The sequence below is a fragment of the Halobacillus litoralis genome, from assembly GCF_020171725.1.
GTDB classification, from domain to species: domain Bacteria; phylum Bacillota; class Bacilli; order Bacillales; family Halobacillaceae; genus Halobacillus; species Halobacillus litoralis_F.
The window spans coordinates 227,625-284,014 of the sequence record NZ_JAIVAJ010000007.1 but is presented as its reverse complement, the minus strand read 5'-3'; the positions used below and the strand labels follow the sequence as shown (position 1 = coordinate 284,014).

The 56,390-nt window shown below is 48.7% G+C and carries 60 protein-coding genes and 1 riboswitch (2 of these 61 cut by a window edge); of the genes, 32 read left to right on the top strand and 28 right to left on the bottom strand.

Annotated features, from left to right (window positions below):
• From LCM20_RS15925 to LCM20_RS15915, 3 genes are all read left to right on the top strand, one after another.
• A protein-coding gene (locus LCM20_RS15925; protein WP_225196475.1) for a GNAT family N-acetyltransferase crosses the window boundary here: on the top strand, positions 1–812 show its 3' portion. The gene continues 16 nt to the left of window position 1, outside the view; the window shows 812 of its 828 coding nt (coding positions 17–828); the start codon falls outside the window, past its left edge; it ends in the stop codon at positions 810–812.
• Positions 805–1,266, top strand: coding sequence for an NUDIX hydrolase (locus LCM20_RS15920; protein WP_225196474.1), 462 nt, complete (start codon positions 805–807; stop codon positions 1,264–1,266). The genes LCM20_RS15925 and LCM20_RS15920 overlap by 8 nt, the downstream gene beginning before the upstream one ends.
• A gap of 194 nt (positions 1,267–1,460) precedes the next feature.
• Entirely contained in the window at positions 1,461–2,714 is a 1,254-nt protein-coding gene (locus tag LCM20_RS15915) for a DNA cytosine methyltransferase (protein ID WP_225196473.1), read from the top strand.
• Between the two features lie 45 nt (positions 2,715–2,759).
• Here LCM20_RS15915 and LCM20_RS15910 read toward each other — a convergent pair whose 3' ends face one another.
• Positions 2,760–4,502 carry a hypothetical protein gene (locus LCM20_RS15910; protein ID WP_225196472.1) on the bottom strand — a complete coding sequence of 581 codons (1,743 nt, stop codon included), beginning with the start codon at positions 4,500–4,502 and terminating at the stop codon, positions 2,760–2,762.
• 345 nt (positions 4,503–4,847) lie between these two features.
• Between LCM20_RS15910 and LCM20_RS15905 the strand changes: the two genes are divergently transcribed.
• The 4 genes from LCM20_RS15905 to LCM20_RS15890 all read left to right on the top strand — a co-directional run bounded on the left by LCM20_RS15905 (position 4,848) and on the right by LCM20_RS15890 (position 6,089).
• Complete coding sequence (locus tag LCM20_RS15905) at positions 4,848–5,234, top strand: hypothetical protein (RefSeq protein ID WP_225196471.1); 387 nt, start codon at positions 4,848–4,850, stop codon at positions 5,232–5,234.
• 2 nt (positions 5,235–5,236) lie between these two features.
• Complete coding sequence (locus LCM20_RS15900) at positions 5,237–5,689, top strand: flavodoxin (protein WP_225196470.1); 453 nt, start codon at positions 5,237–5,239, stop codon at positions 5,687–5,689.
• A 63-nt stretch (positions 5,690–5,752) separates the two neighbouring features.
• Positions 5,753–5,929 carry a hypothetical protein gene (locus LCM20_RS15895; RefSeq protein WP_225196469.1) on the top strand — a complete coding sequence of 59 codons (177 nt, stop codon included), beginning with the start codon at positions 5,753–5,755 and terminating at the stop codon, positions 5,927–5,929.
• A gap of 1 nt (position 5,930) precedes the next feature.
• Complete coding sequence (locus LCM20_RS15890; RefSeq protein WP_225196468.1) at positions 5,931–6,089, top strand: hypothetical protein; 159 nt, start codon at positions 5,931–5,933, stop codon at positions 6,087–6,089.
• Between the two features lie 86 nt (positions 6,090–6,175).
• Here the strand turns inward: LCM20_RS15890 and LCM20_RS15885 are convergent, their stop codons facing one another.
• From LCM20_RS15885 to LCM20_RS15870, 4 genes are all read right to left on the bottom strand, one after another.
• Complete coding sequence (locus LCM20_RS15885) at positions 6,176–7,123, bottom strand: M23 family metallopeptidase (RefSeq protein ID WP_225196467.1); 948 nt, start codon at positions 7,121–7,123, stop codon at positions 6,176–6,178.
• Positions 7,120–7,437: a hypothetical protein gene (locus tag LCM20_RS15880; protein WP_225196466.1), complete on the bottom strand. Its 318-nt coding sequence runs from the start codon at positions 7,435–7,437 to the stop codon at positions 7,120–7,122. The genes LCM20_RS15885 and LCM20_RS15880 overlap by 4 nt, the downstream gene beginning before the upstream one ends.
• 95 nt (positions 7,438–7,532) lie before the next feature.
• Positions 7,533–8,525 carry an LLM class flavin-dependent oxidoreductase gene (locus LCM20_RS15875; RefSeq protein WP_225196465.1) on the bottom strand — a complete coding sequence of 331 codons (993 nt, stop codon included), beginning with the start codon at positions 8,523–8,525 and terminating at the stop codon, positions 7,533–7,535.
• A 628-nt stretch (positions 8,526–9,153) separates the two neighbouring features.
• The gene (locus tag LCM20_RS15870) at positions 9,154–10,350 is read right to left on the bottom strand and encodes a NupC/NupG family nucleoside CNT transporter (protein WP_225196464.1); all 1,197 of its coding nucleotides are present in this window, start codon (positions 10,348–10,350) and stop codon (positions 9,154–9,156) included.
• Between the two features lie 115 nt (positions 10,351–10,465).
• A riboswitch (purine riboswitch) is annotated at positions 10,466–10,567 on the bottom strand.
• A gap of 490 nt (positions 10,568–11,057) precedes the next feature.
• Here LCM20_RS15870 and LCM20_RS15865 point away from each other — a divergent pair.
• Both LCM20_RS15865 and LCM20_RS15860 read left to right on the top strand, forming a co-directional pair.
• A complete protein-coding gene (locus LCM20_RS15865; RefSeq protein WP_225196463.1) occupies positions 11,058–13,928 on the top strand; it encodes a glycoside hydrolase family 68 protein in 2,871 nt (956 codons plus the stop codon).
• Between the two features lie 243 nt (positions 13,929–14,171).
• Entirely contained in the window at positions 14,172–15,752 is a 1,581-nt protein-coding gene (locus tag LCM20_RS15860) for a glycoside hydrolase family 32 protein (protein ID WP_225196462.1), read from the top strand.
• A gap of 531 nt (positions 15,753–16,283) precedes the next feature.
• Here the strand turns inward: LCM20_RS15860 and LCM20_RS15855 are convergent.
• Entirely contained in the window at positions 16,284–17,288 is a 1,005-nt protein-coding gene (locus LCM20_RS15855; protein ID WP_225196461.1) for a FecCD family ABC transporter permease, read from the bottom strand.
• Entirely contained in the window at positions 17,285–18,304 is a 1,020-nt protein-coding gene (locus tag LCM20_RS15850) for a FecCD family ABC transporter permease (protein ID WP_225196460.1), read from the bottom strand. The genes LCM20_RS15855 and LCM20_RS15850 overlap by 4 nt, the downstream gene beginning before the upstream one ends.
• A gap of 192 nt (positions 18,305–18,496) precedes the next feature.
• Between LCM20_RS15850 and LCM20_RS15845 the strand changes: the two genes are divergently transcribed.
• The 5 genes from LCM20_RS15845 (at position 18,497) to LCM20_RS15825 (ending at position 23,086) form a co-directional block, all read left to right on the top strand.
• Positions 18,497–19,495, top strand: a complete 999-nt coding sequence (locus LCM20_RS15845; RefSeq protein WP_225196459.1) for an ABC transporter substrate-binding protein — start codon at positions 18,497–18,499, stop codon at positions 19,493–19,495.
• A 497-nt stretch (positions 19,496–19,992) separates the two neighbouring features.
• Positions 19,993–21,459, top strand: a complete 1,467-nt coding sequence (locus LCM20_RS15840) for a protein adenylyltransferase SelO (RefSeq protein WP_225196458.1) — start codon at positions 19,993–19,995, stop codon at positions 21,457–21,459.
• A gap of 120 nt (positions 21,460–21,579) precedes the next feature.
• Entirely contained in the window at positions 21,580–22,029 is a 450-nt protein-coding gene (locus LCM20_RS15835) for a hypothetical protein (RefSeq protein ID WP_225196457.1), read from the top strand.
• A gap of 18 nt (positions 22,030–22,047) precedes the next feature.
• Positions 22,048–22,797, top strand: a complete 750-nt coding sequence (locus tag LCM20_RS15830) for an alpha/beta hydrolase (RefSeq protein ID WP_225196456.1) — start codon at positions 22,048–22,050, stop codon at positions 22,795–22,797.
• A 13-nt stretch (positions 22,798–22,810) separates the two neighbouring features.
• The gene (locus tag LCM20_RS15825) at positions 22,811–23,086 is read left to right on the top strand and encodes a hypothetical protein (RefSeq protein ID WP_225196455.1); all 276 of its coding nucleotides are present in this window, start codon (positions 22,811–22,813) and stop codon (positions 23,084–23,086) included.
• A gap of 133 nt (positions 23,087–23,219) precedes the next feature.
• On the opposite strand, the gene LCM20_RS15820 is transcribed toward LCM20_RS15825, so the two are convergent.
• A complete protein-coding gene (locus LCM20_RS15820; RefSeq protein WP_225196454.1) occupies positions 23,220–23,510 on the bottom strand; it encodes a hypothetical protein in 291 nt (96 codons plus the stop codon).
• Positions 23,511–23,920: 410 nt separating this feature from the next.
• On the opposite strand from LCM20_RS15820, the gene LCM20_RS15815 reads away from it, so the two are divergent.
• Complete coding sequence (locus tag LCM20_RS15815) at positions 23,921–24,358, top strand: cell wall hydrolase (protein ID WP_225196453.1); 438 nt, start codon at positions 23,921–23,923, stop codon at positions 24,356–24,358.
• A 308-nt stretch (positions 24,359–24,666) separates the two neighbouring features.
• Positions 24,667–25,083, top strand: coding sequence for a cytidine deaminase (locus tag LCM20_RS15810; protein ID WP_225196452.1), 417 nt, complete (start codon positions 24,667–24,669; stop codon positions 25,081–25,083).
• Positions 25,084–25,135: 52 nt separating this feature from the next.
• Here LCM20_RS15810 and LCM20_RS15805 read toward each other — a convergent pair whose 3' ends face one another.
• From LCM20_RS15805 to LCM20_RS15790, 4 genes are all read right to left on the bottom strand, one after another.
• Complete coding sequence (locus LCM20_RS15805) at positions 25,136–25,582, bottom strand: YndM family protein (protein ID WP_225196451.1); 447 nt, start codon at positions 25,580–25,582, stop codon at positions 25,136–25,138.
• A 144-nt stretch (positions 25,583–25,726) separates the two neighbouring features.
• On the bottom strand, positions 25,727–26,140 hold the full coding sequence (locus tag LCM20_RS15800) for a DUF3021 domain-containing protein (RefSeq protein WP_225196450.1): 414 nt from the start codon (positions 26,138–26,140) through the stop codon (positions 25,727–25,729).
• Complete coding sequence (locus tag LCM20_RS15795) at positions 26,141–26,596, bottom strand: LytTR family DNA-binding domain-containing protein (protein ID WP_225196449.1); 456 nt, start codon at positions 26,594–26,596, stop codon at positions 26,141–26,143.
• A 177-nt stretch (positions 26,597–26,773) separates the two neighbouring features.
• The gene (locus tag LCM20_RS15790) at positions 26,774–27,232 is read right to left on the bottom strand and encodes a GNAT family N-acetyltransferase (RefSeq protein WP_225196448.1); all 459 of its coding nucleotides are present in this window, start codon (positions 27,230–27,232) and stop codon (positions 26,774–26,776) included.
• 94 nt (positions 27,233–27,326) lie between these two features.
• Here LCM20_RS15790 and LCM20_RS15785 point away from each other — a divergent pair, with 94 nt between their 5' ends.
• A complete protein-coding gene (locus LCM20_RS15785; RefSeq protein WP_225196447.1) occupies positions 27,327–28,535 on the top strand; it encodes a serpin family protein in 1,209 nt (402 codons plus the stop codon).
• Between the two features lie 194 nt (positions 28,536–28,729).
• Here LCM20_RS15785 and LCM20_RS15780 read toward each other — a convergent pair whose 3' ends face one another.
• Entirely contained in the window at positions 28,730–28,984 is a 255-nt protein-coding gene (locus tag LCM20_RS15780; RefSeq protein ID WP_225196446.1) for a hypothetical protein, read from the bottom strand.
• Positions 28,985–29,142: 158 nt separating this feature from the next.
• Here LCM20_RS15780 and LCM20_RS15775 point away from each other — a divergent pair, with 158 nt between their 5' ends.
• Complete coding sequence (locus LCM20_RS15775) at positions 29,143–29,376, top strand: hypothetical protein (protein ID WP_225196445.1); 234 nt, start codon at positions 29,143–29,145, stop codon at positions 29,374–29,376.
• Positions 29,377–29,540: 164 nt separating this feature from the next.
• Here the strand turns inward: LCM20_RS15775 and LCM20_RS15770 are convergent, their stop codons facing one another.
• Positions 29,541–29,933 carry a thiol-disulfide oxidoreductase DCC family protein gene (locus LCM20_RS15770; protein ID WP_225196444.1) on the bottom strand — a complete coding sequence of 131 codons (393 nt, stop codon included), beginning with the start codon at positions 29,931–29,933 and terminating at the stop codon, positions 29,541–29,543.
• Between the two features lie 109 nt (positions 29,934–30,042).
• On the opposite strand from LCM20_RS15770, the gene LCM20_RS15765 reads away from it, so the two are divergent.
• Entirely contained in the window at positions 30,043–30,510 is a 468-nt protein-coding gene (locus LCM20_RS15765) for a divergent PAP2 family protein (protein WP_225196443.1), read from the top strand.
• An 89-nt stretch (positions 30,511–30,599) separates the two neighbouring features.
• Here LCM20_RS15765 and LCM20_RS15760 read toward each other — a convergent pair whose 3' ends face one another.
• The 4 genes from LCM20_RS15760 to LCM20_RS15745 form a co-directional block, all read right to left on the bottom strand.
• Positions 30,600–31,634, bottom strand: a complete 1,035-nt coding sequence (locus LCM20_RS15760; protein ID WP_225196442.1) for a TolB family protein — start codon at positions 31,632–31,634, stop codon at positions 30,600–30,602.
• A 15-nt stretch (positions 31,635–31,649) separates the two neighbouring features.
• Positions 31,650–32,513 carry a permease prefix domain 1-containing protein gene (locus LCM20_RS15755; RefSeq protein WP_225196441.1) on the bottom strand — a complete coding sequence of 288 codons (864 nt, stop codon included), beginning with the start codon at positions 32,511–32,513 and terminating at the stop codon, positions 31,650–31,652.
• Positions 32,510–32,833, bottom strand: a complete 324-nt coding sequence (locus LCM20_RS15750; protein WP_225196440.1) for a PadR family transcriptional regulator — start codon at positions 32,831–32,833, stop codon at positions 32,510–32,512. The genes LCM20_RS15755 and LCM20_RS15750 overlap by 4 nt, the downstream gene beginning before the upstream one ends.
• A 558-nt stretch (positions 32,834–33,391) precedes the next feature.
• Positions 33,392–34,183 carry a CAP domain-containing protein gene (locus tag LCM20_RS15745; protein WP_225196439.1) on the bottom strand — a complete coding sequence of 264 codons (792 nt, stop codon included), beginning with the start codon at positions 34,181–34,183 and terminating at the stop codon, positions 33,392–33,394.
• A gap of 300 nt (positions 34,184–34,483) precedes the next feature.
• Here LCM20_RS15745 and LCM20_RS15740 point away from each other — a divergent pair, with 300 nt between their 5' ends.
• A complete protein-coding gene (locus tag LCM20_RS15740) occupies positions 34,484–34,636 on the top strand; it encodes a hypothetical protein (protein WP_225196438.1) in 153 nt (50 codons plus the stop codon).
• Between the two features lie 44 nt (positions 34,637–34,680).
• Here LCM20_RS15740 and LCM20_RS15735 read toward each other — a convergent pair whose 3' ends face one another.
• Positions 34,681–35,466: an alpha/beta hydrolase family protein gene (locus LCM20_RS15735; RefSeq protein ID WP_225196437.1), complete on the bottom strand. Its 786-nt coding sequence runs from the start codon at positions 35,464–35,466 to the stop codon at positions 34,681–34,683.
• Positions 35,467–35,572: 106 nt separating this feature from the next.
• Here LCM20_RS15735 and LCM20_RS15730 point away from each other — a divergent pair, with 106 nt between their 5' ends.
• Complete coding sequence (locus tag LCM20_RS15730; protein WP_225196436.1) at positions 35,573–36,337, top strand: DUF4397 domain-containing protein; 765 nt, start codon at positions 35,573–35,575, stop codon at positions 36,335–36,337.
• Positions 36,338–36,887: 550 nt separating this feature from the next.
• Entirely contained in the window at positions 36,888–37,313 is a 426-nt protein-coding gene (locus LCM20_RS15725) for a YkvA family protein (protein WP_225196435.1), read from the top strand.
• A 101-nt stretch (positions 37,314–37,414) separates the two neighbouring features.
• Here LCM20_RS15725 and LCM20_RS15720 read toward each other — a convergent pair whose 3' ends face one another.
• Positions 37,415–38,260, bottom strand: coding sequence for a putative glycoside hydrolase (locus LCM20_RS15720; RefSeq protein ID WP_225196434.1), 846 nt, complete (start codon positions 38,258–38,260; stop codon positions 37,415–37,417).
• Between the two features lie 83 nt (positions 38,261–38,343).
• On the opposite strand from LCM20_RS15720, the gene LCM20_RS15715 reads away from it, so the two are divergent.
• The 5 genes from LCM20_RS15715 to pelG are packed head-to-tail and all read left to right on the top strand — an operon-like array spanning position 38,344 to position 45,198.
• Positions 38,344–39,579, top strand: coding sequence for a hypothetical protein (locus LCM20_RS15715; protein ID WP_225196433.1), 1,236 nt, complete (start codon positions 38,344–38,346; stop codon positions 39,577–39,579).
• On the top strand, positions 39,572–40,498 hold the full coding sequence (locus tag LCM20_RS15710; protein ID WP_225196432.1) for a tetratricopeptide repeat protein: 927 nt from the start codon (positions 39,572–39,574) through the stop codon (positions 40,496–40,498). The genes LCM20_RS15715 and LCM20_RS15710 overlap by 8 nt, the downstream gene beginning before the upstream one ends.
• The gene (locus LCM20_RS15705; RefSeq protein WP_225196431.1) at positions 40,495–42,327 is read left to right on the top strand and encodes a DUF2194 domain-containing protein; all 1,833 of its coding nucleotides are present in this window, start codon (positions 40,495–40,497) and stop codon (positions 42,325–42,327) included. The genes LCM20_RS15710 and LCM20_RS15705 overlap by 4 nt, the downstream gene beginning before the upstream one ends.
• Positions 42,324–43,745 (top strand): GT4 family glycosyltransferase PelF, encoded by a 1,422-nt coding sequence (gene pelF, locus LCM20_RS15700; protein WP_225196430.1) that lies wholly within the window; start codon positions 42,324–42,326, stop codon positions 43,743–43,745. The genes LCM20_RS15705 and pelF overlap by 4 nt, the downstream gene beginning before the upstream one ends.
• The gene (gene pelG / locus LCM20_RS15695) at positions 43,726–45,198 is read left to right on the top strand and encodes an exopolysaccharide Pel transporter PelG (RefSeq protein WP_225196429.1); all 1,473 of its coding nucleotides are present in this window, start codon (positions 43,726–43,728) and stop codon (positions 45,196–45,198) included. Before pelF ends, pelG begins: the two co-directional genes overlap by 20 nt.
• Positions 45,199–45,263: 65 nt before the next feature.
• Here the strand turns inward: pelG and LCM20_RS15690 are convergent, their stop codons facing one another.
• The 5 genes from LCM20_RS15690 to LCM20_RS15670 form a co-directional block, all read right to left on the bottom strand.
• Positions 45,264–45,659, bottom strand: a complete 396-nt coding sequence (locus tag LCM20_RS15690) for a bactofilin family protein (protein ID WP_225196428.1) — start codon at positions 45,657–45,659, stop codon at positions 45,264–45,266.
• A 21-nt stretch (positions 45,660–45,680) separates the two neighbouring features.
• Complete coding sequence (locus tag LCM20_RS15685; RefSeq protein WP_225196427.1) at positions 45,681–46,604, bottom strand: M23 family metallopeptidase; 924 nt, start codon at positions 46,602–46,604, stop codon at positions 45,681–45,683.
• A gap of 178 nt (positions 46,605–46,782) precedes the next feature.
• Complete coding sequence (locus LCM20_RS15680) at positions 46,783–47,097, bottom strand: VOC family protein (protein ID WP_225196426.1); 315 nt, start codon at positions 47,095–47,097, stop codon at positions 46,783–46,785.
• Entirely contained in the window at positions 47,094–48,101 is a 1,008-nt protein-coding gene (locus LCM20_RS15675; protein ID WP_225196425.1) for an S-adenosylmethionine:tRNA ribosyltransferase-isomerase, read from the bottom strand. Before LCM20_RS15675 ends, LCM20_RS15680 begins: the two co-directional genes overlap by 4 nt.
• Position 48,102: 1 nt before the next feature.
• Positions 48,103–48,819, bottom strand: coding sequence for an SDR family NAD(P)-dependent oxidoreductase (locus LCM20_RS15670; RefSeq protein WP_225196424.1), 717 nt, complete (start codon positions 48,817–48,819; stop codon positions 48,103–48,105).
• A 194-nt stretch (positions 48,820–49,013) separates the two neighbouring features.
• Here LCM20_RS15670 and LCM20_RS15665 point away from each other — a divergent pair, with 194 nt between their 5' ends.
• A complete protein-coding gene (locus LCM20_RS15665) occupies positions 49,014–51,194 on the top strand; it encodes a Z1 domain-containing protein (protein WP_225196423.1) in 2,181 nt (726 codons plus the stop codon).
• Positions 51,195–51,569: 375 nt separating this feature from the next.
• Here the strand turns inward: LCM20_RS15665 and LCM20_RS15660 are convergent, their stop codons facing one another.
• Genes LCM20_RS15660 through LCM20_RS15650 form a run of 3 tightly spaced genes read right to left on the bottom strand, consistent with a single transcriptional unit; the run spans position 51,570 to position 53,841 of the window.
• Positions 51,570–52,307, bottom strand: a complete 738-nt coding sequence (locus LCM20_RS15660; protein WP_225196422.1) for an amino acid ABC transporter ATP-binding protein — start codon at positions 52,305–52,307, stop codon at positions 51,570–51,572.
• 18 nt (positions 52,308–52,325) lie between these two features.
• Positions 52,326–53,024, bottom strand: a complete 699-nt coding sequence (locus LCM20_RS15655; protein WP_225196500.1) for an amino acid ABC transporter permease — start codon at positions 53,022–53,024, stop codon at positions 52,326–52,328.
• Positions 53,008–53,841: an amino acid ABC transporter substrate-binding protein gene (locus LCM20_RS15650; protein WP_225196421.1), complete on the bottom strand. Its 834-nt coding sequence runs from the start codon at positions 53,839–53,841 to the stop codon at positions 53,008–53,010. The genes LCM20_RS15655 and LCM20_RS15650 overlap by 17 nt, the downstream gene beginning before the upstream one ends.
• A 183-nt stretch (positions 53,842–54,024) precedes the next feature.
• Here LCM20_RS15650 and LCM20_RS15645 point away from each other — a divergent pair, with 183 nt between their 5' ends.
• The 4 genes in view from LCM20_RS15645 to LCM20_RS15630 are tightly spaced (each overlapping or abutting the next) and all read left to right on the top strand, a layout consistent with a single transcriptional unit that may run on beyond the window.
• Positions 54,025–54,411, top strand: coding sequence for a GntR family transcriptional regulator (locus LCM20_RS15645; protein ID WP_225196420.1), 387 nt, complete (start codon positions 54,025–54,027; stop codon positions 54,409–54,411).
• Positions 54,398–55,303 (top strand): ATP-binding cassette domain-containing protein, encoded by a 906-nt coding sequence (locus LCM20_RS15640; protein WP_225196419.1) that lies wholly within the window; start codon positions 54,398–54,400, stop codon positions 55,301–55,303. The genes LCM20_RS15645 and LCM20_RS15640 overlap by 14 nt, the downstream gene beginning before the upstream one ends.
• Complete coding sequence (locus LCM20_RS15635; protein WP_225196418.1) at positions 55,275–56,021, top strand: hypothetical protein; 747 nt, start codon at positions 55,275–55,277, stop codon at positions 56,019–56,021. Before LCM20_RS15640 ends, LCM20_RS15635 begins: the two co-directional genes overlap by 29 nt.
• Positions 56,018–56,390: the 5' portion of a hypothetical protein gene (locus LCM20_RS15630; RefSeq protein WP_225196417.1), read on the top strand. It continues 329 nt past the right edge of the window; only the first 373 of its 702 coding nucleotides appear in the window; it begins with the start codon at positions 56,018–56,020; the stop codon falls past the right edge of the window. The genes LCM20_RS15635 and LCM20_RS15630 overlap by 4 nt, the downstream gene beginning before the upstream one ends.

The following is a 56,390-nucleotide window of genomic DNA, read 5'->3' as shown; positions in this document are numbered from 1 at the left end:
TGCAGAACGTCCCGCTACAAGAAGCGTTAACGGCCATGAACGAAGGATTCCAAGATTACGCGGTGAATATTCAGATGGACATGGAGGCCTTTATCCAGACTTTAGCCTCTAAGAAGCTGTCGCCCGAATATTCCTTCGTGGCATACGATGACGATCGCCCGGTCGGCATCATTTTAAACAGCATTCAACAAATCGACGGGAAAAAGACCTCGTACAACGGAGGGACGGCCGTTCATCCCGATTACCGAAGCAAAGGTGTAGGAAGGGAGCTGATCCAGAAATCGGTGGACCTTTTCAATGAGAAGGGAGTAGAGGTCTCGACGCTTGAAGCGATCTCGGACAATGACGGGGCAATCCGTTTGTACGAAAGGTTCGGGTACAAAGTGTGCGATCGGCTGTCGACGCTCAGGATGAAATTCGAATCAACGGAATCCTCCTGTACCGTTCACCACGTGTCCATCATCGAGTGGAAGGCGCTCGGAGTAGAAGAGGAGCCGGTCCCATGGCAGAATAAAGTGCCGTTTGTGGATGGAAGAGAGATCTACGTCATCAAAGAAGGGGAAGAGGCTGTTGGATACGCCGTGCTTTCCAAGCAGCCCAATAAAATCATGACCCTGTTCCAGCTGCAGGCCTTGGACGGATTCGGCCACTATGACGCCCTTCTTTCAGCACTGGAAACCCATTTTGCAGGCTGGCGCGTGGCGGCCTTCAACGTGCCCCATCAACATCCAATCTATGAAAGGTATCAATCCAGAGAAAACGAACCCGTCATAGAGCAGGTCTGGATGAAGAAGGAGTTTAATCATGGTTGATTACATAAAATGGATTCGCAGCAAAGTCGGACACGACCCGATCATTCTAAACTTCGCCGGAGGCTGCGTGGTGAATGACCAAGGTGAAATTTTACTACAGAAGCGCGCGGATAAAGGAGTCTGGGGGTTCCCGGGAGGAGCACTCGAATTAGGAGAGTCTGTCGAGGAAGCCGTCAAACGTGAAGTACAGGAAGAAACAGGTCTCAAAGTAGAGTTGACCAAGCTGATCGGGATCTATTCAAAGTATTTTGATGAGTACCCGAACGGAGACCAGGCACAGACCATTGCTTACTTCTTTGAGCTTAAAGTATTAGGAGGAGAGTTATCAGCTCATGACAAAGAGACAATTGAGCTGCAATTCTTTCGTCCAGATGACATGCCAGAACTAGTTAATCAGCAGCACAGGGATGCTCTATTGGATTACATAGAGGGAAAACGAGGAGTCGTTCGTTGATTGTAAAATATGGCATGATTTGAATGGATTTTATTATAGACAAAATGAATGATATAATAGAAAATTGTTTGTAAAGTGAAATGAATATTTGTAAGTTACGAAACAAAGTACGTGCTTTGTGAAATAAAACTATGATATTATAAATGAGAACAAACGTTCGTGTAGTCTTTTATGACTTAGAAAGGGGCTTACTGATGGTTAAAGTGAACCAAAGAGGGCGTGGAAAATACAAGCCTGCTTCAAACTATGATGCCAATGAAGTCCAGCGAGTATTAATGAACAAGATCGAAGAGGCCAAAAAGAAGGCAGTCGAAACAGAAAGTGACTTTGATATTGAAGATATCCAATTGAGTAAAGAAAAATATAACATTACCAGCCTGTTTTGTGGGGCAGGTGGACTTGACTTAGGCTTTGAATTAGCTGGTTTAGAAGCTGTTCATGGAAAAGAAAGTGCACGAAAGGCTTTTGAAGACCGTAAAACATTTTCAGAGCTTGGAATGAGAAACATCTTTCATACAGCCTATGCTAATGATTTCTTTAAAGAGGCTCTGGAGACTTATGGACTGAATATGTCTCCACACACGTTCCTGCACAATAAAGACGTTTGTAAGGTCAATCAATTCCCGGCAAGTAACATTGTACTTGGTGGTTTCCCGTGTCCAGGTTTCAGTGGTGCTGGTCCTCGCTTAGTGGATGATGACCGGAACTTCTTATACATCCAATTCATACGTTCACTTATCCAGACCCAGCCGGAGTTCTTTGTAGCTGAAAATGTAAAAGGGATGCTGACGCTTGCAAATGGTCAGGTGTTCGAGCAAATTGTCCAAGATTTTGAAGCAGCAGGATATAGAGTCTATTCAAAGCTTGTCAATGCTAGGGATTATGGAGTCCCCCAATTAAGAGAGAGAGTTTTCCTAGTAGGGGTAAGGAAAGACTTGGATTTTGTATATGAATTTCCTGAACCCACTCATGGAGACGCACCTGAATTGTTAGATTACGTCACGCTGAAGGATGCAATCGGAGACTTGGAGAATGATCCTGGTCCGTATTACACTGGTGGGTATTCTACGATGTATATGAGCCGAAACCGGAAAAAGACTTGGGATGAACAGAGCTTTACGATTCAGGCGAGTGGAAGGCAAGCACCCTTGCATCCTGGTGGGAACCCGATGGAGAAAATCGACAAGGACGAATGGATTTTCCCTGATGGGGAAGAGAACCATCGTCGGCTTTCTGTAAAGGAAGCAGCACGGATTCAAACATTCCCGGATTGGTACTCTTTCAGTACTGGTCAAAATAATTCGATTAGCTTAAATAGTCAAATAAACAAAGCTTACAAACAAATTGGAAATGCGGTTCCTGTGAAATTGGCGAAGGAGATCGCGAAGCCTATTGCAGAGTATGCTGTCAGCCACTCCAAACAACCGTTCCAATTCTCTTTATTGTAATAAAAATCACCTGAGTCAAAGAGTGACCAGGTGATTTTTTAGTTTCTACAAGTGTTCCTTTATTTTATAGTCACAGGCAAGTTTCATAGATGACCATCCATGTTGCCCGCCTGAACCAAATTTGATTCGTAGATCAAGCTCTTCTTTAGCATTATTCCAGGTTAAACGATTTTGAATAGAAGTGGGAGTATCTCTTAAAACGGTTATTTTGCCATTGACTTTTCCGTGTTCCACGACATGTGCTTTCTGTTCCAAATAGAAGCTGATAATAAGTGGTCTTGTCCCCAGTAGTGCTTGGACGCCTTTAATTAGTTTCTCATTTGCCGCCTCGGACAAGGCTTCACCAATGCGTTCAGAGACTGTCTCCAGAGACTGTTGTCTATTTGCTGGTTCGTAATTCTCTTTAAGATTTTTAAGTAAAGGTTTCAACGTTCCTACATCAAAGTACTTTTCTCCAAGGATTTGGCCAGCACCGGGATTTTTAGATGTAATCTTCGCCAAGGTTCTTTGATACGCTTTCAGTGAAAAGCTTTCTTCATAATAGCGATTCTGACTCCGGATCAGAATCTTGATATCCCCAGTTTCATTCGTATCTTCTATATATGAATCACCTGTCAGCTGAACGCTTTCCAACTTGTAATCAGAATACAGTTTTGTTAGAAAATGATTAAGCTCATCCATAGCAATCTGCGCGGTCTTCATGATATTGAATAATTCTTTTTGAGCTACTCTTGGGGCATAAGTTCTCAACACACCTATACATTCATCCTCAGTAACTTGTATGACGCTTGGATAGTTTTTAATGATAGCGTATTGTACAGCAGCTTCGTTGCACTTCCCAATTGCATTACTCTTGTTTTCCTTTTCGGTTTCGTTGTGATTACTTACAAAATTTTCAAACTCTTGAACCGTTTTTAAGTTGGTGACTTGGCTTTCATCAGGACTCGGTAACTCCTCGTAGCTTGTAGCGAGTTTAATAGAGGACAACGGTGAGCTCTCGAATTTAAAACGCAGATTAAGGGCGATACTATGGTAGCCGAGTGACAAAGAGTATCCGCCTCTTTTATGAATTGAAACATCATGAGACTGATATTCCCCAGGTTCAAATGTTTCAATACGAAGAGTTTCGCCATCTTTCTTATATCTGGAAATCACATTTAATGCATTTGGCATCAATAGGGCGTTAAAAGCCGTCTTGAAACCCTCCGACCCTTCGTTATATTCTTCTATGAAGATTGAAAAACAGTAGTCCCTAATACCCGATAAGAACTTCTCACGATAGGGCTCAAGCTCATCGGTGAAAGACTGGTAATGCTTCTTAACGTGCTGTTTCAGTTGCCTGATACTAAGAGTATTTAATTGAGCACTCTTGTATCCTTGTAATTCAATGAGGATTTCAATGAAGAACTTACGATGGCTTTCTTCAAAGAAGCGATTGAATTTCTTTTGCAGAGTTTCAGATTTGAAATATTGCTTTAAAAAGCTTTTTGCTCCCAAATTTTTTGGTTGAACAATCCCATTGCCTTTTACCTTAAACAAGTTAACCTCAGTTTCATCTTGGTTCTCACGAATCATTAGATCTGGAAAATGATCAGGGGCACCGTCTTTTTCAAATTTGGTATAAATCGATGTCGCAGCAGGAAATCGTTTATAAATGTATTGAGCAGTCTCGTAGGCAAGCTTGTCCTCTGTAATAATTGAATGAGGGTTCTCATCTTTAACCAGCTTTTTTATGTACGATGCCACTTGCTTAACGTGCTGATCACCACTTTTTTTATGTTCACTCATCGAACTCCCCCTAGTACCAGTATTATAGGTTCTTTTCTCTATATACAATACTCAATTCATAGCTACAAAGCATTCTTGCTACTTTTTGAGTGGTTTAAAGTTAATTATTTCAAAAACTTGTTCGAAAGACAAATTCAGTTAAGGTCTCTTTGAAAAAGATGCGTCAACTTATTATTTTAAACATGTCATCTAACATGTTCGCATTCAGAAGAGTAATGATAATTCCTGATTAAATAGATTTATTAAAGCAGGTCCTTTTGGGGGCCTGTTTTTTTATGAGTTTTGTTGACATTGATAATCATTATCAATTATAGTGTTACTAACACAAAGAGAGGAGCCATCCCCATGCCAAACTGTCTGTACGTACTCAAACCCTTCCGTTACGAGAAAGGAAACAAAGGGTGTTCCTGCCATGAAATCGTCCGGTTCCAAAAAGGCGATCACCTTCATATCATCGGCGAACCCTTTTTCGTCGATCACATCGGATGGTACGCCTGTGTCCAGCAGAACGAGGAGGACCCGTATCCGATGTCGGCAGAATTTATCGATGAACTGTATCATAAAGGAGCGCTTCGCACGTCGATGGATCTCGACCTGTCAATCAACTATCATCAGCACAAGATTGATGAAGCCCTTGCCAATCGAGAGGAAGCCGTTTTCCTTTCCCATACACAGCAATTGAACACGATACAAACCATCATCTCCGGGATGACAATGGTGAAGGAGGGGTAACGGTGGCAAGCATCCTGATTTGTTTTGCCAGTATGTCCGGCAACACCGAAGACATCGCCGACCTTCTCGAATCGCACTTGTCAGCGGAACACGAGGTGACGCTTGAAGAAATCGATGACGTGGAGCCGTCTGACCTGACCGATTACGATGCCGTTCTGATTGGATCGTACACCTGGAACGACGGCGACCTGCCGTATGAAGTGGAAGACTTTTATGACGACTTAGAAGAGGAAGATCTGAGCGGGCTTCCGGTTGCCGTATTCGGTTCCGGCGACAGCATCTATCCGATGTACTGCGAAGCCGTCCACACGTTGGAAAAAAGGGTGAAAGAGTGCGGGGCGGAGTTGGTGTGTGAAGGGCTCAAAATCGAAATGAACCCGGATACCGAGGAGGACCTTGCATCCTGCCGAGCCTTTGCTGCAGCTGTTTCAGACCATTTGAAAGTTTCCATTTAATTGAAACGAATCGCCGTTTCATTCGTATAGATAAGTAACAACGAATCAAAGGAGCGATTTTTCATGTTTGGATGGATTGTACTTGGTGTCCTCGCTGCCCTGATTACGACCGGATTATTGATAGACCGCAACCGCCGTGTGAAGAAAATTGAGGAGCAAGTCGAGTATAATGACAACCGTTCGAATGCAATCGGTGAAGCTTCAAGGTACAACGACATGAACAATCATGGAGGTTTTTAACATGGTTATTTGGATCGTTCTTGGCTTCACCAGCGTAGTTATTGCATTGGCCATATGGCTTGATCGAAATCCCGATAAAAATAAATTGGCTGAGAAGATTGAACACAATGATAGAAGAACACAAGCTTTTGAAGAGGTGTCCCGCTATCATGATATGTAAGGTTGAGCTTCCGATATAGGGGGCTCATTTATTTATGTACGACGTTTATAGACATAGAAAAAGAGCGGAAGTATCCGCTCCAATGATCAATTCGAAACCATCTGCCCCTGCGTGTACGTCTGATCCCCGTCCCATTTCACACGAATCGAACGACCGTCCATTAACTCCGGCGTGTCCGAAACATGGAAGTGGATATGAGGTTCACTCGAGTTTCCGGAATTCCCGGCCGAGCCAAGAAGATCGCCTTTTTCAACCTCCATGCCTTCCTCCACTTGAATTGTCCCTTCTTGGAAATGGGCGAGGAAACCATACTCCTCGTTCCCATGATCGATGACCACATAGTTGCCCGCTGGTTCGTCAGCATTCATCGCACCGACCGGCGTATTGTCCTGGATGCCGTCCACCACCTTCACGACGGTACCACCAGCAGGCGCGATCACCTCTTTGCCGAACGCACTGAAGCTTTCATTTTTCGTGGCGTCTCCTGAGAAGGATTGGCCATTCTCAGATACAAGGAAGTCATAGGCGTAGCGCTGCGATTCATGTTCATAATGATAGTTCAACAACACATTCGTTCCTCCCCAATAGACCAGCCATTCTCCGTTAAAAGGAAGCTGAAAACTCGTATCCGTATAGGATTCGTCTGTCTCGGGGTGACTTTCGAGTGGGAGGAGCTGCAGTCCAACAATCGTTTCAGTCTCGTCAAAAACAGCGAGCACACCTTTGTCACCACTTCCACTGATCCACGTATCTCTGTCCTGTCCGTTTAATGAAAAACTGGACTGCCGCGTCAAGTTGGTATCACTCGGCAGAAATTCCTTTCCAAGCTTCTCAAAGTCCTTGAAGGGGACTTGATTCTGAAATTCCCCGCTCGTTTCATCATAGACCGTTTGGTAGTGTCCATCCTCTAAATGATTCCCAAGCTCCGCGCGTTCAAATGATGGGTTTTCTTCTGTCATCGTTTCCTCCTCGCTGCATCCTACAAGCGCAATCAACAGCATGCCCGCAGCCGCCATCGCTTTTTTTACCGTCATCCATTTTCCTCCTCCATACGTTCATCCGGTTCCAAAATCGTACGCTGGACCGGAACACCGCCGACCGTCTCGATGATCGGATTCAACTTATATCGCTTTCCCTCCACAACAAACCGGAACTTTCCCATGTAATAGGCTTCTTTCCCTTGCTCCCTCAGTTCCTTCTCGATCGCCTTCACATACTTCCCGTGATCCTTATACCACTCATCCAAATGAAGCACAATATTGCCTTTCCGATATCCTGAATACTTAAAGGCAAAGTAAAACAAGAGGGCGAAGGGAAGCAGTGGCACAATATAGAGTAACATCTGCAATCAAAGCGCCTCCTTTTCTTTCCATACGAACGAGAGGGTGAGAGGGTTCCATATAATAGAAAAATCCCGGCACCAAATGGCACCGGGACTCTCACTTATTTACCGTTCATAATGTCAGACACAAGCTGGTACGAGTGAAGACGCGCTTCCTGATCGTAAATCTGAGAAACGATCATCAGCTCATCCGCATCTGTTTCAGCCTGGAACGCCTCCAGCTTACGACGAACCGTTTCCTTACTTCCGACAATCGAAGCACCGAGCTGCTGCTGAAGCGCCGCTTTTTCACCAGGCGTCCACACTTCATCCATATCATCGACAGGCGGCTGAAGAAGATTCTTCGTGTTGCGCACAAGATTCAAGAACGCTTGCTGCTGAGACGTGGCCAGCTTCTCCGCCTCTTCGTCCGTATCCGCCGCGACCACATTGACCCCGAGCATCGCATGCGGAGCCTCCAGCACGTCAGACGGCGTGAAGCTGCTTCGATACAAGTTCAACGCCCCGTGCGTATTGTTCGGAGAGAAATGACTCGCAAACGAGAACGGAAGCCCCAGCCGCCCCGCCAGCTGAGCACTGAAACCACTCGAACCAAGTAGCCAGATCGGAACATCAAGCCCCTCACCCGGCACAGCATGAATGATATTTTTCCCCTCGAAATAATTACGAAGCTCCTCCAACTGATTCGGGAACTCCTCCGCACGACTATTCAAATCACGACGCAGCGCCTGCGCTGTCATCTGATCCGTACCCGGCGCACGACCAAGACCCAAATCAATTCGATTCGGGAAAAGGGTGGCAAGCGTCCCGAACTGCTCTGCAATCACAAGCGGGGCATGGTTCGGCAGCATGACGCCCCCGGAGCCTACACGAATGGTAGACGTATGATGCGCAACGTGACTGATCGCAACGGCTGTCGCCGAACTAGCAATCGCCGGCATATTGTGGTGCTCCGCCATCCAGTAGCGCGTATATCCCAAGCGTTCCGCATGCTGGGCAAGCTCGACCGTCCGCTCGAATGAATCAGCGGGCGTCTTGCCCTCAAGCACAGGGACAAGGTCCAGAACAGAGTATTTTGTATCTTTTAGAGACATGATGATGAACTCCTTTTTTTCAATGATTAACTTGTCTCATCTTACCAAAATTGTTTCGGGGCTCAAAATAGTTTGTTTATCAAAAAAAGCACGCTCTTCTATATAGAAGAAACGTGCTTCCAAATTGTCAGAGAAAGTCCTATCGGTTCTTTAAAAGTTTGAGAAGCGGTGTTAGCGAAACAACTCGCTTTCCATGGGCGTCCGCTGAGTCTCCTCGCTTCCTTCGGTCGCTGTGGGGCCTCATCTGTACTCTGCTCCCATAGGAGTCTCGCAGTTTCGCCAACACCTTTATTGAAGTGGGGGTGGAACCTCTGATGCTATCATTTTTAAAAGGCGATGTTTGCACAGAATAACGTTCGGCTTCTATATCTCTGATCGATTCTGTTCCCACTACTTTCGTACAGCGGGGTGGAAAATGGGGAGACTCCTACGGGATTTACGGACCACGGCGAGATCCACTCAGGCATAGCCTGAGTTAATAAATGAAAAAGGATGTTCGAACTAAAACCGCCACGTCCTGTGGCAACGTCGAACGACCCAACGTCCTGTTGGGCCGCCGTGGAAAGCGAGCTATTTTCCACCCCGCTGTCCACCACATTTGTAACAGAAGCGTTCTCCAAACTTTTTACTAGATGAACATGGATACGAATATAGCTGTAATGAAGCTTGCCAGCGTTCCGCCGATGATGGCTTTCAAGCCGAGTTTTGCGACTTGGGACTGTTTGTTCGGAGCAAGGGAACCGAGTCCGACAATCAGCTGACCGATGGAAGAGAGGTTGGCAAAGTTACACAGTGCAACGGACATGATGGCGATGGTCTTAGGAGACAGGCTATCCATCATATCGGTCAGACTCGCATAAGCGAGGAACTCGTTTGCTGCTAGTTTTGTACCGATCAGGGAAGCGGCTTGGAACGCATCTGCGACCGGAACACCGATGACGACAGCGAACGGGTAGAACAGGTAACCGAAGATGGTGGATAAGTCTGTGTTGACCCATCCTAGCATTCCATTTACAAGAGCGACCATACTGATGAACGCAATCAATAGTCCACCGATATTCAGGGCAAGCTTCACACCGTTGACCGCGCCGTCAGAGATGGCTTCGAAGACGTTGGCATGTTCTGAACGTGACATCGTTACTTCTTCATTGTCGTTAAGTACGCTCGTTTCGGCTTCAGGCTCCAGCACCTTCGCGATGACGAGGGAAACGAATGGAACGCTGAAAATCGAGATTAATAGATAGTTCAGGTCGATGCCCATCTGAACGTATCCGACCAAGATCGCACCACTCGCAGAGGCGGTTCCTCCGACCATGATGGCGAACGTTTCAGAGCGCGTCATGCGTGCGAGGTACGGTTTGACGAGAAGGGGCGCTTCCGCCACACCTAGAAACGTATTTCCGACAGCGCTGAATGATTCCACCTTCGACGTTTTCAAAAGACGTCCGACGATCGTTCCAAGAAACTGGACGATCAGAGGGAGCAGGCGGATGTAATAGAGAGCCGAAATCAAAGCTGAAATGAAAATCAATGCGCCTAGCACATTAATGGCAAAAAGGAAGTTGATATCCGTCTCGCTGAACAGAGCACCAAAGACGAAGTTGATTCCTTCTGAACTGTAGTCGATGACCCCTTGAATAAAGAAAGAGGCTTTCTCAAGAACGAACTGTCCGGCCGGCACATTGAGCATTGTGAAGACGAAGATCCCCTCAAGAAGCAGTCCGACGATAATCGTGTGCCACTTGATCATTTTGCGGTTGCTCGATAACAGCCAAGCTAACCCGATGATGAAGAGTAATGATAATAATCCTGTGAGTAAATCCATAAATATATCCTCCTTGATGAGGCTCCTTATAAAGTAAGACGTCAGACCACTTGATTGAATAAAAAAACGCCCTCTTTCCAAATGAAAAAAGGAAAGAGGGCGTTCACCTATAATGATCAACACGTTCTTTCCTTATAGTCCGGCCGTTTACGGCAGCCGGGTAGAGACTTGTGGACCCTATTTCCACGTATATATAAGGAACCTATGAAATTATGATGTTTCGAATTGTAGCAGAGCCCGCAGCGACAGGCAATAGAAGAAGGAGAAGTGGAAAAATAGACAATATTACTATAGTTCTGTTTATTCCAGTCCCTACTCATGTTGGAACACGTCGGCACCGGTCTCGATCATCATCTGCCTCTGATTCCAAAACGAATTATTTGGAAAGTGTGGAAAACATTACATACTTGTAACGAGAGTGTTACTGTTTTGTAACTATCTTCAAATTGAGATGTAATATTGTATACATTTTCATCCAAGTTCTCAGGGAAAAGGAAGTATACATCTTTATTTTTTCTCCAGCATAAGTCACATTTTCGTCACAATATGTAATCGATTCCATGTAAAAAGTAAGAGGTTACATACAGGCTGAGACTGCCCTTGTAAGCCGAATAGCCCTCCACAAATCAGCGTTTGTCAGGAAATGTTACACGATATAAGCTTTGAAGCGTAACGAATCTTTCACATTTTCGAGGAGGGAAACGAACATGAAATGGAACAAATCGCTTGTGAAGACAGGAGTTCTGTTCACACTTGCTGCCAGCATCGCAGCAGGATCGAATGTACCGGCATTCGCAGAAGAAAATGATGCAGCCAACTGGACGCGTGAAATGGCGCAGAACTATGAAAACACGCCTGAGAACACGCCGAGCAACATCGACAATTTTGAAGACGTGGCCCCGGACTACTGGGTATGGGACACGTGGCCGCTGCGCAACCGCGATGGTTCACTCGCTCAAGTGAACGGCTACAAAATCGTATTTGCCCTGACGGCATCGAAAGACTACACGTGGAACGGTCGTCACGACGTTGCACAAATCCGTTACTTCTATTCGAAAGACGGCAAGGACTGGACACTCGGTGGACAATCCTACGATCCGGACAAAGCCTTCGGTTCCCGCCAATGGGCAGGATCAGCGATGCTTGAGGAAGACGGAACGGTCAACCTTTTCTATACGGCGACAGGACGTAAATCAAACGAAGAAGTTACATACGAGCAGCGTCTTGCCCGTACAACGATGAGCCTAGTGACCAATGAAGATGGTGTTGAAGTGAAGCCATCTGGTCAGCACGAAATCCTGCTTGAAGCAGACGGAAAGTATTACGAAACACAGGCACAAAAAACGGGAAATATCATTTACTCGTTCCGTGACCCATGGTTCTTCCAGGATCCAGAGTCCGGCAAAGAGTACTTGCTGTTTGAAGGAAACACAGGTGGAGACGCAAAAGCGTGTGAGCCTGGTTCTCACGGAAGCGAATCCTTCCGTGAGAACCATGACGTACCAGCAGGCTCAGAAGACTACAACGGTAATGTCGGAATCGCCGTTGCATCTGAAGAAGGTTCACTAAGCAAGTTCAAGCTTCTTCCACCACTGCTTGAGGCGGATTGTGTGAACCAACAGCTCGAACGCCCTCATATCGTTTATGAAGACGGAAACTATTACTTGTTCACAATCACGCACGAGTTCACATTCGCACCAGGTCTTACAGGGCCAGACGGGCTATACGGATTCGTGAGTGAAGACCTTTGGGGCAACTACAAGCCGTTGAATGACAATGGACTTGTTGTCGCAAACCCAGCTGAAGATCCGTTCCAAGCTTATTCGTGGGCGGTCCTTCCGAATAAGAACGTCATCTCATTCGTCAACGAATACAAAGATGAAAATGGCAACAAACAGCTCGGAGGCTCATTCGCTCCAACGGTGAAAATCGACCTTGATGGAACGGAGACGGAGATCGTCGACGAACTAGCAGAAGGTCAGATTGAATATCCAGAGCAGGAAGAGAAAGAGACGACACCGGTTTGGTCAGCCGATCAAGTCGAGAAGTTCGAACGCACGGAAGACAACACGATGGAGAACATCGACCGTGATAAGCTTGAGAAAATCGCTCCAGAACTGCACGTATGGGACACATGGCCGTTGCGTAACCGTGACGGATCCGTTGCCACAATCGACGGAAAAGAAATCATTTTCTCCCTGACAGCACCAGCAGATGTTCTGCCAGGTAAGCGTCATGATATCGCAGAGATCCGTTACTTCTACCGTGAAAAAGGAGAAGAGTGGAAGCTTGGTGGCGAGGTATTCCCTGAAGGGGACGCGCTCGGTTCACGCCAGTGGGCAGGATCTGCCATGGTCGATGACGGCGAGCTTCACATGTTCTACACGGCAACAGGTCGTAAAGGCGAGCAAGGATTGACCTACGAACAGCGTCTGACGAAAGCTTCTGCCGACATCGAAGCAGAAGACGGCGCGATCACATTCGAAGACTGGTCCGATCACACCATCATCCTCGAGCCGGAAGGTGACGTGTACCAGACTGAAGCACAGGGCGCACAAGGTGACATCGCCTATACGTTCCGTGATCCATGGTTCTTCCAGGATCCGAAGACAAAAGAAGAATACATTCTATTTGAAGCGAACACAGATGGTACACCAGCAGAGCGTGCCAAAGAGAACTTCAAAGAATTCGATCAGTCGATTCTATTCAACGGAAGCATCGGAATCGCGAAAGCTGATAACAAAGAGCTGACAGCATTCACAGCACAGGATCCTCTTCTTGAAGCAGAGGAAGTGAACCAGGAGCTTGAACGTCCACACATCGTCGTGAAAGGCGGCAAGTACTACTTATTCACAAGCACACACAAAAACAAATTCGCACCTGGCCTTGATGAGAAAGCTGAAGACGGCCTGTACGGGTTCTATGCGAAAAGCCTGAAGGGTGACTACAAGCCGTTGAATGAAAGCGGACTTGTTTTGACAAACCCTGAAGATAACCCGTATCAAAGCTATTCCTGGATGGTGCTTCCGGACGGGAAAGTGATCAGCTTCGCCAACTTCCTAGACCTTGATGGTCTGACGATCAACGAAATCGGCGGCCAGTCCGAGAAGTTCCAATTCGACCACTTCGGCGGCACATTGGCACCGACGGTTGAACTGAAGCTGAAAGGCAAGAAGACAGCCATCAAAGATACCCTTGAGCCGGGCGTCATCTCAGACTTCAAAGGAAAATCTGAGGACAAAGGCAAAGGAAAAGACAAAGATAAGGGCAACAAGAATAAAGGCAAAAAAGACGATGACAAGTATGAAAATCGTCATCAAGAAGAGCACAACAACAGCCACAACGTGAACAACAATCACGAAGAAACGAACATCGATCGTGAAGAGAACAACGTAAACCGCGATAACTCTCACGATAACCAGACGAATCTAATCGGAGACATGAACGGCAATGGCAACCAAATTCAACAGAGCCAGCAGTTCATCGACTTCTTCGATAACTTCTTCTTCATCAACTTCGGTGGAGAAAACGCAGAGGACATGAATAAGGACAAGTTCCTTCAATGGTTCCTTCGTTAAAAGCGACGAGAGAAGCTCTCTCACAGCGTTTTTTTTGAAGTGAAAACATGCTGGAACGGTCGTGACGGAGACGCTCACGACCGCTTCCGAGCAGTCGGTCGGCCGAAACGGTGGTGAGACGGCCATTCTCGACCCTTTTCATAGACCGACGGGCTGCTCACAACTAAACTCTCCCTAATCAAATACCGAAACCACTCCACAGCACGGGGTGGTTTCACTTTTTCAAAGAAAGTAGGAATGACGATGCCAAGCAAAAAGATCCTTTTATCAACGTCCGGTCTCGTGGCTCTTCTCTTATCTCTCATCGTGATTTTCTTCGTGAACTCTCCGAATGACCCGCCGAAGCAATTGGCAGAAGGGACGGGGGAAAACGTAGATTACGATCAGACCTTCCGCCCGCAGTTCCACTATACGCCGGCTGAGAACTGGATGAACGACCCGAACGGGATGGTGTACTACGAAGGAGAGTATCACCTTTTCTATCAATACAATCCGAAAGGCGACCAGTTCGGAAACATGAGCTGGGGACACGCTGTCAGTGAGGACCTTGTGCACTGGGAGGAGCTTGACGTCGCCATGACGCCCGATGAACACGGAATGATTTTCTCCGGCAGTATCATCGCCGATGAGGAAAATAAGAGCGGCCTATTCCCAGATGAAGAGGGCGGACTCGTCGCGTTTTACACTAGTGCAGGGGACGTTCAGGACCAGCGGATCGCCTACAGCACGGATAAAGGGCGTACGTGGACGAAGTATGAGGGGAACCCGGTCGTGCCGAACCCTGGAATCAAAGACTTCCGCGATCCAAAAGTCATCTGGCATGAAGAATCAGAGAAATATATCATGCTGCTTGCCGCCGGGAACAAAATCATGTTCTACGGCTCTCGTAATCTGATCGACTGGGATTACTTGAGTGAATTCGGTGAAGTCGGCGCACAGGGCGGCGTGTGGGAAACACCTGAACTGTTCGAGCTTCCGGTTGACGGGAAGGAAGATGACACGCGCTGGGTGCTACAGGTCGACATGAACCCGGGAAGCATCGCCGGCGGTTCCGGAGGGCAGTACTTCCTCGGGGACTTCAACGGCACTGACTTCATCCGCCAAGAGAAGACCGACGATATCAACTGGACCGATTTCGGAAAGGACTTCTACGCCGCCCAAGCCTTTAATGGAAAAGAAGACCGGCTGATCTGGATGGCGTGGATGAGCAACTGGCAGTACGCCGGCGACGTCCCGACCGAACCGTGGCGCGGCGCAATGTCGATCCCACGTGAAGTGACCCTCGTCACAGATGAAAAAGGAGAAGTCCAGCTCGCCCAGCAGCCTGCCGAGGAACTCGAGGCGTTGCGCGGGGATGTGCTGTATGAAGCAGAAAATAAAACGATAAGTGGACCAATCCAGCTTGAGGACTTCAGCTCAAGCACCTACGAAATCGTTGCGGAGTTCGACGTCGGAACAGCAGGCGAATTCGGCTTCCGTGTCCGCAGATCAGAAGACCTGAAAGAAGAAACCATCGTCGGGTACGATACAAAGAACGATCTCATTTTCACAGACCGCATGAACTCAGGAAAGACCAGCTTCCACGAAGGATTCCCAGGCGTCTACCGAGGTCCGTCCCCGTCTAAAGACGGAACGGTTACACTCAGAATCTTCGTCGACCGCTCTTCTGTCGAACTGTTCGCAAACGGAGATCAGCAAGTCATGACGAACCGGATCTTCCCCTTCCAGGAAGCCGACGGTCTCGAAGTCTACAGCAAAAACGGAGACGTGACGCTGAAATCTATGAAAATATATGAGATGAATTCGATTTGGAATGAAGAATAATTCGTTTGTTACAGAACCTTTCACCCTAACGTGAGAAAGGTACTGTACGGAATAGAGTGCTGCGTGGGATGGAAAACAACTCGCTTTCCGCGGCCCAACAGGACGTTGGGTCGTTCGACGTTGCCACAGGACGTGGCGGTTTTAGTTCGAACATCCTTGATCACTTTGAACTCAGATTTCGTCTTCCGGGGTCTCGCCATTTTCCACCCCACTGTGCGAAAGTAGTGGAAACAGAACGGAGCTTAATATGAAAGGCTGGATGTTATTCCGTGAAATCATTCATCGCCTTTTTTAGGTGATAGCATAAGAGGTTCCGTCTCATTATCATAAAGGTGTTGGCGAAACAGCGAGACTCCTGTGGGAGCAGAGTACAGATGAGACCCCGCAGCGACCGAAGGGAGCGAGGCGACTCAGCGGGCGCCCACGGAAAGCGAGTTGTTTCGCCAACACCGATTCTCAAACTTTATATGAACCGATAGGACTTTCTCGACATCCTGAAAAAGCCCGCTTCTTAGAGGAAGCGGGCTTTTTTTATGATTTCATAAGCAGATAGACAAAGTAGACACCACCGACCGCAGAGACGACAAGTCCGACCGGGATTTCGGATGGTGACAAAATGTTCCGTCCGACCGTGTCCGCGACAAGCAGAAGCAGCGCGCCCATCAAGGCGGAAATCGGAATCACCGCGCCGTGCATCACACCGACCAGTTTTCTCGCGAGGTGAGGGACGACGAGTCCGACAAACGCAATGCCACCTCCGACCGAGACACTGGCTCCGGCAAGCGCAACGGCAACCAACAACAGAATCCGGCGTTCACGCTCGACCGCAGCACCGAGTCCCGCCGCCACGTCATCTCCGAAGTGGAGAGCGTTCAGCGTACTGGCCTTCGACATCGCAAGCGGAATGAGCAGCAGCACCCACGGAAGCAGGGTCAGGACATACACCCAATCCGTGCCCGAGATGTTCCCCGACAGCCAGACCGTTGCACGCGTAAAGTCTTTCGGATCCATTTTCAACTGGAAAATGATGATCAGCGCCGAGAAGGCACTGTTGATGCCGATGCCGACAAGCACGAGTCTCATCGGTGAGATCCCGTTTTTCCAAGAAATCGCATAAATCAATACAGCGGCGATCGTCGACCCGACAAGGGACGCAATCGGCATCAGGAAGACCGACAGCTGCGTGCCTTCGAAGGCGTTTCCTTGGAAAAAGAAGAGATAGAGAATGACCGAGAATCCTGCACCGGCGTTGATGCCGATGATGCCGGGATCCGCTAGATCATTCTGCGTCACACTCTGTAAAATCGCGCCTGAGACCGCCATCGCTGCCCCGATCAGAATCGCAATGACCATTCTCGGCAGCCTGAAATGGAACAGCACCATTTCGTTCTGATCCTCGCCGTTTCCTAAGAAGGTTTGGAGCACCTCAAGCGGTGAGATATTGATGACACCTAAGTTCAAGCTGATCAGCAGTGTGGCGAAAATACCGATGACAAGTCCAATCGCGATCAGCCAGTTTTTACGTTCATTCGTCATGATGTACTCCCTCCATCGTTACGGGCCAGGTAAAGGAAGAAAGGGACCCCGATCAACGCCGTCACCGTTCCGACCGGCGTTTCGAATGGTGGGTTGATCATGCGGGACGCCGTGTCTGCCACGACAAGCAGGATTCCGCCCAGAATAGCCGAGCACGGAATGATCGTCCGGTAATCGGCTCCGACGAGGAAGCGGGTGATGTGCGGGATGACAAGTCCGATAAACCCGATCGTTCCGGATACCGAAACCGCAGCACCCGTCAGCATCAAGACGACGACCGTTCCGATGAACTTCGTCAGCCTCGTCTTCTGTCCCAATCCGCGTGCGACATCTTCACCAAGGTTCAACGCCGAGATCGATTTTGCCAAAATCAGCGCAATGACAAATCCGATGATTGAAACCGGCGCAAGCAGCTGTACATGTACCCACTGAATGCTCGATAAACCACCGGCATACCAGAAGCTGATGTCCTTTGCGACGTTAAAATGAATCGTGATCGCCGTCGAAATCGATTGGAAGACCGCGGTCACCGCCGTCCCTGCAAGCGCGAGCTTCACCGGCGTCAGCCCCGACTTTGAAATCGAGCCGACAAGGAAGACCATGGCCGTTCCAAGTCCGGCACCTAGAAAGCCCCAAATCATCATCGTGAAGTTCGAAGGGGACGAGTTGATGGTGAACAGAATCGCAATCGTAAACATCGCCCCGGCCGTAACCCCCATAATGGAAGGGGACGCGAGCGCATTACGCGTCATCCCCTGCATGATCGCACCAGACATCGCAAGCGCCGCCCCGATCATCGCAGCCGCAAGCGCACGCGGAATCCGCAGATTGCGGATGATCTGGTGAGCAGGTTCCGTGCCATTGAAGCTCATCAAACTGTTCCAAATGGTCGAGAGGTTGATATCCGCCGCTCCGTACATAATCGAAACAATCATCGATCCTATTAATAAAAGAAAGCCGAGCGTCAAAATCAATGTTGCGGTCAGCCTTTTATTTCTCTTCGTTTGGTCGTTCATCGCTTGACCTAAGGCCTCCTCATAAACTATGATTCTACAAAAATAAACACGACCATTATATAATAAGGAGATCGTTTACACAACGAACGTACACGAATAGGCTGACTCGAGAAGAAAACGCTTGTAAATGATATTGATAATTGTTATCATTCAATTATTGAAAACAGACACCTTCGAGGAGGAGAAACGTTTATGAAAAAGACGAACTGGTTCTACATAGCTCTTGCTATGTTCGGCCTTATTTTGTTCGCAACGGCATGCAGCGGTGGCGACGATACAACGGAAGAAGAACAGCAGGAAGATGCACAGACAGAAGAAACAGAAGATACATCTGGTGAAGAAGCAACGGGTGAGCGCACTGTAACCGATGCAATGGGCAATGAAGTCACGGTACCAGCAGACCCACAGAACATCATCGCGTCTTACTTGGAAGATTACCTTGTCGCACTTGATGTGACACCAGCGGCTCAATGGTCGGTCCAAAACGGTGAATCAGTACAGGGATACCTGCAGGATTCACTAGGTGACGTTCCGACAATCCCTTACGACCTGCCACTTGAAGCGGTAGCAAGCTTCGAGCCGGACCTTCTATTGATGGACTCCGCCGGAATGGTGGAAGGCAATAAGTACGATCAATACTCCCGCATCGCTCCGACCTACGTCGTCGGCGAAGCACAGAACAACGACTGGAGAGATGAACTGCAGCGCGTAGCAGAAGTACTCGGCAAAGAAGACCAAGCCCAGCAGGTTCTCGATGACTATGAACAGAAAGTCGAAGAAACGAAAACAGCCGTCCAGGATGCCATCGGAGACGAATCGATCGCAGCCCTTTGGCTGACAGGCGGAACCTTCTACGTCGTGAACGATCAGCTTTCAAGCGGTGACGTTCTTTACAACGACCTCGAAGTCACAGCACCGAACGTCGTTCAGGAAATCGCCGACAGTTCAGAATCGAACTGGTCCGAAATTTCCCTTGAAAAACTAGCCCAGCTTGATGCCGATCACATTTTCTTGCTTAACGGTGACGGAGAAGAAGCGGAAATGCTTCAAGATGACATCTGGCAGAACATCCCAGCCGTCCAAAACGGGAACGTATACGAATACGATTCCGATGATTCCAGCTGGTTGTACACGGGCCCGATCGCCAATACGAAAATGCTTGAAGATATTCAAGAAAGTCTAGTTGAATAAAGCCTAAACAAAGAGACCTTTGGATGCCCTGAGGTCTCTTTTCTTTTGAAAACCTTTATCGGAACTTCTGGCGAAGAAGAATCCAGCCTGTATGGGACAGGCGTTCAAGGTGTAAGGCCCATCATAGTCCCGATAAATCGTAAATGGGACAAGCATCCAAGGCGGATGCGCCGTCATAGTCCCAATAAAAGTTATATGAGACAAGCATCCAAGGCCGAAACCCCCTGATAGTCCCAATAAATCGTAAATGGGACAGGCATCCAAGACCGAAGCCCCATCATAGTCCCAATAAAAACTTATATGGGACAATCACCCAGACGTAAGCGCCGCCATCGCCCCAATAAAACCCGGATGCGAAAATTTCACGTCCAACAGCGCCCCCAGTCCCAATCCACACCTCCACCCGAATAACAACAACTCTCAAGCAGACACTACAATTGCCGATTGACTGTAGAAGCGTTAGGATGAGAGAAGACTAACAAGGGAAAGGTGATCGAATGACCGATACACATAGAACGCCGAACTGGAATTTGGAAGCGACGTACTCGCATCTGCCGGGCGCCTTCTTTTCGCGGATCCAGCCCGAAGAAGTGACAGAGCCTGAGCTCGTCCTATTGAATGACGCATTAGCCGAGTCGCTTGGGCTTGATGCAGAAGCATTAAAAACAGAAGAAGGCACACGGGAGCTTGCCGGAAACAAACGACCGGAGGGATCGATGCCGATTGCGCAAGCCTACGCCGGGCACCAATTCGGCAACTTCACGATGCTTGGCGATGGCCGCGCAGTTCTGCTCGGGGAGCAGTTGACGCCAGGCGGTGACCGTTATGATGTGCAGTTGAAAGGATCCGGACACACTCCTTTTTCAAGAAGTGGAGACGGCCGCGCGCCTCTTGGAGCGATGCTGAGGGAATATATCATCAGTGAAGCGATGCACGGACTTGGCATTCCGACTTCAAGAAGCCTCGCTGTCGTGAAAACAGGGGATAAAGTCCAGCGGGAGACCGAGCATATCGGAGGCGTACTGACGCGGATTGCCTCAAGCCACCTGCGCGTCGGCACCTTCCAGTACGCGGCTTACCAAGGTGACCAAGAGAACATGAAGGAGCTGGCCGATTACGCGCTGGAACGGCACTTCGGTGGAAAAGATCAGGACGAGCCCTATCTCTACCTGCTCGAACAGGTCGTCGAACGGCAAGCTTCATTGATTGCCAAGTGGCAGCACGTCGGCTTCATCCACGGCGTCATGAACACAGACAACATGACGATCAGTGGCGAGACGATCGACTACGGCCCGTGCGCCTTCATGAATACGTACGATCCGGACACGGTGTTCAGCTCGATCGACACCCACGGCCGATACCGGTACAACAACCAGCCCGGCATCGCAGAGTGGAACCTCGTCCGATTCGCCGAAGCCTTGCTTCCTCTACTCGATGATGACCAGGACAAAGCCATCAAGAAAGCAGAGCAGACACTCGGACAATTCGCCGCTTCCTACAAGAAGCACTGGACCACCGGCATGCGCCAGAAGCTCGGCTTTTTCAACGAAGAGAAGCAGGACGAACCGTTGATGGAAGACCTGCTTGATATTATGAAGAAAAAAGAAGCAGACTTTACGAACGTATTCCGCGGGCTGACGCTTGGAAAGCCTGAGGTAACGGGGCTCAGTGGTCACGTCGCGTTTGATCAGTGGTACAAGCAGTGGCAGCTGCGTCTTGACCGTCAGGAAGAGAGTATCGAGGAAGCTCAGGCGCTCATGAAGCGCTCGAATCCATCCATCATCCCGCGTAATCACCGTGTTGAGGAAGCCATCGAAGCGGCTGTCTCGCGAGGAGATTACACAGTTGTTGAGCGTCTGCTCTCTGTACTCGCAGACCCTTACGCATACACGAGCGAACAGGAGCCTTATACAGAACCACCCGAAGCATCAGATGAACCGTATCAAACGTTCTGCGGAACATGATTGAAACGATAGGCGAAGAGAGGAACTCCTCTTTTCGTCTTTTTTTACATCGTCTCACCGTCATCAGTTCCCAAGGTTCCTTCCTTTATGTGGTAAGATGGTGTCAAAAGGAGGCGTTCCATGAAAAAAGGAATCATCTTATGGATCATTCTTGCGGCCTTTCTTTGTGGCTGTGCACAGCCGTCAAAGGGTGCAGACGCTGTCAGAAAAGAACCTCCAACGCTGACGATTTCCATCGGAGACGAAACCATCAAAGCGGATCGGGGATCATACAGTTGGTCCTATGAAAGGGACGATGGATCAGGTGTCGGCCTCCAGGCAGATGGGCCCGTTCCCCCTGTCATGGTGGAAGACTCTGATGCTCCGGAGGTTTCCAGTAGTGCAGATCTTGATCTCCATTTTGATCGGGAACCTGAATCTTATGAACTCAGAGTGTGGAAAGAGAATGGGGGCTCAGACCCGTATGAACAATTAGAGAGCTACAAAGGTCGGACGATATTCGGAGTGATTGCCGAATGGGAACAGGGCAAAGCCGTGTATGCCTTTGCCGTTAACGTTAAGGACGAATAACCTTTTAGGAGGCTGATTATGGCGTTACTGACATGCCGTGTTTTTTCAAACGTATTAGATTTACATACATCCATTGAAGTCGTGCTGCCGGATCAGGAGACGGAACCGCCCTTTCCTGTCCTCTATCTTCTACACGGATACAGTGACGACGAGACCGCCTGGACGAGACAGACCTCGATCGAGCGCTATGCGAAAGAAAAGGGGCTGGCCGTCGTCATGCCCCGCATGGATCACAGCTACTACGCCGATATGGAATACGGAAAGAAGTACTGGACATTTCTTTCAGAAGAACTCCCAGCCATCGTCCACGCATACTTTCCTCTTACAAAAAAACGAGAAGAAACGTTTGTCGCAGGATTATCGATGGGCGGATATGGTGCACTGAAGTGGGCGCTCAACAAACCTGCTCAATTCGCTGCGGTCGCAAGCTTATCTGGCGTAACCGATCTTTCCGGTTACGTGAAAGAAGTCAGGCAAACCGGAAGCGACAAGTTCGCTCACATCTTTGGTGACAGGGAGCTTGCAGGCACGATGGATGATCCACTGTGGCTGCTTGAGAGAGTAGACGCTTCAAATGGAGCTAAGCCTGCTATTTACCAGTCATGCGGAACAGAAGATTTCCTATTTCATCATAACTTTACCTTTAAGGAAAAATGCGAACAAACAAGTTTGGATTTCACCTACGAATTCGATGCGGGTGATCACGAATGGAACTACTGGGATCGGCACATCTTGAAGGTCTTGGACTGGCTTCCGCTCAACAAGTAAAGGAGACTCTGTCATGGGGCGTTTCATATTCTATCAACTCTTCATCTTTAGTGCGGCCATCACGACTAATTATTTTATCGATGATTATCTCGGTCCACCATTCACCTGGATCGACCTGGTCGCGGCGGCTGTCGCACTCCTGATTTTCGGGACATTATTTCCCCTGTTGCTCAAACTTTATCAGAGAGAGGACGCGTCGTTGCCGATTAAGTTGACGCTTTCCGCCATTACCTTTCTCATCGCCGCGATCTCTACTTCTTTCCTATTAAGTTTGGGCGGCTGGTATTAGGATGAATATCCGATGAACGGTGAGGAGGAGTTCACGATGAAAAAAGGACAGATCCGTTAAAGAACCTGCCCTTTTACTCATATGATACACGTTCTTAATAAGAACTAAGTATTGTCCACTCGTGGGAGTGTAATTAAATGATGTGATTCAAATCGATGACGTTGGCAACGAAACTGATAAGCATCGTGATGCCGATCGTGATAGAGAACCCTAATACCCCGACGCCGATGTTCAACTTGCTTTTTCCACGGTTGACGTAAATCGCAAAGACTGATGTGATAAAGGCTAAAGCGAGGAGTGTGAAGATCAGTTCGACCGATCCGCCGTTTCCGCTCACAATAGAAAAGAAAATAAGGACAGGGATGATATTCAAAAGCAATGCCATCCAGCTTGATATACTTCGGACCCAAACGTTATCCAGCATAGCACATCCTCCTTTTTAAAAGTTATAGTAAAATACCCTTACCACTACGACAGTAAACCGATTTTTGGTGAGTGTTGGATATTTATGGATGTTTGCTGTCGAATTAGAAAATGAGGCAAGTCGCGCTCGAATCGAGAAAGTCGCGCCCGAACTGGGAAAGTCGCGCCCGAACCGGGAAAGTCGCGCCCGAACCGGGAAAGTCGCGCCCGAACCGAGAAAGTCGCGCCCGAACCGGGAAAGTCGCGCCCGAACCGGGAAAGTCGCGCCCAAACCGAGAAAGTCGCGCCCGAACCGGGAAAGTCGCGCTCGAACCAGGAAAGTCGCGCCCGCATCGAGAAAGTCTCACTCGAACAGCGCTGTATGGCATGAACGCATCTTTTTCTCATAAACTAATTTTGGGGTGAGAAAAAATGCCAAGAGTCAAATATACCGATGCAGATGTTGCTTTAATGGCACGAATGATGAGGGCGGAAGCGGAAGGCGAAGGGAAACAAGGCATGCTTTATGTCGGAAATGTGATTGTGAACCGGGCAGCAGCAGACTGTCTGGACTTTACCGATGTCAGAACGATCCGGCAGGTCATTTATCAAGTGCAGGGTGGGAATTACTCATTCGAAGCGGTTCAAAAGGGAAACCTGTTCTACAACAGAGCAAGATCTGTCGAGAAAAGGCTGGCAAGAAGAAATTTAGAGTCATGGAGAGAACATCCGGCCAAATATGCGCTGTGGTATTTCAATCCATACGAACCCTGCCCTCCGACGTGGTACGGTCAGTTGTTTACAGGACGCTATAAGAACCACTGCTATTATGAACCACAACCTGGAACGTGCGCGAGCGTCTATAGATAGGAAGAATCGGTTCTCGTAACTAAGAAAATCGGTTTTGGAGAAACGACTCGCTTTCCACCGGCGGTCGGTGAGCTTCCTCGCTCACTGCGAGATCGCCGTCCTCTCATCGGGGTCTCCCCGTTTCTCCAAAACCTTTACAACAAGAAAACGGAACCTCTGATTGTTATCATATATTCGCTTATAAGAGCAGAACGGTTCACACATCGAAGTTGATTATGGACATCATCACATCGCATAGGCTATGATCACAGGCTGAAGCACGTATGTTTCAGCCATTTTGCTATTACATAAGGATAGGAGGAAGGAACATGGGAGTGGAACAGAAATTATTTGAGGAAGCGAAGCAGTTGCTTGAGCAGCGTTACCCGGAAGGATGGGGCGGTGCGGCAGCGATGTACACAGATGACGGAAGAGTGCTCACAAGTGTCGCACCTGAAGTCGTCAATGCTTCCACTGAGCTCTGCATTGAAACGGGGGCTATTTTGGAGGCACACAAGTGGAACGCCGCCGTTACCCATTCGATCTGTGTCGTAAGAGAAAATGAAAGCGAAGACGTACGGATTTTGACGCCTTGCGGGGTATGTCAGGAGCGGCTGATGTATTGGGGAAGAGAAGTGAAAGCAGCCGTTTCGAACCGTGGCAATGAGCTTTTATACAAAACATTAGATGAGCTTCAACCCCATCATTGGTCTCATGCTTATTCGGACGAAGAGTTCTTTGAATGATCTATTTATAAAACAATGGCCAGGAAGCTTTGTCCTGGCCATTCGTATGAGTTTATTTATCGTCATCGTCATAAGGGAACAATTCTTCAGACGTTTCGGTTCTAAGCTCTGGTGAAGGCTGAATGCTTCGGTCTTCCCGACTCTCTTCTTTCTTCTCTTGATCCAGGCTTCGTGCTACAGACTGGTGGAAGAAATATTCAAAGATCGTTAAAGAAACCGTGGCAATCAAAGTCGCTGAGAACACATTATCGCCGACTGTCAAAGCGTCTGTCATAAAGTAAATGACAGCAAAGGCGAGAATGAAATCCGCAACAGTCGACCCTGTATTGCCCGTATTCTTCAAAAGAAGAATATCAACGACTGCATAAGACACCGCCGCAAGTACAAGGGATATCAAGAAAAAGTTCCCGAAAGATACATCGAAACCAGCTCCGAGAATTACCCCTAAGAGCACAAGAGTGACGACGAACTTCAGCATAAACAATTTAAAGTGGGTCATATTCAACACCTCCTACAACACTATCTTGTCCATTTCACTCAAGCCCACACTAACAATAAATGGACTATCGTGATGGAAGCATAGTACACGCGATTTTCCATAAAATAAAAGCGGACGAGAATGGCTTCCGTCCGCTCTTACGTCTTATTTAATATGCTGAAGATCGTCATTCATCTTCTTCGACTCATTTTTGAAATAGAAGTAAAAGCACGTCCAGATGATGATGTAGCCGATGAGCATGGATGCAATGAACAACAGCAGGTTCCCTACTCCCTGTGGCATCCAGCCAATACCGTAGGCGAGCACGCCGTACACGATCATGACGGTTACGAAATGGAGAGCCGTCTGCTTCGGAAGCGTCAGGGATTCCATTTCAAAATACAAAGGGGAGACGGTGAACAACCAGCCACAGAAAATGGAGCCGAGCGCATTTTTTACAAACAGGGCAGAATCAAGCGTCTCCAGGTTTCCGAAATAAATGGCCGCGAATGTCAGCATTACACCGAAAAAACCGCCAAAGAATAATCCAATCATACTTCTGTATAAGAATGTTTTCATTTAAGCGTTCCTCCTGTTTAATTTCAAGATTTCTTTCATCTTGCCTACATAGTGCCGGGATGCGTATTCGACATTCCCAGATTGGAAATGAACAGCCAGCGTCCCATTAAACGATGGTTCGAAGTGGCGGATCTCATATAGATTGGCCAACACGGACTTCGAAAGCCGGATGAACGTAGTGGAGGGCAGCATCTCCTCAAGCTCATACAATTTTTCCTTCACTTTGAATGACCCTTCTGCTGTAGTTGCAATGACAACCTCTTTTTCCGTGTGAAAATGGTGGACGGTATCAGGTTTCAAAATATGCTGCTCCTCGCCTTTTTTTCCTACGATAAATTCAGTTTCTCTTTCTTTTAGAAAGTCCAGCATTTGTTTGATGGTGTCATCCATTTCCCTGCAGTGGATGGTGACATGTGTTTCCTCGTACTTACGGTCGACGTCGAGTAAGACTTTCACTTGATTTCCCCCTTCTCTGTGCGGCTTTCTTAAGGTTAGTATAGAACGGAATCACAGGGGTGTCATGGAGAATCAGGTAAAAGGTGTAAAAGAAGAGGTCAGTGGCATAGAAGAAGGGGTAAGTTGCGGAGGGATTTGTGGGGCGGGCTGGGCGAAAGAGGAGCTGAACGCCCAGGCTTAAAGCTCTTTTTCCAGACACGTCACTTCGTTTTCCTCTACTTGGCTCATCCCGTAGTACGTAAACCCCATGCGCTCCCAGAAGGCATGGCCCCGTTCATTGTTCACAAGAACCGCAAGTCGTACCGATGTGAAGCCCCGCTCCTTCAGCAGGCTTTCAAAAGATTGATACATAGCGGACCCGATTCCTTTTCCATGATGATTCTGATCGACCATCATCAAGCCGATCCACGGATAGCCATCTTTCGGGTTCCTTGGTAAAAAATCGACGAGCCCGACCGGGTCCTCTGCCTCGTACGCGATATAGCTTTCCGTCGCCTTTTCATCGAGGAATTCTCCGCGGACCTTTTCCAGCGTCCTTGTCGCCTGTCCGTTTTCAAGCAGGTTGTATGCGGGATTCGCATTGTACAGCTGATGGGCCATATGTATATTTTCTTCCGTAATCCGTTCAAAGTGCATGATGGTGGCCTCCTGTTTTCTAAATTATCTCTCACTCATTGTAACGTTATTTCAGTGGGAGCGACTAATGGAATAGAAGAGGGGGTCAACAAAAATGAAGAGAGTGAAATGGATCGGACTTTGTGTGCTGCTCTTGCTTACAGCTTGTGGACAAGGAAGTACCCAGGCAGCTTTGCCTGTTGATAAAGAAAAAATCGATCAACAGGTACTGAAAGGGAATCAGCAGTTTGCCTTTGAGCTGTTTCAACAGATGAAAAAGGACAATCAGAATGTGTTCATGTCTCCTTACAGCATTTCCGTCGTCATGTCGATGGTCCTTGCCGGAGCGGAGGGCGAAACGGAAACGGAAATGAAGGACGTCATGAATTACGGTCCACTCGAGGACCCGTTGATTTTGGATACGTATCACAACTACACGGCACACCTTCAGAATGCCGGGGAGAAGGTGGATATCCAGTCAGCGAACTCGATTTGGCTGGACGAAGCATTCTCTGTGAAGGACGATTTCAAAAAAGATATGACAGACGCATTTCGTTCGGAGGTCTTTCAGCAGGAGTTATCGAATCAGGCCATTGTAGATGATATGAACGGCTGGGTGAGTGATAAGACGAATGGCATGATCGACACTTTGATTCAGAAACCCTATGACGGAAGCGTTCGTATGCTGTTGAACAATGCGATTTATTTTAACGGGAAATGGAAAAATCCGTTTGAAGAATCGATGACGACCGAGAGGGACTTTACGCTTACAGACGGGACGATCCAGAAGCAGAAGCTCATGTTCCAGGAAGAACGTTTTGATTATTTGGAGACGGAGGGCTATCAGGCCGTACAAATGCCTTACGGTGAGGGGGATTACTCGATGTACGCCTTCCTGCCAAAGGATCAACCCATCGATGATTTTGTGATGACCTTTAATGCGGAGGAATTCCGGCATACAAAAGAAAGCATGCAGTCAACTCTAGTCGAACTGACCCTTCCGAAGTTCAAGGTGGAGTACGGAGTTAAATCCGTCAAGGAGCCACTTATGAACCTCGGAATGGAGAGCGTGTTTTCCAATGCAGACTTATCCGCAATGTCTGATGCAGGCTTATATGTAGACGACGTAATTCATAAAGCGGTCATCGATGTGACGGAAGAAGGAACGGAAGCGGCCGCTGTAACGCAGGCGTCTGTTGAAGAGTCCGCTGCCGTAGAACCGCAGGCTGAAATATTCAAAGCCGACCGCCCATTTTTCTATGTGATTGCCGATGATGAATATGACTCCATTTTGTTCATGGGGACGTATGAAGGCGAGCTGTAGCGCGCAGATTAATAGCGGGAGGTGCTTTCGTATGAAGAAGTACACCGTAACAGGCACAGATATCGAAGAAGTGAAGAAACGTAATGCAAACTCAGGTCTGTCCTATACAGAAGTGAAGAAAAAACTCGTTGAACAAATGAAAAAATCCTGATAAAAAAGCCTGTCCATCCAATGAGGGAGGGACAGGCTTTCGATTAGTCGCGGCGTTCTTTTGTTCCGTTGCCATCTTCTGCATTGTACGGCTTGCCGATTCTAGGCTGGTCGCGTTGGTTCGGATCGTTTTCATCGTTCATATACATGTCACGTTGGTTGTCGTAGTTCATGTTCTCGTTATAACGTGTCGGCTGATAGTTCACGTCTTCAGGCTGATTATTCATGTCATTGCCGGCACAGCCGACAAGAAGTCCAGACATGAGAACAGCTGTCGTTCCTAGTAGTCGAATTTTCATTGGTCACCCTCCATTTCTTGTCGAATTGCTCTTACTTTCTGCAAGGAGAGGGTGAATTAGTCGGTTAATATTTGGAAAGGCGCTCAGGAATAGTTCACCGCTTAACGGCTCAAACTACTTTTGTTCCGTTGATAAGGAACAGTCGGGAGGGAATGACGATGGCACGAAGAAAAAGAAACTGGGTGGCGCTTGGTACAGCAGGAGCTCTTGGAGCGGCTGCGATGTACGGCGTGACACGTATGAACCAAAACGGTGGATTCGGCCAGCTGGCTGAGAACACCCGTGAGGCGATGGGCCAAGACCCGATGGAGCGCGTCGGAGAACAAATCCAATCTGCGCACCAGGCGTCGATGAACCAACTGCAGAACACATTCAATCAAGAAGAACTATAAAAGAAGAAATGAGCCAAGGAGTGAAAACGGTTTTGAGAAACGCGTTCATGTCCATTTTATCCCCAGATGGAGGGTGAAACAGCCGAGACAAGACCGCTCTCAACCACTTTCACGCTCATGTAACAGGAAAACAGTCGTGAGGAGAATCCTCGCGACTGTTTTTTCTAAGATAAAAAGCGTTTACGCTCATCAGGCGTCGGAAGCGGGCACTGTTCTTTCGTTCCGAACCACTTGTAGCGGTTTTTCGCTATCACGTTATACACAGTATCCCGGATCGGTTTGGGGATAGCCGTCAAGAAATGCAGCGTTTTCCACAGCCCGTTCAATTGTCTGCATACACGAAGGGCGGCAGTGGACTGCGTGTACATACGATTTTTTTCGATCAAGATAAAACTGTCCAGCTCAACCGGGGCTCCGAATTTTCTCAATAATTCCTGACCGGTTTCACTTTGCAGGGAAGCAAACTGGAACATAGCCTTTGGATCGCGCTTCATGATGAACTGGACGCTCCGGTCGCAGAAGTGGCAATCGCCGTCGAATAAGATGATCCGTTTCATGAATATCCCACCTTTTACCTGTAGTGTACCATCTTGTTCAACATTTCACAATTCAGTAGGGAGGATAACTTTTCTCGATTCAGGGTATGAGAAATGGGAGGTGATGATAATGAGAAAAATGAACAGAGGAATCATGACGGCGATTGCATCCATAGGGATTGCGCAAGGACTGAAGATTTTCACACATAAGAGGTTGACTGGGGATTGGGACGTGAAACAGGTCCTCACGACGGGCAGTATGCCGAGCTCTCACTCAGCAGGCGTCTCCGCTCTCGCTTCGTATATCGCAGCGAACAAAGGCAGCCGTCATACCGAGACGGCGCTCGCCACGGTCTTTGGCGTCATCGTCATGTATGATGCGCAGGGGATCCGCCGCCATACAGGAGAAATCGCCCAGCTGGTCAATGACTTGGAAGACAGCATCGCCGGAATCGCCGGTGATTTCCCAAGCATCGAATTCGTCGAGCGTGAAAAAGAACTGAAGGAACTGCTCGGGCACCAGCCTGTTGAAGTACTGGGTGGAGCGATGCTCGGGATTGCATTAGGCGTTCTTTCCGCAAAGCTTGAAAACAAATAAGCGAGCCGGACAGGCTCGCTTAATTTTTTCTGGATTGTACATAGTAGGTCGTGGGGTGGAAAACACCCCGCGATCCATGGTTCCCCGCCTTATTGCAATTCCGGCATATCAATGACCCATTCTTTGTGTTCTCCGGTTTCCGGGTTCAGAATCCAATATTCATTGTCCGGAATCCGTTTGGCAAACTGCTTGTTGATCGTCACAAGGATTTCCGGACTCTTTTTGAAAAAGACCGGCTCGCTCACGTGTTCGTGGAGGTTTGTCACCTGTTCAATATTAGAACCGTCTCGGTTCATCATAAACAGCTCATACTGGAAGGTCCCGTTTTCCGATGTCGATCCTACGTCTGAGAACGCGATGTGTTCGCGATCCGGTGAAGGGGTGGGACTATAGAAGATAGGCATCTGTGACGGTGTCTCGAACGAAGCATCCGGCTGAATCGTTTCGGACTCTCCCGACTCCACATTAAGAACTTTCATGACATCATGCCCTTCAAACGCTTCTCCTTCAAACGAACGATAGGAGACCGTATCCTCGTCCCAAACGTGTAAAGAAGACATATCATAAGCATCGGTCTCCGTCACCGCCTCTTCGACCTTCGTTTCCAAGTTCATGCGATAGACATCCATTTCGTGCGGATGCTCTTGAGAAACCGTGGAGTAGTTCGTATATAAATCAGACTTCAAATAGTACAGGTATTTCCCATCAGGAGAGAACGTGACCTCTGTGATGAACTGCTCCTCGCCAAGCAGCGCGCGCTCTTCACCATTTTCAAAAATCATCAACTGCTTATAAGGCGTCTCTTCCTCGGACCACGATTGGATGAAGGCGATCGTTCGATCATCAGGAGAAATCGCCGGGCGAATGTAGGAACGGCCTTCCTGATCAGGACTTGCGAGAAGCTCCGCCTCCTGCTGGCCGGTCGTCATATACAGGGAAGCTTGATCATTTTGAAAATAAGGGAAGACGATGGTTTCATCATCCCCGGCAAGCGCCGGGGACTCCCCAAGGCCGGTGTAGCCTGTTTTTCCTTCCGTTGCCGACTCACCGAATCCGACTAACACGAAATAAACCAGAGCCATACTTACGACAAACCACAAACTCTTACTTTTCAACAGTTTCATGATGTTCTCCTTTCTTTATCCAAACACAATCGGGACCATAGGAACGGCGATCACGACACACACGAACAGCAGTCCGGTGAAGATGGCAGCGACCGGCTTCTTACCGATAAAGCGCATTTGGAATTTGTAAAAAATAAGCCAGCCAACAATCGCGGTCAGTGGAAGGAACAGTTTCCAACTATACTCGCTGAAGGCAAGCCCCGCCCATGTAACAAACAGCGCCGCAGCAGAGATGGCGAGACCAAGCAGAAGATTGATGATATGACTCGCCGTTTTAATACGGCGCTTCTTTTTGCTCGGGTCGCCACGGTTTGTGAAAAACGAAGCGTTACGGACCATGAACAGAAAACTGATCACCACGAGCACCGCAATATAAAGGAGCAGTGGAATACTCTGTTCAGCTCGGAAGCGGATGACGACAAAATAATTGAAGCCGTTCCAGCCGGCAGTCAAGTAAATCAGCACGTTGATCGACCAGTAGAACCGCCCAATCCATGAAACGTTGAACGCGGCCAGACTGACTACTGTTCCGAGCGCCATTTGCACGAGAAGCCAGTCTGTCCCAGGCTCCTCAGCGTTCATGATGAACACGAAGTGGAGGAGGATGCCGAACAGAATCGTCCCGAGACCAATGACGAAAAGCAGTCCCCGTTGATACGGATACATGCTTTCCTGAAGTCCGTTCCCGACAAGCTTCGGCCCGCCGAACTCCTCTACAGCCTTTTGTTCGGCCTTTTTCTCCGAGTGACCTTGTGCAAGGAACTCTTCCTTCAGACTTTTCAGGTGGGCGAGGAGCTCCTCTCTGAGTTCCGCGCGCTCCTCAGGATCACTCTGCATATGGTCCAACGTTTTTTCCACGTGCCTTTCCAAACGCTTCATGATCCGTCCTCCGATGTCCTCGTAATCAAGTCGTTCACATGCTTCCACGCACTCCGTTTCTCCTCAAGCATAGCCGTACCTTCAAGCGTGATTTGATAATACTTCCTCCGCCCGCTCGCAGTCTCAGCCCAATACGAACTGACCCACTCCTTTTTCTCCAGACGTTTCAAAGCAGGATAAAGCGTCCCTTCACTCATGTTGTACAAATCATTGCTCTCATGCTTCAACCGCTTTACAATCTGATAGCCGTACATGTCTTCCCTGACTAACAGGTTCAGCATCAGAATATCGATGCTCCCTTTCATAATTTCCCGATCCATACGTGTCACCTATTTCTTTAATTGGTATTTACATCCAGTGACATTGTATAACGATGTGCATCGAAAAACAAGGGTTAAATTCCAATTATTGAAAATAGAAAGGAGGTCTTTATAAACTAGTTTTAACCCCCCACGTATCCAAAAACACAAAAAAAGCAGCCTTCTAAGAAAGGCTGCTTCGCAAAATGTCGAGAAAGTCCTATCGGTTCTCTCTAAGCTTGAGAAGCGGTGTTGGCGAAACAACTCGCTTTCCATGGGCGTCCGCTGAGTCTCCTTGTTTCGCCAACACATTTATGAGGAGGGGGACAGAACCTCTAATGCTAGCATCTTAAATAGCTATGTTGGCACGGAATGATGTTCACCTTTCCGTATTTCAGCTCGGTTCGAACTAAGACCGCCACGTCGTGTGGCAACGTCGAACGACCCAACGTCCTGTTGGGCCGCGGAAAGCGAGCTATTTTCCACCCCACTGTCCACTTGTTTGTAACAGAACCGTCCCTCCATACTTTTCAAGAGTATAAAAAGCAGCCTTCCAAAGAAAGGCTGCTTTATGATAGCTTATTTGCCGATGAACATTTGCGTCCAGTAGTTGCCGTCATCCGTGTGTCCCACACCAATGTGCGTAAAGTTCGGGCTCAGGATATTTTGACGGTGACCTTCACTGTTCATCCATGCATTGACCACCTGCTCAGGAGACTGCTGTCCCATCGCAATGTTCTCACCCGCGGCCCGATAGTCGACTCCATATGCCTGCATCATATCGAATGGAGAACCATACGTCGGACTCGTGTGAGAAAAGTAGTCGTTATTCAACATATCGAGCGATTTATCTTTTGCAACAGCGGCGAGCTCCGTATCGAGTTGAAGCGGCTCAAGGCCACGCTCCGTACGCTCATCGTTCGTCAGTTCGACAACTTCCTGTTCGAAGGCGGACACTTCTGAGTTTGTTTCGTCATCCTGCTCCTGTTGTGGCTCTTCCACTTCAGGTGCTGGCTGCTCAGCCTCAGGTGCCGGCTGTTCTGTTTCAGGTGCCGGCTGTTCTGTTTCAGGAGCTGGCTCTTCAGCTTCAGGAGCCGGTGCTTCCTGTACAGGCGTTTCCGGCTGTGGCTGTTGTTGAACCGGAGCTTTCGGTTCTACTTGGAATTGATCCAGGAAGGAATTCAAATCGAATTCTCCATTACGGATCTGATCTTCATTCTGTTTGAACCAGTCAAAGACGTGGTTGACCTCTACTTTATATGTTTCTGATTTTTGTACGTGTCCATCGTCACTCGAAGCGAATGATGTGGCTGGTGCAGCTAATATAGACGCTGCAAGCGCTCCTGTGATCAGCAGTGATTTTTTCTTCATGAAAAATCCTCCTTGGTGTGTAGGTTTGGTACAGCTCGATTCTATCATTGGATTCTCTGTAATATTTCAGGATGAATTTTACAATAGTAGGCTGATAGAAGGAGAGAGGAGGTCAAGGAAGTAGAAAAAGACTTAATTATCGAGTGGTTTTACATTTACCCGATTCTACAAGATAATGGGAAATAGATGAAAAATAGATAGGATTTTCTATAGATTAGGGATTGACAGGTTTCTGGAATCGTCTGATTTTTACGAATGTGACGTTGGATTTACAAATGTTTCAACAGAGGAGGGAGGAGGATGGGGGTGCTGTTAGTCAGTCTGTCGCTGTTGTTCGCAGCGCTGATCATTCAAGTGGCGAGCGGCCCGGTCATAAGCCTTCTATCCATGGTATTATGCGTCGTCGTACTGTTGATTGGGGTCGAGCGAATCTATCAGGATTACAATCGATAAAAAAAGGTTCTGTTCCACCTCAAGCGCGGAACAGAACCTTTCTTTTATTGTTTCAGCAGATCCATCTCTTCACGGATCCTCGCCCATGCATCGGTCGACGTGTCTGTCAGCATAAAGTGCTCGGCCTCGGAGATCTCGACGTACTTGATGAAATCCCCCATATTTTCAGCCCACTGGAAGTAGTGATCGCTGATGCCTACCGGGACGTGGACATCGAGCGATCCGTGTACCAGCACTTGTGGAACACTTAATGGAAGAAGTTCGATGGGTGATGCTTCTTTATACCGCTCTTCTAGATGATCTGAGAGCAGTTCAGCTACTGGATTATTCGGCTCAAGCGAAAGCGTATCGTCGCGGAATTGATGAACCTCGTGCATACGGGAAAGGTCGCTGACGCCGGCCAGGCTGACGGCTGCTGTAATCGGAAGCGGCTTTTCTGTGTAGAGCTCGCTGTTATCCGGCAGTCGGTGACGTGCGGCGGCCCAAAGCGCAAGGTGTCCACCAGCCGAATGTCCGATCGTGACGACTTTTTCTACGTTGATCGGATACGACTCTGAAAGTGTTCTGAGATGGTCGATGGCAAGAGCAGTGTCGAGGAATGTTCCTGGCCAACCGCCGCCTTCCTGTCCGGTCCGTCGGTATTCGATCGACCATGTCGCCCATCCGTTCCGGCTCAGATCCTCTGCGACATCTTCGACCAGGTCGAGACCGAATCCCGAACGCCAAAATCCGCCGTGGATGACGACCGCTACAGGGTGCGGCCCTTCCCCTTCCGGCAGTCGCAGTTGTCCAAATTGATTTTCGTTTTCTCCATAATAGATGGTTTCCATTGTCCTCACCTCTGCCGTCTATTATCTCATATTCCGAAAAGAAGTTCTCTTTTTCATAAGCAAGCATAGGCTTAGGATGGGAGTTTTTCTAAAAGGGGGAGAATCCATGCATTATTATGACAATGCAGATCAAGTAGCATGGCAGGCGGCGAAGTATGGGATGCTGGCAGATTATTATAAGTATATGGATCCTCGGTTACACGTGTATTATTATCAAAAACACTTCGAGTGCATGCAACGCTGGTGTATGATGGAGCAGCAACGCGGAGAGCAGATGGGCATGGGCGGCGGTAATCCTGCTATGGTGCGCGTCATCCATGCCTCACCTGATGCGCCGGCAGTGGACGTGTATGTAAATGGGCAGAAAGTGCTGTCTGACATATCGTATAAACAATCCAGTGACTACCTGCAGGTTCCGGGCGGACAGTATCAGATCGATGTCTACCCAGCTGGTAAAACGGACCAGGCTGTTGTGACGCAGAACCTTGCTGTTGAAGGTGGCAACATGTACACCGTCGCTGCAGCCGGTACGCTCGACTCGATCCGTCTCATTGCGGCGCTGGATAACCAGTCTGTTTCATCCGGCAAAGCGAAGGTCAGGTTCTGGCACTTGTCTCCGAACGCCCCTGCTGTCGACATCGCGGTCAAAGGGGGAGACGTCCTGTTCCGGAACGTACCATTTGGAAAAGCGACACGCTATATGACGCTTCCGCCGACTACGGCCGACTTGGAAGTTCGTCAGGCGGGAACGAATCAGGTCGTGAAGACGGTGCCGGGTGTTAAACTTGAGCCGAATCAAGCCTACACGGCCGTCGCAGTCGGCCTCGCCGGCAAACAACCGCCTCTCGAAGCACTCTTTTTACAACCATAAACAAGTATGCAGGACGGTTCTGTTACAAATGGAATGGACAGTGGGGTGGAAAATAGCTCGCTTTCCACGGCGGACGGCGAGCTAACTCAGGCGTAAAGCCTGAGTGGATCTCGCCGTGGTCCGTGCATCCCGTAGGAGTCTCGCCATTTTCCACCCCACTGTACGTAAGTAGTGGGAACAGAACCTATCGTGGAAGAAGAAAGACGAACGTAATGCTGTGCAGTCATCGCCTTTTTCAAGTGGCAGCATAAGAGGTTCCGTCTCCTTTTCATAAAGGTGTTGGCGAAACAGCGAGACTCCTATGGGAGCAGAGTACAGTTGAGACCCCACAGCGACCGAAGGGAGCGAGGAGACTCAGCGGACGCCCATGGAAAGCGAGTTGTTTCGCCAACACCGCTTCGCCATCTAAAAAAGAACCGATAAGACTTTCTCGGGCAATCTGAAAATACAGGCATTCGCTGCCTGTATTTTTTTGTTTTTTATTCCGAATGGCGAAAGGTTTAGTTTCCATCTGATATGTGAAAAGTAGGAGAAAAGGATGGTGACGGTTATGACGAAAGAATCGTATATGGAGCGTTTGAAAAAGTTGAACCCAGCAAAGGCTGTGCAAATCGGGAGGAAGCATTTTTCAGAGAAAGCTTACGTAGAGAAAGTCAGGAAATATGGCGGAAGGATTGGGACGAAAATCGTTTATTACAGCCTCGTATTATATTACGCCTTTCAAAATCCGAACACCCCGAAAAAAGCGAAGCTGACCATTGCAGGGGCGCTTGGCTATTTGATCCTGCCGACAGATGTGATACCGGATTTTCTACCTGCCATCGGGTTCACCGACGATAGTGCGGTCATCATCTACGCTTTATACCAAGTGCTCAGCCAAATTGACGAACCAGTGAAGCAGCAGGCGCGGGAACGGATGGTCAAGATTTTCGGAGAGGGGGCAGAGGAAATCGAACTTCCGGCCCCTCCAAAATAATTTTTAAATAAATGAACACTTTTCAGCAAAAATCTGCTATAATCTGCTAAAATAATATCAATCCAGACAGGAAAAAAGGATGACATGGCGTCATCCCTTTTTTACCACTCATTATAGCCCGCCACATCATGATAATGGATGAAGCGGTTCGCTCTGGAGAGCATTTCACTTTGCTTTTTCTCTTCGTTTGCGACGGTCAAGACTTGAATGCCATGTTCCTCACGAGCTTTTCTCAGTTTGTAAATTTGATCGTGGGCCCATTCGTCGCCGACCAGATTCGAGAAGTGAAAGCTTTCCCACATGATCGCCTCTACATACGGATGCGTCGAGGTGGTCAACGTGTCGAAGCCCCAGTTTTGAATCATAGATATGCCGGGGTGCTGTTCCTGAACGCTTTCCATCCAACTGACCATCCCCTGTCGCTGCTCATAGAGAATCTCAGCATTGTCACTATGTTCATTGTCGATGTTCCCCACTGTATCTAAAAACACGCCGTCCAAGTTTTTTGAAATGATCTGCTTATCGACTTCAGCCTGCAGGACCTGCTGGTAGTGAGGAGACGTGATATCAGTCAAATAGGAGTCCCACTGGGGGTAGTAGACGCGCTTGCCGTCCCGGTGGAAGAAGTCATCTTCGTTCAGCTGCTCAATGAAGGAGGTGTTCCAATTATCGGCTTCCATCGTATTGATATAGCCATAGACGAGAGTTCCTTGTTCCCTGATTCGTTCAATTTGGTCTGGTGAATAGAAGACAGGTTCAATGATGACTAGGTCGTAGCTGCCCATTTTGTCAAGAATGTCAGGGGTTGGGGAATCGTAGTAGATTTTGTAGTCATACACTTTCTGAAGCTGGCTTTGTTCTGTGGCGTTCGGCTTGGTGGCGTAGAAAATGGCTGAGCTGAGTAGCAAGAGGGAAGACATAACGCTGAGACGAATAAAGGTTTTCAAAGGCAGGATCCTCCTGATGTTCTTTTTATTAGTAGTATACCATGATTTCATATTTTTCTAACGTATTACGAGAGGTGATGCACATGATCTATAGACAAACCAGTACAATTCGAAAGATAGTAGAGCTCATCATCATTGTTTCTGTCGTCGGCTTGATCGACCAATGGTTCGCCCTGAACGCTACAGAGTGGCTGTTCAACCCGTTTATTTTTATTATCCTTCTATTTTCTCTTCGTTACGGGCTGAACATTGGATTGCTGACCTTCTTCATCACGACGCTCTATTATGTAGCTGATGAATCGTTCAATGGAGGGGATGTCTTTCTATTATTCTATGACGAAGGGAATTACATCGAACTTCTATTCCTGCTCGTATTAACGATTATTGGCGGGATGTATGGGACGGGTGCGAAGGAACGGTATGAGTCGCTTCACTATTCGTATGACGAAGTATCGGACGAAAACAAAGAGATGCGTGAAGTAGTGGAGATGATGGAGGAATCCCAGAAATCGATGCAGGAGCGGATGCTTGAAAGCGAGTATTCCTTGAAACGGATCTACGAAGTGGGGAAATCGCTCGATCAGCCGAACGCGGACTTGATCCGGAACGAAGCGATCCGCATCATTTCAGACTTGTTCCAGGCGAAGGAAGTGGCTCTTTATCACGTGGACTCTTCCCAACATGCGATGAGGCTTTATGTGCGGAAAGGAAGCACAGAAACATTCCCACAAACGATTTTCATCAACTCGGATTCTTTAATGTATCAACGACTTTTCACGAATCAGACGATTACATTGAGGACCGTTCAGGATGAAGAGGGGGCCCCACTGCTTGCCGGCCCCGTCGTGACAAAAGGCGTCGTGAAGGAAGTGCTGCTCATTGACCACATGGATTTCGCGCGGCTGACGAGTTATGAAATTCAAATTCTATCGATCCTTCTGGACTGGCTGTCCGACCGGCTTGAAAAAGCTCATAAGGTGGCGTTGAAGGAAGAAGAGAGTCTGATGTACCCAGGAACACGCATTTATTATAAAGAAGCCTTTTACGATAAAGTGGAAATCCAGAAGAAGCGAAGCCAGACGTATGGCGTACCTTACAGCATCATTCAACTTGGGTTCGATGGAAGTGGAAACATGTCGCTGCTTGAAGTAGAGGTCATTCTTCGAGCCTATCTCCGTGAGATTGATAGGATTGGATTTGATGAAGAGAACCAGCAAATCCTCTTCCTTCTTCCTGGTACAGAAGAGTCGAAGGCGTCTGTCGTGGAGAACCGGATCCAGAAGTATCTGAATGAAAAAGGTGTTCACTATGTTGAATGAATGGCTTCATCCGCTTTCGGTCGGGCTGTTTTATTTGATTCATGCGATTGTCGTACTCATCGTTTTCGCAGTCGTAAAGAAAAGGTTGAAAGAAGTGGAGCAGTCCGCCTGGGAATGGATTGTTGTCGTATCGCTGTTTCTCCCGTTGATCGGAGAGCTGTTCGGTCTTATCGTTTGGCTTGTTTCGAAAAGGTGGGGCACGAACGATATGCTGACTGACTATGACGAGTACGTCACCTACAAACCGATGATGCTCGAACAGCTTCGTGAGGAAGTCCGGGTCAGCGATGAACTTCTTCCGTTCAGTGAAGCTTTCTCTGAACAGGCAACGTCGAATCGCAAGGATCTGATTATTCGCCTGATCAATTCCAATATCGTCGACAAAGGGAAATATCTTTCACTCGGACTCGCCAATTCAGATTCTGAGACCGTTCACTACGCGGCGACCACGATGAATTTTCTCATCGATACCTTTGAAAAAGAGCTTCAACTGAAAAGACGGGAATATGACGCGGGAAGTCCGGAAGCACTGCTGCCGCTCCTGCAGGTATATGACCAGTATTTAAAGAGCGGGCTGTTGCAACAGGCCGCAGGGAAGAGATTGATGGAGGACTATGTCCAGCGGATGGAAAACGCCATCGCTTTCGGCATACGGGAGAAGTGGCTGTATCAGATGCTCGGAGAAGCATACCTGGCTAACGGCCAGACAGAGAAGGGGATTCAGACGCTCGAATCCTTGATTGAGCTGTTTCCGACGGATTCAGAAGGCTATCTCAGTTTGGTCCGTTATCATTATGACCAAAAAGACTGGCAGCGGATCCGCTCGATTCTTTCGGATATGCGCGAGCGTGTACCGGAGGATAAGGTTCCGGCTAACCAGAAGTTCACCATCGATCAAATGTGGGGGGCTGTTCAATGAAGAAACAAACCATTCAACTCAGCTTATTTCTATTCATTCTTTTAATCGGGATGGTGGCTCTCCTTCAGTTGGTCCGTGTGGAGCAGTTCCATCGCTGGCTGTCAGCTCAAGCTTCCCCCAATTTGGAAGTGGAGACGATGACAGCCGAAAAGACCACGGCTGAAGGGGAAGAGCTGATGATTTACATCCACCAAAACGATAGTGCGCTGTCAGAAGGTGCTATTGAGAACCTGACGTATTCGCTCGATTACGCCAAGGTCCCACACCAGGCTATTACCGTCGAAGAAATCGAAAGCCTGGAACCGTCACCTTACTCGGTGCTTGTTCTGGCAGGGGAGCACTCAAGAGAATGGCCGAAAGAGGCGGTGAGCCGATTTGTCGAACAGGGAGGGCGGTTGTTCATCGCCGGACGTTTTATCAACCCTGAATGGAACGACTTGATCGGACTTACCGACGTAGAAGATTTCAAGGATGACATTTTTGGAATCACCTTTGAACAAGAACTATTTCCGGGATACATCGATCTCCCTTCTTCTTCAACGCTTTTCTCACACAGTATTGCGGATGTAACCCTTTCTGAGAACGCGGAAGTGTACTTGAGGACAGAGGGTGAACCGTTGATGTGGACGCATCGCTTCGGAGAAGGAAAGGTGCTGTTCTGGAATACGACAACGGTGGCGGACAAGAACTCCCGCGGTCTGCTGCTGCAGTCGATGTCGCTCCTGCCGCCAACATTCGTGAGTGCTCAAGCTGCCATTAAAGTCATGCATATCGACGACTTCCCGGCTCCTGTACCGTTTAATACATCTGCTGAGTTCGAGGCGGAATACGGGATGTCGGTCAAAGACTTTTACAGCCATGTGTGGTGGGAAGATATGAGGGAGTTAGGTGAGAAATATGACTTCACTTATACCGGATATATGATCGGTACTTACCGTGATGACACAGAACTGGAAGGAGAACCACTCCTTGATGTCTCGCGTTTTCCGATGTTGTATTTCGGGCGTAAATTATTGAAAAATGGTGGGGAAATCGGGCTCCACGGCTATAATCACCAGTCGCTTGTAACAGCGGATGAACCGATTGATCCGGGTCTTGGGTATCGTCCATGGGAGGATCAGGAGCAAATGGTGAAAGCGTTGAAAGATGTTCAAAAATCTTTCTCTTATTATTTTCCTGAAGAGGAATTAAAGACCTACGTTCCACCGTCTAACGTATTGAACCGAACTGGAATTAACGCTTTGCATGAGGCTCTGCCAGAAATGGGCACGATTGCCGGGTTATACATTGGTGGGGAGACGGGCAGTTTTGTACAGGAATATGAGTTTGATGAAGTGTACCCTGACTTGTATCACTTCCCACGGATTACGAGCGGTTACATCGATGAAATGGATGATCCTTTCCTCCAGACCGATGCGATCGCCAACATGGGCGTGTTCGCTCACTTTATACACCCTGATGATGTGCTCGACAGCTATCGCTCACTCGGTAAAAACTGGACAGGTATGAGGGACAAGCTCGGGGAAATCGGTGAGCATATTCAAAGCAACTACCCCTATTTAGAAGCGATGACCCAATCGAATGCCACGAAAAAGATGGTGCAGTACCAGCAATCAGAGCTTGATGTATTTTACCGAGAAGGGGACATCGTCATCAAAGGGGAAGGCATTGTAGAGCCCTCCCATCTATTCATTCGTGTCGAGGAAGGAAAATCGATCGATACAGGAGAATTTTCGTTCGGGAAGGTGGAGTCCTACGGTGATCGCTTATACTTGCTCACCTTGACGGAACCGGAAGCAACGATTGAAGTAAAGGGTGAAGAATCATGAAAATTGGCATGGTCGTAGAAGGGAGCTACCCTTATGTAAGTGGAGGCGTAGCAAGCTGGGTACAGATGATCATTCAGAAGATGCCGGAGCATCAGTTTGAGATCATCGCCATCACGCCTGAGGAAGTGACGGACAAAGAGTACCGGTACGAGCTTCCACCGAATGTGACGGGCGTGACGACCCTTCCGCTTACGATGAAACAAAGACCCCACAGCCGAAAAGAGGCATTAACAGCCAATGATCAGCAAGCGGTTACGGATTGGATGATGTTCAAGAAAGCGGACACAGAAGCGCTTCACGTCCTGGGGCAGAAGCTCGGCAGTACGGATGTTTTCTTTTCCAGTACCCTGTTCTGGGAGCTTGTCCAGCAAAGCTACGAGGAAGAACAGCAATCCGGGTCATTCATTGAATATTTTTATATGTGGCAGGGGATGTTCAAGCCTGTCATCGAGCTTCTGCAATTTGATTTCCCGGAAGTGGATCTCATTCATTCAGCCTCTACAGGGTATGCGGGTTTGATTTCTTCGTTCATCAAGCGCGAGCAGAAGGTGCCGTTCCTGTTGACCGAGCACGGCATTTATTCGCGCGAACGAGAAGAAGAGATCCTCCAGGCGGGCTGGATTGCGGATTACTACAAGAATCGCTGGATCCAATTTTTCCATCATCTGTCGAGGCAGGCTTATGCGGAAGCGGATGATGTGATCACGCTGTTTGAGCGAAACAGCGAACTACAAGCCGATATCGGAGCGGATCAAGAGAAACTCCGCATCATCCCGAACGGCATTCAGTACGATCGTCTGTCATTAGTTGAAAAAGACAGAAGCCAGCGCAGTCATCTAGTCATCGGAGCCATTGTCCGAGTCGTTCCGATCAAGGACATCAAGACGATGATCCAGTCGGCCAAACTGCTGCTGGACAAAGGGGTCCCATTTGAGATGTACATTATGGGACCTCTGGATGAAGATGAAGAATACGCGGCAGAATGTACGGAGATGATTGAACAGCTCGGCTTGTCCTCCGCTGTTTTCTTAACAGGTAAAGTGAACATCATCGAATACTTACCGAAGTTCGACCTCTGTCTGTTAACGAGTATTTCCGAAGGACAGCCGCTTGCGGTATTGGAAGGAATGGCCGCAGGACTCCCTTGGATTACGACCGATGTAGGGTCTTGTGCAGAGCTGATTTACGGACGAGAAGATGATCCTTACGGGCCGGCTGGGTTTGTCGTACCACCCGTTAACCCTGAACAAGTCGCTCAGTACTGTGAATGGTTTTATGATCATCCGCATGAAGCCGTCAAGTTCGGGAGAAACGGTCAGCGTCGTGCAGAGCAGTTCTATCAGGTGCATCAATTTATAGAGGAGTACAGGGAACTGTATCTAGAGAGGAGAGAGGCATATGGCGGGCATAGGGTTTAGGTTGCAGAAGCTCTTTCAGGAGGATTATTTTTCTTCCCGGTTCAAGGCCTATGCCTTTGCGGGTCTCGTCACCGCCGGTCCATGGCTTGTCGTCATCACGACGATTGCCTTGATCCAGTGGATCACCTCTCATTTTGCCGACCTCAGTCAGGAGGAGCGGGAGCTGTTCAACTTATCGGTTTCCTACTGCTTCATTTTTTCTCAAGTCATCTTCGGCATCCAGCAGCTCGTCGTCACCCGTTATGTCGCCGATCTATTTTACCAAAAAAGATCTTCAGAAGTGTTCGGGACTTTTATCGGAATGACGAAAGTGACGCTTGTCCTGACCGCTTTGTTGTGGGGCGTCTTCGTCCTCATTTCTGAATTGCCGTTTCTTTATGAGATGCTCATTTTGGCGCTGTTCATCACGATTAACCTGATTTGGGTGATGTTCCTCTTCCTGAGTGCTGCGAAAAACTATCAGGCAGTAGCGTACAGCTTTCTGATCGGTGCCGTCGTGGCGATCGGGTTTGTCGTCTGGGTCGGACAGCATGCCAGTCAATTCATCGCACCACCTCACTCTAGCAGCTTCATGCTCCTGCTCGGCTTTACGAGCGGGATGGTCATCACGCTGTTCGGCCTGTTGTTGTCGATGTTCATTACCTTCGGGGAAAGAGGGATGAATCATCAATTCCAGTACCTCAGCTATTTCGACCGTTTCCCGTCCTTGTTCTGGACAGGCTTTCTTTACAACACGGGCATCTGGGTATGCAACTGGGTGATCTGGTTCGGAGAAGGACGGTCGGTACTGTTGGACACGTTTGTGTATCACCGGATTTACGACACGGCGATCTTCTGGTCATATTTGACGATTATCCCGTCGATGATTATTTTCGTTGTATCCGTTGAAACCCGTTTTTACGAAAGGTACCGGGTGTTCTACGGGAACATCAACTACGGAGGTACATTAAAACAGATCCGCGAATCGAAAACGAAGATGCAGCGGGTGCTGAAGCAGGAAATGGAGCGATTGATTCGTAACCAAGGTGTGTTCAGCCTGTTGGTTATCCTGTCGATCGGGTATATCAATGCGCTGGTTCTTCTGGATCCGAGACTGATATCCATTTTCCGCTTTACGACCATTGGCGCCTTCTCCAATGCGATGGTACTCGTCATTACGCTTGTTCTTCTTTACTTCGATGATCGACGAGGCGCGATGTACACGTCCATCTGCTTTTTCAGTTTGAACCTTTTGCTGTCCATCGCTTTTCTACCCCTTGGGTATGACGGATACGGACTGAGCTTCTCCATCGGTTCAACTTGTGCGTTCCTGTTTTCGGTGATCCGTCTCGTTACGTATATCGAAAAAGTGGATTATTACGCGTTCTGTCAGCCTCAGGAAAAGAAGGTAGGGCGGCCACGGACGTTCTTTACACGAACGGGACGTCTCTTGGACCGCAAGTCTGCAAGCTGACTTGGACAGGTGGCCACAATAAAAGAAGACACAGAGAAGGAACGCTCCTTTTCTGTGTCTTCTTTTTACTGTGGCTGTTCTTTTACAGCTTCAGGTTTTGCCTTTGTCTTTTCTTTCAGTGGAGCGGTCATGCCGCTTTCTCCTTCGAATGTGGCGCCTTCTTCGATTTCAATCGAGCCCATAGTCGCTTTGCCTTTGAAATGACCAGAGGAAAGGATGTGGAGTTTTTCGGACGCTTCGAGTGTTCCTTCGATGCTACCGGCAATCGTAATGTTGCGGGCAGAGACGGTATGATCGAGGGAGCCTTCCTTTCCGACGGTCACATCGCCATCCACGTGAACGTCGCCATGGATTTTGCCTTCGACGCGCAGGCTCGTTTTGGAATGGATTTTTCCTTCTAAGGTGGTGTCCGCTCCGATGATCGTATCAACGGAATCGACTTGTGGTTTCTTGTTAAACATCTGGATGCCCCTTTTCATAGATTATTGATCGATAAATACATAAGGTACCGGATCCACGGCTCTGCCGTTTTTGTGGACTTCATAATGCAGGTGGACGCCCGTACTTCGTCCCGTCGTGCCCATTTCGCCAATCAAATCGCCCTTCTCGACGACGTCGCCGCTCTCCACATGAAGCCTTGTCATGTGTCCGTAGCTTGTCTGGTACTCTCCCGGGTGGTTGATGCGGACCATATTGCCGTACGTGCCGTTGTAATCAGCGAAGGTGACCCGTCCATCTGCCGCCGCGTAGATTTCACTGGCATAAGGTCCTGCGATATCAAGCCCGTCATGGGAGCTTGTTCTTCCTGTGACAGGATGGATCCGATTGCCGAACACCGATGTGATCCGTCTCGCTTCGGTCGGCCAGATGGACGGAATCGAGGCCAGCTCCTCCTGGACCGCCTGGAGGTCTGAAATGGTTTGTTCGTAGTTTTGAACGAGGGTTGGAATGTTTTCCTGAATGGTCGAGAGCTCCGACACTTCATCGTTCGCTATGCCATCTTCAGGAGTGAAGTTCGTAAATTCCGCAGAGCCACCGATCGCCAACGTCTCATTCGACTTTGCCGCTTCCGCCAGCTGATTCATCGCGCCTTGAATGGAAGCCAGCTGCCGGATCTTTTCTTCCGTTTCCTCTGTGCGGGATGCAATCTCCTGATAATGATCCTGCAGGGTAGTGAGCTCTTCTTTTTTATCGGCAATCTCTTCCTTAAGCTGACTCGTCCGCAGCCCGAGTGAATTCGCTTCCTGATAAGTGACATACAATCCCGTCCCGAGCCCGAGAATGAGCATAGGCAGGAAGTAGCCGAGCGCTTTCGGAATCTTGATTTGAAAGATACGAGAGCGTGCGTCAGACATAATGACAAATGTCCATGTATCTAGTAAGTGTGCAAGTAACCGCTTAAACATAATGTCCTCCATAAATGCTTGATAATCTCCAACACTCACCTTTCGACAAAAATCTACAATGTCCTTTTGAAATGCATAGAATTAGTTAAAAAAGACTAGGTAATATTAATTATTTTCCATCAGATGAAAAATCAACCTATGCTGAAAAAGCCCTCCCTGATCCAGGGGGACTTCATCATCACGTTTCGATATACTCTACTAAACTCCCATCCTTCATCCTGTAAAAATAACTGCGCCATCCCAGTGCATACAACGGACCTTCGACGTACGAACCACCCGGTGGACAATGAGACGCATCCGTAACTTCAAAGCAGATATGCCCCTCAGGATCCGGCGATTCAATCAACTCGATCAGCCACTCACCCTGCCTGACAAACGCGATCGACTCCTCCCCGAGCTCAAGCCATTCCACCACCCGGAACCCGAGGTGTTCATACACATCAACGGATGCCGCCAAGCTATCGACCGGAACACTGATATGATGCAGCTTCATTTCAAGATCAAATTCATATCCCCGAACTCATGCCACAAATATCCCTGCAGAAGCGCCTCGCGATAAGCATTCATCAACTTCTTTTTCGGTAAAAAAGCGGTGAGCATATGCAGGTGGCTGGCTTCCGGCTCATGAAAGCCGGTTAAGAGTCCGTCTACTGCGGAGATCGTGTAACCCTCATCCACATATAGATTCGTCGTCCCTTCAGCTGACTCCACCTCACCATGCGGGTTCACAGCCGATTCAAGTGCACGAACGACGGTCGTCCCGACGGCAATGACACGGTTGCCCGCTCGGCGGGTTTCCTCGATGAGCCTAGCTGTCTCTTCTGGTACAGCGAAGGCTTCCGGATGCTGCTCGGGCGATGGCCAGCGGTCCTTCTCATAATAGCTGAGCCCGGCGTGCAGTTGAATGAAGGCTGTTTTTACGCCTTGCTGTTTCAGTTTTTGAAGCAGCTGCCAGGAGAAAGCTCTACCGGCTGAGGCCATTTCGACCGAGCCGGGTACGGAACCATAAACGGTTTGGTACGTTTCAAGTGGGAACGGCTCCTCAATGTATTCATAGCGGACTGGCTCTCCGTGAGAGTAGATAAAGTCGAGCAGGGCGCTGCCACCGATCGAGAATTCCAGTACGATCAGCGGGTGTTCACTTCCGTGTCCAATCGCGACCGCTTCCACGCCATCATTGAACGTGAGCGGTGTATCAAGGGAAAAGAAGTCACAGGCAACCAGTGCTTCCCATTGATCGTCCGACCTTTTCCTCGATAGTCGAATCTCAATGGATTGGTTTCCTTGCGATGCCTGCAGAACGGGAGGAATCGTCCGGCTGTTATTCAAAACGAGCAGATCTCCGGGACTTAGAAACTCATCTAATTCTTGAAAACGGCTGTGCGTAATGGAATGGTGCTGATCAATGGCCATAAGCCGGACTTGATCCCGTCGATCGTGGACCTGTTCAGCAGGGGTTTGAGCGTTCAATTCGTCTGGTACCGTGAAAGCATGCATGTTAAACCGACGCTCCTTTCACATCAAAAGTCTGCGCTTCATAACGTTCGCCGTTGTCATCACTTGCTGCCAGGTGGAGGAAGACGCCTGTGACATCTTCAGGCTGAGCCAGCTCATAATCACAGTCCGGCAGGGCGATGTCGTGCATGACGGTATCCATTTCCCCAGGGTCGACCGTGTTGATGCGGACGCCTGTGCCTTCGAGTTCATCAGCCCAAATCGCAGATAAGCCTTCGACCCCGAATTTCGATACGCTGTATGCGCCCCATTCAGCCACACCGTATTTCCCGACCTCAGACGATACGTTGATGATCGAACCGTCCCCGCGTGTGAGCATGCCGGGCAGGACCCGCTTCGTGACGAGGAACGGGTTCATGATGTTCGTTTCGATGACGTCACGAAATTCCTCTGCTGGATAGTCGGCGAGCAGTGTCGGTCCTGGGCCGAATGTGGAGGCGTTGTTGATGAGCACATCAATCCGACCGAAGCGGTCTTCGACAATCGAGATGAAGCGCTCCACGTCTTTCGAGTCGGTCACGTCAGCCTGGACGGCGGCGACTTCTGCCCCGAGCTGCTCTACTTCACGTCGGGCGTCCTTGAGTCTTTCTTCCCCACGGGCACAAATGCCGAGTGCGTACCCTTCTTTGGCGAAAGCGAGGGCAAGCGCCTTTCCGAGTCCTTGGGACGCTCCTGTAATGACGGCTGTTTTTTTGTTCATATCATCAAATCCTTTCCTGTAACATGTGTTGATTTTATTTTATAAAGAAAAGGGTCTGGTGGAATCGGGGGATGGGAGGAAGTGCGGGTCATCCATTGAGAGGGGAGGGGAGTCGGTCTAAGGTCGTAGAGATACGTGGTGGGTGGCGAAATATGATAAACTGTGGTCTGCATAGTAAAGAGTAGGTGAATGTTATGAACATCAAGACAACAGGACGATTCTTTCAGTCCTTGCAACGAAAAAATCAATATGACGAGGAGAGCCGGGCGTGTATGGTGAATACGACTCGGCAGCTTCTCGATCGACATACGAATATCGATCATCCCGGTATGCTGCTCGGGAAGATCCAGTCCGGGAAGACGCGGACGTTCATCGGCATTATGGGGCTTGCTTATGATCATGGCTTTGACGCGGTCATTCTTTTGACGAAGGGAACGAATGCGCTCGTCCGCCAGACATTCTCGCGGCTGACCGAGGAGTTTGCTGAGCGGATCGAAAGCGATGACCTCAGAGTGTACGACATTATGGCGATGCCGGAACAGCTTCGTAAGTATGAACTGTCGCAGAAGCTTGCGTTTATTGTGAAAAAGGAGACGAAGAACCTCGACCGGATTAAGGAGACGTTCTTCGAGACGTATCCTGATCTTGCGAAGCGCAAGGTGCTGTTCATCGATGACGAGGCGGATTATGCGAGTGTCGCGTATGAGCACAAAAAGGATCAGAACGTGACCCACATGCGTGTGCTGGCGACGAAGATCAATGAACTGCGGGAGCGTCTGACGTCGTCTGCTTTTCTTCAGGTGACCGCCACGCCGTACTCGCTGTATCTCCAGCCGGATGATCGGACGATTCACGAGAATAAAGTCTATCAACCCGTGAGACCGGCTTTCACAGAGCTTGTCCCAGTGCACGACCGTTATGTCGGGGGCGACCTCTATTTTGAGAAGGCACAGATTAAAGGGCACTTCGCTTCCTACTTGTACCATGAAGTGTCGGAGAAGGAACTGGAAGCGATGAAAAGAATTGATCGGCGGAAGATCAAAATGGATCAGCTGCTCACGCAGAAGTCGATCACGAACATCAGAAGCGCCGTCGTGAATTTTATCGTCGGAAGTGCCATCAGACGCTGGCAGCAGAATCAGATGGACAAACCACTAGAGAAGTATGCGATGGTCATTCATACAGAGCGCGGCAAAGAGGCGCATGCCTGGCAGAAGGAGCTGATCCGGAATATGGAGGATCAGCTGATTGCTGAGGCTCACCTTGAATCGGATCTTCTGCGCACATTGACCAAAGGGTCCTATGATCAGTTGATCCAGTCGGTCGCTGCCTTCGATTCTCTCCCGCAGCCCCGCTTTGACGATGTGTGGAAGGAAGTCGTCGAGTCCTTGCAGGAGGAGTACGTCATCAGTACGGTCGTCAATTCGGAAAAAGATGTCCACGAGTTGCTCGATCACCGTGGCGAACTCAAACTCCGTGCCCCGATGAACATTTTCATCGGCGGTCAGCTGCTTGACCGTGGCGTCACCATCCGGAATATGATCGGCTTTTTCTATGGACGGAATCCGAGGTCATTCCAGCAGGATACCGTCCTTCAGCACTCGCGCATGTATGGAGCGAGACCGCTTGAGGACATGGCGGTGACACGCTTTTATACGAGCGGACGGATCTATGACGTGATGAAGCAGATCCACGAGTTCGACACGGAGCTTAGGCGTGCGTTTGAACGAGGTGGGCACAAACAGGGTGTCGTCTTCATCCAGAAGGAAGAGAACAATCAAATCCTTCCGTGCAGCCCGAACAAAATCATGCTGTCGAGTCTGACGATGATCCAGCCTCACAAACGGATGCTTCCCGTCGGATTCCAGACGGGCTATAAAACGTACATCCAGAAAACGGTCCGCCAGATGGATGAGAAGTTGAAGTCTCTCGTTGATGGAGCGGTGGATGAAAAGGAAGGGGCCTATCTTGTACCCGCAGAGGATGTACGCTCGTTGGTCGGCTTGATTCATTCCACGCTTGAGATGGACGAAGGACGTGATTTTCACCTCGACGAATATGAGAGTGTGCTGGATTATTTGACGACGGAAAATGAGAAAGGGGCTTACGTGTGGCTGGTCATTCGCGGGAGACGGAAGATCCAGCGCTTCAACGGTGCCGGACAGTACGAGAACTCCCCGGATACACCGGGAAGCGGAAAAGGAGAGCTCAGCATCGCACGTCGTGTAGCTGAGCATCATCCTGCGCTGATTCTGCTGCGGCAGGAAGGGAAGAAGGAACACGGCTGGCGCGGTACGCCGTTCTACTGGCCGGTCCTCGTCGCTCAGCGCCATACGACTCCTACGGTTTTTGCCAAGAAGACGGTGAAGGGATAGGTTCTGTATGGATAGGAGTGTGCCGCGGGGTGGGAAATAGCTCGCTTTCCTGCGGCGGACACAGAGCTAACTCAGGCATTGCCTGAGTGGATCTCGCCGTGGTCCGTGTATCCCGCTGGAGTCTCGCCATTTCCCACCCCACTCTACCGAACAGTGTGGACAGAACCTTTCAACACTTGGTTGGATAAACGCGTTAGGAGATTCTGGATTCCGATATACATCCAGTTAGCGTATTTTTAGTATGCTGAGAGGATCTATAATACTTTCTGAACAAAAAAGCGCCTGCCATCATACGTTGATGGCAGGCGCTTTTTGCATATGGTAGATCTCTTAAGTGAATCAGACGGAACACTAAACACGTTACAGAACCTTACGCTAGTGCTGCAGAAGGTTCAGGAATTTTTTCGTTCGTTCCTGCGTCGGGCGTTCGAAGACTTCTTCTGGAGCGCCGCGTTCGACGATGTAGCCACCGTCCATAAAGACGACTTCATCCGCCACTTCTTTGGCGAATTTCATTTCGTGGGTGACGACGACCATCGTCATGCCTTCCTTCGCGAGGTCTTTCATGACTTGCAGTACTTCACCGATCAGCTCTGGGTCGAGGGCGGAGGTCGGTTCGTCGAACAGCATCACTTTAGGGTCGATGGCCATGGCTCTCGCGATGCCGACACGCTGCTGCTGACCTCCGGAAAGCTGATACGGATAGACATCAGCCTTATCGCCGAGGCCGACTTTTTCCAAGAGGCGCACGGCGGTCTCTCGTGCCGTGGATTTCTCCTGTTTCTGCACCGTGACAGGCCCTTCCATAATGTTCTCAATGACGGTCAAGTGTGGGAAGAGGTTATAGTTTTGGAAAACCATTCCGGTCTGCTTCCGCAATTCGCGGATGGCGGGCTTCGTTACTTTTTGTGAAAAATCGATCGTCTGATTGTCGATGGTCACTGCGCCACTGTCCGGCTGCTCGAGCACGTTCAGGCAGCGGAGGAGCGTCGTTTTACCGGAGCCGGATGGACCGATGACGACTACGACCTTTCCTTGGTCCACGTTAATGCTGATATCCTTCAAGACTTCGAGCGAGCCGAAGGTTTTCGAGATGTTTTTCATGGAAAGCATAGGGGAAAGCCCTCCTTTCTATTTAATGTAACGGTTCAAATGAGCTTCAATTTGGTCTTGGATGAGCGACAGGATAAAGCAGATCACCCAGTAAATCGCGGCTGCCTCCATATAGATGAGGAGCGGCTGATAGGTGGTGGCTACGATCTCCTGTGCCTTTCGAAACATCTCTGCTACGAGAATCGTAGAGGCGAGGGAGGTTTCTTTCACAAGGCCGATGAACGAGTTTGATAAAGGAGGAATCGAGACGCGCGTCGCCTGCGGCAGGATGACGCGTTTCAACGATTGGAAGTACGACATGCCGATCGATTCAGCGGCTTCCCATTGTCCTTTATCAATTGATAGAATCGATGCCCTGATGATTTCAGACGCATACGCTCCTGTGTTCAAGGAAAGAGCAATCAAGGCTCCGACGAATGGACTGAACTTCAAAAACTCGACACCTAAATTACCGAATCCGTAGAAAACGATGAATAATTGCACGAGCAAGGGGGTTCCGCGGATGATCGAGACGTAAACCCGGGCGATTCCGCTTAACAGTTTAACGCCTGAAATTCTGAACAGTGCCGTAATCACCGCCAAGAGTAGTCCGGCAAAGAAGGAAATCAGGGTTAAAGGAATTGTATAGTAAAGAACTCCTTTCAACAAAGGAAGAAAGGAGTCTTGTAAGGTTTGCAGATCTTCTGCATTTAAAAAGAGACTATTGAGTAGATACATCTTCGCCAAACCATTTCTCGGAGATTTCAGCGAGTGTACCGTCTTCGCGCATGGAAGCAAGTGCTTCGTTAACGGCTTCAATCAGTTCCGGGTTGTTCTGGCGGAACATCATCGCTGTTTCGGCAGCATCCTCTTGGCGGTCAACGATTTCTACTGCAGCATCTTCACGTTGTTTCAGGAAGTCAAGAACAGACAAGCGGTCGTTGACAGTTGCGTCAGCACGGCCGTTTGAAAGCAACTGCATCGCAGGGTTGAACCCTTCAACACTTACGATCTCAGCACCGTATTCACGTGCGATATCGCCGTAGTTACTTGTTAAGGATTGAGCTGATTTCGCGCCTTCTAAATCTTCAAACGTCTGTACGTCTCCACCTTTAGGAGCGACAAGAACGGCTGTCGTATAAGTGTATGGCGTTGAGAAATCATACTTTTCTTCACGGTCCGGACGGATACCGACTTGGTTTGCGATCATGTCGAAGCGTTCTGTGTTGAGTCCAGCGAACATGGAGTCCCATTTCGTTTCTTTGAACTCTACTTCAACACCCATGCGGTCAGCGATTTCACGCGTCACTTCTACATCGTAACCGGTCAGTTCGTCTGCGTCATTGTGGAACGTGTACGGAGCATATGTCCCTTCTGTTCCAACCGTAAGCACACCTTTTTCCATGATCTGATCGTACAGGCTTTGTTCTTCAGAAGAGCTTCCGCTATCTCCGTTCGCATCTCCTGCTTGTTCCGTATTGTCTTCAGCTGTTCCGCAAGCCGCAAGAACAACGATAAGTAATCCAAATAAAAAGATTCCCAGGCTTTTTTTCATAAATAAATGCCTCCTTAAGATTTAATGCTGACTAAATAGATAGGAATAATACAAATGAAATCATACAACGTCTTTTGCTCCGCGTCAATGTCTTTGCTTCGAATCTTTTTATTGTAAAATAATTCCTTGTGAGCTATACTACATTACATAACTAATGCACCCACGCAGAGAGTAGGGATACGCGTGATTCTGGATACAGAAGGGTTGAAGCCGATCTACTTACAAATTGCCGAATGGATCGAGGAAGAAATCCTTCATGGGAATTTGGATGTTGATGACAAAGTCTATTCTCAATACAAGCTCGCTGACATGTACACCATCAACCCGGCGACCGCCGCTAAGGGATTGAAGATGCTTGCGGATGAAGGGATTTTGTATGACAGAAGAGGTCTCGGGAAATTCGTCGCTTCTGATGCGAAAACGATCATTCTGGAGAAACGGAAGGACGAGTCGATCGATCAGCTGATGGAGTCTTTGGTCAAGCAGGCGGTTTGGCTTGGGATGAGTGAAGAAGAACTGCTGCAAAGAGTGAAGAAGGTGTGGAGGGAACGAACCAATGAAAATCGTTAAGTGCAGGGATGTAACGAAGCAATATGGCAAAGTGAAGGCACTCGATGGCATCAACCTCTCCATGGATGAGAATAAAATCACAGGGGTCATCGGGCGTAATGGAGCGGGCAAGACGACGTTCATGAAGCTGCTTGCAGGCATGCTGAAGGAAACATCAGGAAGGGTGGATGTTTTTTCACAAAGACCGTTTAACAATCTGACGGTTTCCGTCAACACCATCTATATTGACGATCAAATGAATTTCCCGCCGACGCTAACCTTAGTGGAACTGCTTGAAGAAGGCCGCAGGTTCTATCCGAATTGGAATCACGATCTTGCTTTAGGGTTGTTCGAGCATTTCGGCTTTCGAAAAAAAGACCTGCACAAAAATTTATCCAAAGGAAAAGAAAGCGCCTTTAATATGATTGTCGGAATCGCCTCGCGTTGTGCGCTTACCATCTTTGATGAACCGACAACCGGCATGGATGCGGTCGTGCGTAAAGACTTTTACCGTGCATTGCTGAAGGATTATATCGAGTATCCGCGGACGATTCTTATGTCCACCCATTACATGGACGATATGGAAGAATTGTTCGAGGACGTCCTCTTGATCGACCAGGGAAAAGTGAAGCTTCATATTGGTATGGACGATTTGCGTGGGTATGCCGTTGGGTTATCTGGAAAGAAAGATGACATGCTTCCGTGGCTGGAAGGACGCAACGTGCTCTATCAAAAAGAAACGGGATTCGACGATGTATATGCCGTCGTGGTGAATGATGATCAACAGAATGACTGGAACCGGATGGGAAACATCAAGCGCTCAGCCGTCCGCCCGTCAGATGTCTGCGTTTATTTAACGAATGATAAAGGAGGGGAATTGGAACATGTCTTTCGTTCAGGTAAAAACGAGTGAAGTCGTAGGAAAGCAGTTTTTGTATAAGTTGAAATCGTACGGCGGTGTGTTTACGTCACTTGTTGTCATTCAATTGCTCGGTGTCTTCTTCTCGCTGTCAGGGTCTTCGAGTCATGGAACAGGCGGGCTTGGCTTCAGTTTCAATATCCGAACCTATTCCGCCGACATCATTATGGCCTTTACAATCTTCTGGGGCTTCATGACGGCATTGTTGTTGACGACGAAAGCGTACCGTGAGGACGATTTCGCTTTTGTAACAAACAGGTTAACAAGTAATCTATCGACCATTTCTTTTCTCGTGACGGCGGGCATCATTGCCAGTTTAACAGCCTGCTTGTCGAGCTTCTTAATCCAGGTTGCGGCTTACATTCAAGGAAGTGAGGTTCATATGCTCTTTAATAAAGAAGATATGCTGGCATCCTTGGGGTACGCTGCCGCCTATACTGGGTTCTCTATTTTGCTGTTCAACTCCATCGGATACTTGGCCGGCATGATCATTCAGTTGAACCGGTTGTTTCTTTTCATCTTACCGACGGTGTTCATTGGGAGTTTGATAATACTTGGAGTGAATGATGGTGGAAACCCGGTGGCTGTGCTCGTCCAGTTTATCTACTTCGAGCCCGTCTTTTGGCTGTTCATCTTGAAAACATTGGTTCTATCCGTTCTATTCTTTGCTCTCGCCGCCCTTGTGTCAAGGCGATTGGAGGTGGGACGATGATCATGTTTTTACCTATCATTATAATCGTTTGCCTGCTCGTCTTACTGAGTCTCATTATTTTCCGAGTCAATACGAAGACCAAGCGTTCGTTCGCGACAGGGAAGACAGGATACTGGCTTCTAGCCGGGTACACCGGTCTTCTTATCGCAGCGGCAGTCTTCTTCGTTTTCACCCCTGAACAAAACGCTTCTTCCATGGATATTCAGAAAGCGGAAGCGTCCTATGACTGGGAGCGTTACGAACAAATGCTGTTGGTAGGTGATCTGCATGAACTGCCTGAAGACTGGGTCTTTAAGAGTGAAGAATGGAAGGTGACGATGGATCAGCTCACCGTGGAAAAAGAAGGGGAAATCGGCTACGAATTAGGAG

Bases quoted from the DNA above. Each gene is read 5' to 3' on its own strand.
- LCM20_RS15920 (WP_225196474.1), top strand. From the start codon at position 805: ATGGTTGATTACATAAAATGGATTCGCAGCAAAGTCGGACACGACCCG.
- LCM20_RS15915 (WP_225196473.1), top strand. From the start codon at position 1,461: ATGGTTAAAGTGAACCAAAGAGGGCGTGGAAAATACAAGCCTGCTTCA.
- LCM20_RS15910 (WP_225196472.1), bottom strand. From the start codon at position 4,502: ATGAGTGAACATAAAAAAAGTGGTGATCAGCACGTTAAGCAAGTGGCA.
- LCM20_RS15905 (WP_225196471.1), top strand. From the start codon at position 4,848: ATGCCAAACTGTCTGTACGTACTCAAACCCTTCCGTTACGAGAAAGGA.
- LCM20_RS15895 (WP_225196469.1), top strand. From the start codon at position 5,753: ATGTTTGGATGGATTGTACTTGGTGTCCTCGCTGCCCTGATTACGACC.
- LCM20_RS15890 (WP_225196468.1), top strand. From the start codon at position 5,931: ATGGTTATTTGGATCGTTCTTGGCTTCACCAGCGTAGTTATTGCATTG.
- LCM20_RS15885 (WP_225196467.1), bottom strand. From the start codon at position 7,123: ATGACGGTAAAAAAAGCGATGGCGGCTGCGGGCATGCTGTTGATTGCG.
- LCM20_RS15875 (WP_225196465.1), bottom strand. From the start codon at position 8,525: ATGTCTCTAAAAGATACAAAATACTCTGTTCTGGACCTTGTCCCTGTG.
- LCM20_RS15870 (WP_225196464.1), bottom strand. From the start codon at position 10,350: ATGGATTTACTCACAGGATTATTATCATTACTCTTCATCATCGGGTTA.
- LCM20_RS15865 (WP_225196463.1), top strand. From the start codon at position 11,058: ATGAAATGGAACAAATCGCTTGTGAAGACAGGAGTTCTGTTCACACTT.
- LCM20_RS15860 (WP_225196462.1), top strand. From the start codon at position 14,172: ATGCCAAGCAAAAAGATCCTTTTATCAACGTCCGGTCTCGTGGCTCTT.
- LCM20_RS15855 (WP_225196461.1), bottom strand. From the start codon at position 17,288: ATGACGAATGAACGTAAAAACTGGCTGATCGCGATTGGACTTGTCATC.
- LCM20_RS15850 (WP_225196460.1), bottom strand. From the start codon at position 18,304: ATGAACGACCAAACGAAGAGAAATAAAAGGCTGACCGCAACATTGATT.
- LCM20_RS15845 (WP_225196459.1), top strand. From the start codon at position 18,497: ATGAAAAAGACGAACTGGTTCTACATAGCTCTTGCTATGTTCGGCCTT.
- LCM20_RS15840 (WP_225196458.1), top strand. From the start codon at position 19,993: ATGACCGATACACATAGAACGCCGAACTGGAATTTGGAAGCGACGTAC.
- LCM20_RS15835 (WP_225196457.1), top strand. From the start codon at position 21,580: ATGAAAAAAGGAATCATCTTATGGATCATTCTTGCGGCCTTTCTTTGT.
- LCM20_RS15830 (WP_225196456.1), top strand. From the start codon at position 22,048: ATGGCGTTACTGACATGCCGTGTTTTTTCAAACGTATTAGATTTACAT.
- LCM20_RS15825 (WP_225196455.1), top strand. From the start codon at position 22,811: ATGGGGCGTTTCATATTCTATCAACTCTTCATCTTTAGTGCGGCCATC.
- LCM20_RS15820 (WP_225196454.1), bottom strand. From the start codon at position 23,510: ATGCTGGATAACGTTTGGGTCCGAAGTATATCAAGCTGGATGGCATTG.
- LCM20_RS15815 (WP_225196453.1), top strand. From the start codon at position 23,921: ATGCCAAGAGTCAAATATACCGATGCAGATGTTGCTTTAATGGCACGA.
- LCM20_RS15810 (WP_225196452.1), top strand. From the start codon at position 24,667: ATGGGAGTGGAACAGAAATTATTTGAGGAAGCGAAGCAGTTGCTTGAG.
- LCM20_RS15805 (WP_225196451.1), bottom strand. From the start codon at position 25,582: ATGACCCACTTTAAATTGTTTATGCTGAAGTTCGTCGTCACTCTTGTG.
- LCM20_RS15800 (WP_225196450.1), bottom strand. From the start codon at position 26,140: ATGAAAACATTCTTATACAGAAGTATGATTGGATTATTCTTTGGCGGT.
- LCM20_RS15790 (WP_225196448.1), bottom strand. From the start codon at position 27,232: ATGCACTTTGAACGGATTACGGAAGAAAATATACATATGGCCCATCAG.
- LCM20_RS15785 (WP_225196447.1), top strand. From the start codon at position 27,327: ATGAAGAGAGTGAAATGGATCGGACTTTGTGTGCTGCTCTTGCTTACA.
- LCM20_RS15780 (WP_225196446.1), bottom strand. From the start codon at position 28,984: ATGAAAATTCGACTACTAGGAACGACAGCTGTTCTCATGTCTGGACTT.
- LCM20_RS15775 (WP_225196445.1), top strand. From the start codon at position 29,143: ATGGCACGAAGAAAAAGAAACTGGGTGGCGCTTGGTACAGCAGGAGCT.
- LCM20_RS15770 (WP_225196444.1), bottom strand. From the start codon at position 29,933: ATGAAACGGATCATCTTATTCGACGGCGATTGCCACTTCTGCGACCGG.
- LCM20_RS15765 (WP_225196443.1), top strand. From the start codon at position 30,043: ATGAGAAAAATGAACAGAGGAATCATGACGGCGATTGCATCCATAGGG.
- LCM20_RS15760 (WP_225196442.1), bottom strand. From the start codon at position 31,634: ATGAAACTGTTGAAAAGTAAGAGTTTGTGGTTTGTCGTAAGTATGGCT.
- LCM20_RS15755 (WP_225196441.1), bottom strand. From the start codon at position 32,513: ATGAAGCGTTTGGAAAGGCACGTGGAAAAAACGTTGGACCATATGCAG.
- LCM20_RS15750 (WP_225196440.1), bottom strand. From the start codon at position 32,833: ATGGATCGGGAAATTATGAAAGGGAGCATCGATATTCTGATGCTGAAC.
- LCM20_RS15745 (WP_225196439.1), bottom strand. From the start codon at position 34,183: ATGAAGAAAAAATCACTGCTGATCACAGGAGCGCTTGCAGCGTCTATA.
- LCM20_RS15740 (WP_225196438.1), top strand. From the start codon at position 34,484: ATGGGGGTGCTGTTAGTCAGTCTGTCGCTGTTGTTCGCAGCGCTGATC.
- LCM20_RS15735 (WP_225196437.1), bottom strand. From the start codon at position 35,466: ATGGAAACCATCTATTATGGAGAAAACGAAAATCAATTTGGACAACTG.
- LCM20_RS15730 (WP_225196436.1), top strand. From the start codon at position 35,573: ATGCATTATTATGACAATGCAGATCAAGTAGCATGGCAGGCGGCGAAG.
- LCM20_RS15725 (WP_225196435.1), top strand. From the start codon at position 36,888: ATGACGAAAGAATCGTATATGGAGCGTTTGAAAAAGTTGAACCCAGCA.
- LCM20_RS15715 (WP_225196433.1), top strand. From the start codon at position 38,344: ATGATCTATAGACAAACCAGTACAATTCGAAAGATAGTAGAGCTCATC.
- LCM20_RS15705 (WP_225196431.1), top strand. From the start codon at position 40,495: ATGAAGAAACAAACCATTCAACTCAGCTTATTTCTATTCATTCTTTTA.
- pelF (WP_225196430.1), top strand. From the start codon at position 42,324: ATGAAAATTGGCATGGTCGTAGAAGGGAGCTACCCTTATGTAAGTGGA.
- pelG (WP_225196429.1), top strand. From the start codon at position 43,726: ATGGCGGGCATAGGGTTTAGGTTGCAGAAGCTCTTTCAGGAGGATTAT.
- LCM20_RS15690 (WP_225196428.1), bottom strand. From the start codon at position 45,659: ATGTTTAACAAGAAACCACAAGTCGATTCCGTTGATACGATCATCGGA.
- LCM20_RS15685 (WP_225196427.1), bottom strand. From the start codon at position 46,604: ATGTTTAAGCGGTTACTTGCACACTTACTAGATACATGGACATTTGTC.
- LCM20_RS15680 (WP_225196426.1), bottom strand. From the start codon at position 47,097: ATGAAGCTGCATCATATCAGTGTTCCGGTCGATAGCTTGGCGGCATCC.
- LCM20_RS15675 (WP_225196425.1), bottom strand. From the start codon at position 48,101: ATGCATGCTTTCACGGTACCAGACGAATTGAACGCTCAAACCCCTGCT.
- LCM20_RS15670 (WP_225196424.1), bottom strand. From the start codon at position 48,819: ATGAACAAAAAAACAGCCGTCATTACAGGAGCGTCCCAAGGACTCGGA.
- LCM20_RS15665 (WP_225196423.1), top strand. From the start codon at position 49,014: ATGAACATCAAGACAACAGGACGATTCTTTCAGTCCTTGCAACGAAAA.
- LCM20_RS15660 (WP_225196422.1), bottom strand. From the start codon at position 52,307: ATGCTTTCCATGAAAAACATCTCGAAAACCTTCGGCTCGCTCGAAGTC.
- LCM20_RS15655 (WP_225196500.1), bottom strand. From the start codon at position 53,024: ATGTATCTACTCAATAGTCTCTTTTTAAATGCAGAAGATCTGCAAACC.
- LCM20_RS15650 (WP_225196421.1), bottom strand. From the start codon at position 53,841: ATGAAAAAAAGCCTGGGAATCTTTTTATTTGGATTACTTATCGTTGTT.
- LCM20_RS15640 (WP_225196419.1), top strand. From the start codon at position 54,398: ATGAAAATCGTTAAGTGCAGGGATGTAACGAAGCAATATGGCAAAGTG.
- LCM20_RS15635 (WP_225196418.1), top strand. From the start codon at position 55,275: ATGTCTTTCGTTCAGGTAAAAACGAGTGAAGTCGTAGGAAAGCAGTTT.